The organism is Methyloceanibacter sp. (assembly GCF_041573655.1).
Classification (GTDB): Bacteria; Pseudomonadota; Alphaproteobacteria; order Rhizobiales; family Methyloligellaceae; genus Methyloceanibacter.
The window spans coordinates 1-55,956 of sequence record NZ_JBFFQD010000011.1 but is presented as its reverse complement, the minus strand read 5'-3'; the positions used below and the strand labels follow the sequence as shown (position 1 = coordinate 55,956).

The 55,956-nt window shown below is 61.7% G+C and carries 52 protein-coding genes and 1 tRNA gene (1 of these 53 only partly in view); 22 read left to right on the top strand and 31 right to left on the bottom strand.

Annotation, left to right across the window (positions count from 1 at the left end):
• The 8 genes from ABY454_RS04505 to ABY454_RS04470 form a co-directional block, all read right to left on the bottom strand.
• Nucleotides 1–151, bottom strand: the 5' end (the start) of a protein-coding gene (locus tag ABY454_RS04505) for a histidine phosphatase family protein (protein WP_372928980.1). 554 nt of this gene lie to the left of the window's left edge; the window shows 151 of its 705 coding nt (coding positions 1–151); its start codon is at nucleotides 149–151; its stop codon lies off the left edge, out of view.
• 159 nt (nucleotides 152–310) lie between these two features.
• On the bottom strand, nucleotides 311–1,012 hold the full coding sequence (gene hisG, locus ABY454_RS04500; protein WP_372928979.1) for an ATP phosphoribosyltransferase: 702 nt from the start codon (nucleotides 1,010–1,012) through the stop codon (nucleotides 311–313).
• A complete protein-coding gene (locus ABY454_RS04495; protein ID WP_372928978.1) occupies nucleotides 1,012–2,187 on the bottom strand; it encodes an ATP phosphoribosyltransferase regulatory subunit in 1,176 nt (391 codons plus the stop codon). Before ABY454_RS04495 ends, hisG begins: the two co-directional genes overlap by 1 nt.
• 4 nt (nucleotides 2,188–2,191) lie before the next feature.
• Entirely contained in the window at nucleotides 2,192–3,721 is a 1,530-nt protein-coding gene (gene hisS / locus ABY454_RS04490; RefSeq protein ID WP_372928977.1) for a histidine--tRNA ligase, read from the bottom strand.
• 79 nt (nucleotides 3,722–3,800) lie between these two features.
• Nucleotides 3,801–5,177 (bottom strand): glycolate oxidase subunit GlcF, encoded by a 1,377-nt coding sequence (glcF, locus tag ABY454_RS04485; RefSeq protein WP_372928976.1) that lies wholly within the window; start codon nucleotides 5,175–5,177, stop codon nucleotides 3,801–3,803.
• A 9-nt stretch (nucleotides 5,178–5,186) separates the two neighbouring features.
• A complete protein-coding gene (glcE, locus tag ABY454_RS04480) occupies nucleotides 5,187–6,422 on the bottom strand; it encodes a glycolate oxidase subunit GlcE (protein ID WP_372928975.1) in 1,236 nt (411 codons plus the stop codon).
• Nucleotides 6,419–7,951, bottom strand: a complete 1,533-nt coding sequence (locus ABY454_RS04475; protein ID WP_372928989.1) for an FAD-binding oxidoreductase — start codon at nucleotides 7,949–7,951, stop codon at nucleotides 6,419–6,421. The genes glcE and ABY454_RS04475 overlap by 4 nt, the downstream gene beginning before the upstream one ends.
• A gap of 141 nt (nucleotides 7,952–8,092) precedes the next feature.
• Entirely contained in the window at nucleotides 8,093–9,223 is a 1,131-nt protein-coding gene (locus ABY454_RS04470; protein WP_372928974.1) for a TRAP transporter substrate-binding protein, read from the bottom strand.
• 227 nt (nucleotides 9,224–9,450) lie between these two features.
• Between ABY454_RS04470 and ABY454_RS04465 the strand changes: the two genes are divergently transcribed.
• The 3 genes from ABY454_RS04465 to ABY454_RS04455 are packed head-to-tail and all read left to right on the top strand — an operon-like array spanning nucleotide 9,451 to nucleotide 13,356.
• Nucleotides 9,451–11,412: a polysaccharide biosynthesis protein gene (locus tag ABY454_RS04465; protein ID WP_372928973.1), complete on the top strand. Its 1,962-nt coding sequence runs from the start codon at nucleotides 9,451–9,453 to the stop codon at nucleotides 11,410–11,412.
• A gap of 3 nt (nucleotides 11,413–11,415) precedes the next feature.
• Complete coding sequence (locus ABY454_RS04460; RefSeq protein ID WP_372928972.1) at nucleotides 11,416–12,426, top strand: glycosyl transferase; 1,011 nt, start codon at nucleotides 11,416–11,418, stop codon at nucleotides 12,424–12,426.
• The gene (locus ABY454_RS04455; protein ID WP_372928971.1) at nucleotides 12,427–13,356 is read left to right on the top strand and encodes an NAD-dependent epimerase/dehydratase family protein; all 930 of its coding nucleotides are present in this window, start codon (nucleotides 12,427–12,429) and stop codon (nucleotides 13,354–13,356) included.
• Here the strand turns inward: ABY454_RS04455 and ABY454_RS04450 are convergent.
• Complete coding sequence (locus ABY454_RS04450) at nucleotides 13,353–14,474, bottom strand: glycosyltransferase family 4 protein (RefSeq protein ID WP_372928970.1); 1,122 nt, start codon at nucleotides 14,472–14,474, stop codon at nucleotides 13,353–13,355. The genes ABY454_RS04455 and ABY454_RS04450 overlap by 4 nt on opposite strands.
• Nucleotides 14,475–14,662: 188 nt before the next feature.
• Between ABY454_RS04450 and ABY454_RS04445 the strand changes: the two genes are divergently transcribed.
• Together ABY454_RS04445 and ABY454_RS04440 are read left to right on the top strand one after the other, a co-directional pair.
• Complete coding sequence (locus ABY454_RS04445; RefSeq protein ID WP_372928969.1) at nucleotides 14,663–14,956, top strand: hypothetical protein; 294 nt, start codon at nucleotides 14,663–14,665, stop codon at nucleotides 14,954–14,956.
• A gap of 93 nt (nucleotides 14,957–15,049) precedes the next feature.
• Nucleotides 15,050–15,775 (top strand): nickel/cobalt transporter, encoded by a 726-nt coding sequence (locus ABY454_RS04440; protein ID WP_372928968.1) that lies wholly within the window; start codon nucleotides 15,050–15,052, stop codon nucleotides 15,773–15,775.
• A 10-nt stretch (nucleotides 15,776–15,785) separates the two neighbouring features.
• On the opposite strand, the gene ABY454_RS04435 is transcribed toward ABY454_RS04440, so the two are convergent.
• A complete protein-coding gene (locus ABY454_RS04435) occupies nucleotides 15,786–18,116 on the bottom strand; it encodes a tetratricopeptide repeat protein (RefSeq protein ID WP_372928967.1) in 2,331 nt (776 codons plus the stop codon).
• Here ABY454_RS04435 and ABY454_RS04430 point away from each other — a divergent pair.
• Nucleotides 18,106–18,411 carry a hypothetical protein gene (locus tag ABY454_RS04430; protein WP_372928966.1) on the top strand — a complete coding sequence of 102 codons (306 nt, stop codon included), beginning with the start codon at nucleotides 18,106–18,108 and terminating at the stop codon, nucleotides 18,409–18,411. The genes ABY454_RS04435 and ABY454_RS04430 overlap by 11 nt on opposite strands.
• Here the strand turns inward: ABY454_RS04430 and ABY454_RS04425 are convergent.
• From ABY454_RS04425 to ABY454_RS04415, 3 genes are all read right to left on the bottom strand, one after another.
• Nucleotides 18,408–18,698 (bottom strand): HU family DNA-binding protein, encoded by a 291-nt coding sequence (locus ABY454_RS04425; RefSeq protein ID WP_372928965.1) that lies wholly within the window; start codon nucleotides 18,696–18,698, stop codon nucleotides 18,408–18,410. The genes ABY454_RS04430 and ABY454_RS04425 overlap by 4 nt on opposite strands.
• Nucleotides 18,699–18,907: 209 nt before the next feature.
• Entirely contained in the window at nucleotides 18,908–19,897 is a 990-nt protein-coding gene (locus ABY454_RS04420; RefSeq protein WP_372928964.1) for an HAD family hydrolase, read from the bottom strand.
• 79 nt (nucleotides 19,898–19,976) lie between these two features.
• Nucleotides 19,977–21,569 carry an arylsulfatase gene (locus ABY454_RS04415; RefSeq protein ID WP_372928988.1) on the bottom strand — a complete coding sequence of 531 codons (1,593 nt, stop codon included), beginning with the start codon at nucleotides 21,567–21,569 and terminating at the stop codon, nucleotides 19,977–19,979.
• Nucleotides 21,570–21,774: 205 nt separating this feature from the next.
• On the opposite strand from ABY454_RS04415, the gene ABY454_RS04410 reads away from it, so the two are divergent.
• Nucleotides 21,775–22,458, top strand: coding sequence for a Crp/Fnr family transcriptional regulator (locus ABY454_RS04410; RefSeq protein ID WP_372928963.1), 684 nt, complete (start codon nucleotides 21,775–21,777; stop codon nucleotides 22,456–22,458).
• 2 nt (nucleotides 22,459–22,460) lie between these two features.
• Here the strand turns inward: ABY454_RS04410 and ABY454_RS04405 are convergent, their stop codons facing one another.
• Together ABY454_RS04405 and ABY454_RS04400 are read right to left on the bottom strand one after the other, a co-directional pair.
• Nucleotides 22,461–23,408 carry a hypothetical protein gene (locus tag ABY454_RS04405; protein ID WP_372928962.1) on the bottom strand — a complete coding sequence of 316 codons (948 nt, stop codon included), beginning with the start codon at nucleotides 23,406–23,408 and terminating at the stop codon, nucleotides 22,461–22,463.
• Nucleotides 23,386–23,649, bottom strand: coding sequence for a hypothetical protein (locus ABY454_RS04400; protein WP_372928961.1), 264 nt, complete (start codon nucleotides 23,647–23,649; stop codon nucleotides 23,386–23,388). Before ABY454_RS04400 ends, ABY454_RS04405 begins: the two co-directional genes overlap by 23 nt.
• A 420-nt stretch (nucleotides 23,650–24,069) precedes the next feature.
• Here ABY454_RS04400 and ABY454_RS04395 point away from each other — a divergent pair, with 420 nt between their 5' ends.
• Nucleotides 24,070–25,371: an MFS transporter gene (locus tag ABY454_RS04395; RefSeq protein WP_372928960.1), complete on the top strand. Its 1,302-nt coding sequence runs from the start codon at nucleotides 24,070–24,072 to the stop codon at nucleotides 25,369–25,371.
• A 24-nt stretch (nucleotides 25,372–25,395) separates the two neighbouring features.
• Here the strand turns inward: ABY454_RS04395 and ABY454_RS04390 are convergent, their stop codons facing one another.
• From ABY454_RS04390 to ABY454_RS04370, 5 genes are all read right to left on the bottom strand, one after another.
• Nucleotides 25,396–25,950, bottom strand: coding sequence for a VOC family protein (locus ABY454_RS04390; RefSeq protein ID WP_372928959.1), 555 nt, complete (start codon nucleotides 25,948–25,950; stop codon nucleotides 25,396–25,398).
• A gap of 110 nt (nucleotides 25,951–26,060) precedes the next feature.
• On the bottom strand, nucleotides 26,061–26,285 hold the full coding sequence (locus ABY454_RS04385) for a hypothetical protein (RefSeq protein ID WP_372928958.1): 225 nt from the start codon (nucleotides 26,283–26,285) through the stop codon (nucleotides 26,061–26,063).
• A 141-nt stretch (nucleotides 26,286–26,426) separates the two neighbouring features.
• Nucleotides 26,427–26,972, bottom strand: a complete 546-nt coding sequence (locus ABY454_RS04380; protein ID WP_372928957.1) for a chromate transporter — start codon at nucleotides 26,970–26,972, stop codon at nucleotides 26,427–26,429.
• Nucleotides 26,965–27,537, bottom strand: coding sequence for a chromate transporter (locus tag ABY454_RS04375; protein ID WP_372928956.1), 573 nt, complete (start codon nucleotides 27,535–27,537; stop codon nucleotides 26,965–26,967). Before ABY454_RS04375 ends, ABY454_RS04380 begins: the two co-directional genes overlap by 8 nt.
• On the bottom strand, nucleotides 27,530–28,402 hold the full coding sequence (locus ABY454_RS04370) for a hypothetical protein (RefSeq protein ID WP_372928955.1): 873 nt from the start codon (nucleotides 28,400–28,402) through the stop codon (nucleotides 27,530–27,532). Before ABY454_RS04370 ends, ABY454_RS04375 begins: the two co-directional genes overlap by 8 nt.
• Nucleotides 28,403–29,010: 608 nt before the next feature.
• Here ABY454_RS04370 and ABY454_RS04365 point away from each other — a divergent pair.
• Complete coding sequence (locus ABY454_RS04365) at nucleotides 29,011–29,247, top strand: hypothetical protein (RefSeq protein ID WP_372928954.1); 237 nt, start codon at nucleotides 29,011–29,013, stop codon at nucleotides 29,245–29,247.
• Nucleotides 29,248–29,302: 55 nt separating this feature from the next.
• Entirely contained in the window at nucleotides 29,303–29,554 is a 252-nt protein-coding gene (locus ABY454_RS04360; RefSeq protein ID WP_372928953.1) for a hypothetical protein, read from the top strand.
• 313 nt (nucleotides 29,555–29,867) lie between these two features.
• Here ABY454_RS04360 and ABY454_RS04355 read toward each other — a convergent pair whose 3' ends face one another.
• Both ABY454_RS04355 and ABY454_RS04350 read right to left on the bottom strand, forming a co-directional pair.
• Nucleotides 29,868–30,422 carry a CIA30 family protein gene (locus ABY454_RS04355; RefSeq protein WP_372928952.1) on the bottom strand — a complete coding sequence of 185 codons (555 nt, stop codon included), beginning with the start codon at nucleotides 30,420–30,422 and terminating at the stop codon, nucleotides 29,868–29,870.
• Nucleotides 30,419–30,604 carry a hypothetical protein gene (locus tag ABY454_RS04350; RefSeq protein WP_372928951.1) on the bottom strand — a complete coding sequence of 62 codons (186 nt, stop codon included), beginning with the start codon at nucleotides 30,602–30,604 and terminating at the stop codon, nucleotides 30,419–30,421. Before ABY454_RS04350 ends, ABY454_RS04355 begins: the two co-directional genes overlap by 4 nt.
• A gap of 240 nt (nucleotides 30,605–30,844) precedes the next feature.
• Here ABY454_RS04350 and ABY454_RS04345 point away from each other — a divergent pair, with 240 nt between their 5' ends.
• Together ABY454_RS04345 and ABY454_RS04340 are read left to right on the top strand one after the other, a co-directional pair.
• Nucleotides 30,845–31,399, top strand: coding sequence for a pentapeptide repeat-containing protein (locus tag ABY454_RS04345; protein WP_372928950.1), 555 nt, complete (start codon nucleotides 30,845–30,847; stop codon nucleotides 31,397–31,399).
• Between the two features lie 387 nt (nucleotides 31,400–31,786).
• Nucleotides 31,787–32,260, top strand: coding sequence for a hypothetical protein (locus tag ABY454_RS04340; protein WP_372928949.1), 474 nt, complete (start codon nucleotides 31,787–31,789; stop codon nucleotides 32,258–32,260).
• Nucleotides 32,261–32,752: 492 nt separating this feature from the next.
• On the opposite strand, the gene ABY454_RS04335 is transcribed toward ABY454_RS04340, so the two are convergent.
• From ABY454_RS04335 to ABY454_RS04325, 3 genes are all read right to left on the bottom strand, one after another.
• Nucleotides 32,753–32,980, bottom strand: coding sequence for a hypothetical protein (locus tag ABY454_RS04335; protein ID WP_372928948.1), 228 nt, complete (start codon nucleotides 32,978–32,980; stop codon nucleotides 32,753–32,755).
• A 133-nt stretch (nucleotides 32,981–33,113) separates the two neighbouring features.
• Nucleotides 33,114–33,190 (bottom strand) — tRNA-His (locus ABY454_RS04330).
• Between the two features lie 179 nt (nucleotides 33,191–33,369).
• Nucleotides 33,370–33,873 carry a phasin gene (locus ABY454_RS04325; RefSeq protein WP_372928947.1) on the bottom strand — a complete coding sequence of 168 codons (504 nt, stop codon included), beginning with the start codon at nucleotides 33,871–33,873 and terminating at the stop codon, nucleotides 33,370–33,372.
• A gap of 300 nt (nucleotides 33,874–34,173) precedes the next feature.
• Here ABY454_RS04325 and ABY454_RS04320 point away from each other — a divergent pair, with 300 nt between their 5' ends.
• The 6 genes from ABY454_RS04320 to ABY454_RS04295 all read left to right on the top strand — a co-directional run bounded on the left by ABY454_RS04320 (nucleotide 34,174) and on the right by ABY454_RS04295 (nucleotide 42,362).
• Nucleotides 34,174–35,550 (top strand): sensor histidine kinase, encoded by a 1,377-nt coding sequence (locus ABY454_RS04320; protein ID WP_372928946.1) that lies wholly within the window; start codon nucleotides 34,174–34,176, stop codon nucleotides 35,548–35,550.
• 317 nt (nucleotides 35,551–35,867) lie between these two features.
• On the top strand, nucleotides 35,868–36,914 hold the full coding sequence (locus tag ABY454_RS04315; protein ID WP_372928945.1) for a Fe(3+) ABC transporter substrate-binding protein: 1,047 nt from the start codon (nucleotides 35,868–35,870) through the stop codon (nucleotides 36,912–36,914).
• A gap of 10 nt (nucleotides 36,915–36,924) precedes the next feature.
• The gene (locus ABY454_RS04310) at nucleotides 36,925–37,446 is read left to right on the top strand and encodes a hypothetical protein (RefSeq protein ID WP_372928944.1); all 522 of its coding nucleotides are present in this window, start codon (nucleotides 36,925–36,927) and stop codon (nucleotides 37,444–37,446) included.
• On the top strand, nucleotides 37,346–39,175 hold the full coding sequence (locus ABY454_RS04305; RefSeq protein ID WP_372928943.1) for an ABC transporter permease: 1,830 nt from the start codon (nucleotides 37,346–37,348) through the stop codon (nucleotides 39,173–39,175). The genes ABY454_RS04310 and ABY454_RS04305 overlap by 101 nt, the downstream gene beginning before the upstream one ends.
• A gap of 161 nt (nucleotides 39,176–39,336) precedes the next feature.
• Nucleotides 39,337–41,133 carry an AsmA family protein gene (locus ABY454_RS04300; protein WP_372928942.1) on the top strand — a complete coding sequence of 599 codons (1,797 nt, stop codon included), beginning with the start codon at nucleotides 39,337–39,339 and terminating at the stop codon, nucleotides 41,131–41,133.
• Nucleotides 41,134–41,219: 86 nt separating this feature from the next.
• On the top strand, nucleotides 41,220–42,362 hold the full coding sequence (locus ABY454_RS04295) for an extracellular solute-binding protein (RefSeq protein ID WP_372928987.1): 1,143 nt from the start codon (nucleotides 41,220–41,222) through the stop codon (nucleotides 42,360–42,362).
• Between the two features lie 437 nt (nucleotides 42,363–42,799).
• Here the strand turns inward: ABY454_RS04295 and ABY454_RS04290 are convergent, their stop codons facing one another.
• Nucleotides 42,800–44,065, bottom strand: a complete 1,266-nt coding sequence (locus ABY454_RS04290; protein WP_372928941.1) for a calcium:proton antiporter — start codon at nucleotides 44,063–44,065, stop codon at nucleotides 42,800–42,802.
• Between the two features lie 73 nt (nucleotides 44,066–44,138).
• Between ABY454_RS04290 and ABY454_RS04285 the strand changes: the two genes are divergently transcribed.
• The gene (locus tag ABY454_RS04285; protein WP_372928940.1) at nucleotides 44,139–44,564 is read left to right on the top strand and encodes an SgcJ/EcaC family oxidoreductase; all 426 of its coding nucleotides are present in this window, start codon (nucleotides 44,139–44,141) and stop codon (nucleotides 44,562–44,564) included.
• A gap of 33 nt (nucleotides 44,565–44,597) precedes the next feature.
• On the opposite strand, the gene ABY454_RS04280 is transcribed toward ABY454_RS04285, so the two are convergent.
• The 5 genes from ABY454_RS04280 to ABY454_RS04260 all read right to left on the bottom strand — a co-directional run bounded on the left by ABY454_RS04280 (nucleotide 44,598) and on the right by ABY454_RS04260 (nucleotide 52,401).
• Complete coding sequence (locus ABY454_RS04280; RefSeq protein WP_372928939.1) at nucleotides 44,598–45,329, bottom strand: class I SAM-dependent methyltransferase; 732 nt, start codon at nucleotides 45,327–45,329, stop codon at nucleotides 44,598–44,600.
• A complete protein-coding gene (locus ABY454_RS04275; protein WP_372928938.1) occupies nucleotides 45,326–46,432 on the bottom strand; it encodes a cache domain-containing protein in 1,107 nt (368 codons plus the stop codon). The genes ABY454_RS04280 and ABY454_RS04275 overlap by 4 nt, the downstream gene beginning before the upstream one ends.
• Before the next feature lie 6 nt (nucleotides 46,433–46,438).
• Complete coding sequence (locus ABY454_RS04270; protein WP_372928937.1) at nucleotides 46,439–47,758, bottom strand: TAXI family TRAP transporter solute-binding subunit; 1,320 nt, start codon at nucleotides 47,756–47,758, stop codon at nucleotides 46,439–46,441.
• A gap of 139 nt (nucleotides 47,759–47,897) precedes the next feature.
• On the bottom strand, nucleotides 47,898–51,065 hold the full coding sequence (locus ABY454_RS04265; RefSeq protein ID WP_372928936.1) for an efflux RND transporter permease subunit: 3,168 nt from the start codon (nucleotides 51,063–51,065) through the stop codon (nucleotides 47,898–47,900).
• Nucleotides 51,066–51,081: 16 nt separating this feature from the next.
• Nucleotides 51,082–52,401, bottom strand: coding sequence for an efflux RND transporter periplasmic adaptor subunit (locus ABY454_RS04260; protein ID WP_372928935.1), 1,320 nt, complete (start codon nucleotides 52,399–52,401; stop codon nucleotides 51,082–51,084).
• 266 nt (nucleotides 52,402–52,667) lie between these two features.
• Between ABY454_RS04260 and ABY454_RS04255 the strand changes: the two genes are divergently transcribed.
• The 3 genes from ABY454_RS04255 to ABY454_RS04245 are packed head-to-tail and all read left to right on the top strand — an operon-like array spanning nucleotide 52,668 to nucleotide 55,690.
• Nucleotides 52,668–54,008 carry a sorbosone dehydrogenase family protein gene (locus tag ABY454_RS04255; RefSeq protein ID WP_372928934.1) on the top strand — a complete coding sequence of 447 codons (1,341 nt, stop codon included), beginning with the start codon at nucleotides 52,668–52,670 and terminating at the stop codon, nucleotides 54,006–54,008.
• A 14-nt stretch (nucleotides 54,009–54,022) separates the two neighbouring features.
• On the top strand, nucleotides 54,023–54,649 hold the full coding sequence (locus tag ABY454_RS04250; protein WP_372928933.1) for an SGNH/GDSL hydrolase family protein: 627 nt from the start codon (nucleotides 54,023–54,025) through the stop codon (nucleotides 54,647–54,649).
• 57 nt (nucleotides 54,650–54,706) lie between these two features.
• Complete coding sequence (locus tag ABY454_RS04245) at nucleotides 54,707–55,690, top strand: SMP-30/gluconolactonase/LRE family protein (protein ID WP_372928932.1); 984 nt, start codon at nucleotides 54,707–54,709, stop codon at nucleotides 55,688–55,690.
• The last annotated feature ends 266 nt before the right edge of the window (nucleotides 55,691–55,956 follow it).

The window sequence follows — 55,956 nt, the reverse complement described above, 5'->3', positions numbered from 1 at the left end:
GCGCCTGCGCCCGCTGCTTGCCGATCTCGCACAACGTCCCGTCGGCGGCCGTCTCGCCGCCACGCAAAATGACAACGCGCGCGGGCGCAGCGGCGGCGGCGGATATGGAGGCGGCGAGCAAAGCCCCTGCAAGTGCAAGACGAGCGAACATGGCTGCGGAGACTAGCCTCTACCGGACCCGACCGCCATTCACCTAAGGGTGAAGTGGGACCTACTCTGGTCATGCCCGGCCTTGGGCCGGGCATCCACGATTTACCGGAGTGCAGAGAGCCAGGTCATGGATGGCCGGGACAAGCCCGGCCATGACCAATTACTTGGAGAGCGCACCAAGAACGGCCTCGCGCAATTCGCGCGCACGCGCATCCCACACGCCGGTCTTCGCCGCCAGCAGGTGCGCTTGCGATTGCAGGATCAGTCCGTCCTCCAGCACCTTCAGGTGGTTCGCCTTCAGCGTCGTGCCCGTCGAGGTGATGTCGACGATCAGCTCGGACGTGCCCGTGGCGGGCGTCGCTTCGGTCGCTCCGACGCTCTCGACAATGCGATAGCCGGTGACGCCCTTCTTCGCGAAGAAGCGCCGCGTCAGGTTCATGTACTTGGTCGCAACGCGCAGGCGGCGGCCGTGGGACCGCGCGAATTGCTCGGCCACGTCTTCCAGGTCCGCCATGGAAGCCACGTCGATCCAGCATTCCGGTACGGCGACGATCACATCGGCATGGCCGAACCCGAGCGGTTTCAGGAACTCCACCGTGCCGTCCACGTCGGTGAGGGTCTCACGCACCAGATCCTCGCCGGTGATACCGAGGTGCACGCGGCCCGCCCGCAGCTGATGCACGATCTCCGCCGCGGAGGTGTACTCCACCTCAACGTCGGGAAGCCCTTCGAGCTGGCCGCGATAGCCGCGCTCATGGCCCTTTACGCGCAAGGGCATGCTGCCCTGCTCGAACAGCGCGGCGGCCTTTTCTTTCAGGCGCCCCTTGGACGGGACGGCGATGACAAGCGCCGGAGAAGACATCACGCGCCTCCTTCCACGGCGGCGAGCAAACGCTCGGTGTGAATGGCCGAACCCACGGCGGGCACGGGACGCGGTGCGCCAAGCGCCGTCAGAAGATTGTCGTAACGGCCGCCGCCGGCGACCGGCTCAGTCTCGTCGAGCCCCTCCGCCTCGATCTGGAAGACCAGCCCCGAATAATATTCGAGCTTGCGGCCGAACTCGGCGGTGAAGGTCGCACGCGAAAGATCAACCCCCTCACCTTCGAGACGGTCGAAGCGGCGCGAGATCGCGCCGAGGCCTGCGTCGATGTCGAGCCCGGCACCCTTGGCGATCATCGCGAGCTTGTCGCACGCCTCGCGCGGCGGAGCCGATACGGTCAGGACATAGTCGATGACCGTACCCACTTCCTGCGGCAGCGGATCGGCGCGCAAGTCCGCCGCATGATCGAGCAGGCGTTCTGCGATCTCGCGCAAGGACCGGTTGCCGGCAAGCGGGATGCCTTGCGCATCGAGATACGCCGCCACGATCTCCTCGGCGCGCGCCTGGTCGGCGCTGGCGATCTTGTCGGCCAGCGCCGTGGCCAGCGTGTCCGGCTCCGGGCGCGTGCCTTGCGCGATCCTGTCGAGCAGCGCGTGGAACACGGGCGGACGCCAGAAATAGTGGCGTAGCTTGTTGCGCCAGCGTTTGGGTAGCTGAAGTGCATCGACCAACGCGTAAAACAGCGCGATGTCGCCGAAGCGCAAGGAGAAGTCGCGAAGCCCAGCGCTCTTCACCGCCTCGACGGCGAGCCGGATCATCTCGATATCGGCGTTCTCTTTGTCGGGCACACCGAAACATTCGATGCCCGCCTGACGGAACTCGCGCGGATGCGTGGCGCTCGGCCCCAGCGGCTGAAAGCGGAAGGCGGGGCCGTTATAGCTATAGCGGGCTTGCTCATCTGCTTGCGGGTGCCGCTCCAGGTAGAGCCGCGACACCGGCACGGTAAGGTCGGGCCGGAGGCACAGCTCCTCACCGGCAAGATCGGTGAACACATAGGTGCGTCCGCGCACCTGCTCACCGATCTGGTCGAGGAACACCCCGGCCGGCTGGATGATGGCCGGAGCCACGGGCTCGTAGCCGGCGCGCGCGAACAGGTCGAGCAGCGCCCGTGCCTGGCCTTCGAGGGCCTCGAATGCTTTGGCCGATTCCGCGGTCATAAACTCACGCCTTGTGACGGTCGAGGACTTTGCGGACGCCAGCGACGAGATCGGCTTCGGGCACGGCGAACTGCGCCTCGGCCTGCTTCTTCTTGTATTCGTCGCGGTCTTCAATCTTGGAGAGCCCGGCTCCGAGCACGAGATCCTTGATCTGCACCTCGCCGCGCTCTTTCTCATCGCCACCCTGAATGATGACGCACGGGGCGCCGCGCTTGTCGGCATATTTCATCTGCGCCTTCATGCCGGAGGAGCCGAGATAAAGCTCGGCGCGAATACCGGCACCGCGAAGCTCCTGCACCATCTTCTGATAGTCGGCCAGGCGATCCTTATCGAAGACGAGCACGACGACGGGACCGCAGGTCTCGTCGCCCGTGCACTTGCCGAGAAGCTGCAATCCGAACAGGAGCCGCGACACGCCGACCGAGACACCGGTCGCCGGCACGTGCTCGCCGGTGAAGCGCTCCACCAAGCCATCGTAGCGGCCGCCGCTCACCACCGAGCCGAGACGTATGGTCTGTCCGCGCTTGTCCTTGATCGAGGCCGTCAGCTCCGCTTCGAACACCGGGCCCGTGTAGTACTCCAGCCCGCGCACGACGGATGGATCGATGACGACGCGGTTCGAGCCAAAATCTGCCGCGGTCAGGAGGTCGTGCATCGCCGTCACCTCGGCGACACCTTCTTCACCGATGGCGGACCCAGCGACGAGCGTCTTTAGGGCGGCGAGTGTCTGGTCGCGATCACCGCCCGACGCCTCGACGAATTCGATGATGGCGTCGATTTGTTTCTGATCGAGATCGGCGCCTTTTGTGAAGTCGCCGGACTCGTCCTTGCGGCCCTTGCCTAAAAGCAAACGCACGCCCTCGACACCAAGTCGGTCGAGCTTGTCGATGGCACGCAGCACTGTGAGGTGTTGGCCTTTGTCCTTTGCACTCATGCCGGCCCGTTCCAGCACGCCATCGAGAATCTTGCGGCTGCCGATCTTCACCACGTAGTCGCCACGCTTGATGCCGAGCGCCTCCAGCGTATCGGCGGCGAGCATGCACATCTCCGCGTCCGCCGCGATGGACCCTGCACCCACCGTATCGGCATCGAACTGCATGAACTGACGGAAGCGGCCGGGGCCCGGCTTCTCGTTGCGCCAAACGGGTCCCACCTGATAGCGGCGCAAGGGCTTGGGCAGACCTTGATAGTTCTCCGCCACGTAGCGGGCGAGCGGCGCCGTCAGGTCATAGCGCAGCGACAGCCATTGCTCGTCTTCATCCTGGAAGGAGAACACGCCCTCATTGGGCCGATCCTGATCGGGCAGGAACTTGCCGAGCGCGTCGGTATATTCGATGGCGGGCGTATCGAGCGGCTCGAAGCCGTAGGCCTCGAATACGCCCTTGATCGTGCCGAGCATCGCCTCGGTGGTGCGGATTTCAGGCGCAGGCGTATCCTGCAGCCCCTTCGGCAGGCGTGCCTCTGTACGAGGACTTTTTGCCTCTGGGCGAGAGTCGGCGGCCTCGGCGCCGGGCTTTTTGTCGTTCTTGCTCATGGGAAAATGCGGCTGATTCTAAAGGGCTCCAGCCGCCGCGTTCTAGCCCATCGCACCTTGGGCAGCAAGCAAGGCCGCGTCAGCTGGCCAGCTCGCGCTCCTTGGCCGCCGCCTTGGCCATCTCGACCAGCGCCTCGATGGGATTGGCGCGGCCGCGCAGCTTGGAAAGCGCCGGCGGGCATGGGCCGCCCGTGGCCCAGTCCAGCAGCTCCACGGTGTGGACAAAAGGCACGTTCACGCCCTCCTTGAGCTGGGTCATGCAGCCAATATTGCCGGTTACGACGACCTCGGGGGCGATGGACTCGATATTCTTGAGCTTGCGGTCGCGCAGCTGGCCGGCCAGCTCCGGCTCCAGAATGTTGTAGGTGCCGGCGGAGCCGCAGCACAGATGCCCCTCGGGAATATCGGTCAGCGTGTAGCCGGCCTGCTCCAGCAGCTCCCGCGGCAGCCGATCCAGCTTCTGGCCATGGCCGAGCGAGCAGGCGGAGTGGTAGGCCACTTTGAGACCGGTCCACATCACGGGCGGATTGAGGCCGATCTCGTCAAGGAACTCGGTGATGTCGCGGGCGAGCCCTGAGACATATTCGGCGCGTTCGGCGTAGCCCCGGTCGCGCGAGAGCAGATTGCCGTAATCCTTGAGCATGGTGCCGCAGCCGCCGGCCGTGACGATGATGCCGTCCAGCAGGCGCTCGCGCATGACCGCGGTCCAGGCGTCGATATTGTGGCGCGCATAGGCGCGCGCTTCTTCCTCGCGGCCAAGGCCATGGGTCAGCGCACCGCAGCAGCCCTCGTCCTTCACCACCACGACATCGATCCCGTGACGCCGCAGAAGCCGGATCGTCGCTTGATTGATCTGTGGCGCCAAAACCTCCTGCACGCAGCCCAGCATCAGGGCCACGCGCTTCGGCTGGGGCGCCTTGGGATTGAAGGCGGATTTCGGCTTGAGGATCTTCAGCTTCAACGCGCCCTTGGGCACGAGCGCCAGCGCCGCTGCCATACGGCGGAAACCGAGTTTGGCGAACACGTTACGGAACGGCTTGGCGAACCAGCCGAGCACGAGCATGGCCTTGAACCGGTTCGGGTTCGGCAGGGTCCGGCTGAGGAACCAACGCATCATGCGCCGGTTGGGGCTCCGATGCCCACGTTGCTCGATGCGCACCCGGGCGAGATCGACGAGATGCATATAGTCGACACCGCTCGGGCAGGTCGTCATGCAGCCCAAGCACGAAAGGCAGCGGTCGACGTGACGCACGGTCGACGGGGTCACATCGCGACCCTCGAACATCTGCTTCATGAAGTAGATGCGCCCGCGCGGGCTGTCGCGCTCGTCGCCGGTCAGCACGTAGGTCGGACACGTCGCGGTGCACAGCCCGCAATGGACGCAGCGGCGCAAGATCTCGTCCGCGCGCGCGATCGTCGGGTCCCCAAGCTGAAGTGCGTTGAAATTGGTTTGCATGACGCGCCGCTACATATCCCGGTACATCCGGCCCGGATTGAAAATTCCGAGCGGATCGAAAGCGTGTTTGAGTTTCGCCGAAAACACCGCCGTTTGCGGATCCAGCGGCTGAAAGACATCGATCCCGGCGCGTATGGTGTCGTCCGCACGGATCAGTGTGGCATGCCCGCCCAATTCGGCAAGTGTGCGGCGAATATCGACCGCCCCGCCATCCGTCAAAGGTGGCGTCTCGACCCAGATCAAACCACCGGACCAATCGTAAGCCACACGCACATCGATAGTGCGCAACAAATTGCCGATCAGCTTCGCCGCGGAGGTCGGCTTGGTTGAGATGCGCCAAAGCGGGTTGGCGCGTCCTTGAAACATCTTCAGTGCCCGCACGTCGTCCCAGAACGCCTTGCTTCGCTCCGCATCGAGCTCCAGCGCCGGGCTATAGGCGAGGAGCGATTGACGCACGCGGCTCGCACGGTATCGCGCTGAGGCCGGAAAGTTTTCCACCCGGATGGCCGTGACCGCCCCTTCTGCGTCCGCGATCTCCGCATCGGACATGCGTGCGGCGATGTCCGCATGCAGATGGAGTGCGCCGGACACCTCGTAGGGAAGCCCCGTGGCAATGCACAGCGCCTCGACGGCGGTCTGGTCGGTGAGACCGAAACAGATAATGGTTCGCGATTCGCGTTGGGCCGGGAGCACTTTCAACGCGATCTCCGTCATGACGGCGAGCGTGCCCCACGATCCGGCAAGCGTGCGGCTGAGATCATAGCCGGTGACGTTCTTCATCACGCGGCCGCCGGCCTTGATCAGCTCGCCGCGCCCATTGACGGCACGGACACCGAGAACGTGGTCGCGGGCGGCGCCTTTGAGGAGGCGCCGGCTGCCGGAAATATTGGTGCCGATCATGCCGCCAAGCGTGCCGTCCCCCGGTCCGTAGCCCAGCACAGGACCGAAATCGACCGGCTCAAATGGAAGTTCCTGGTCGTTCTCGGCCAGCGCGGCGTCGATCTCCGTCAACGGCGTGCCCGCCTTCGCCACGAGGACGAGCTCCGTCGGCTCGTAGAGCGTGACGCCGGTCATGGCCTCCGTCGAGACCACGGCGCCGGCGCCGATCGGATGTCCCAGCTCGCGCTTGGTCCCCGTGCCCATGACTTCGAGCGGCGTACGGGTTTCTGCAGCTTCGGCAACGAGATGCTGAAGCTCTTCCTCCGTCTCAGGAGCGTGAAAGCCGAGGCGCATGTGACCGGTCACGGGGCGTCGTGTCCTTCCACCAGCTCTTCCTCGACCGCGACCGTCTCAGTCACGACGTCGACCTCGAGCCCTTGCAGCTCGACACTGCGCAAGCGCAACGCGTCGCGGCCCTCGATGGGGAACACCTTGCCGGGATTGAGCAGCCATGACGGGTCGAACTCTTCCTTGACGCGGACTTGCTGGTCGATGTCCTCGTCGGTGTATTGCTCGTACATCAGTTCGCGTTTCTCGATGCCGACGCCGTGCTCTCCGGTGAGGCAACCGCCGAGTTCGACGCAGAGCTTCAAGATCTCCGCACCGCACAGCTCCACGCGCTCCAACTGAACGGAGTCGTTGGCGTTGTAGAGGATCAGCGGATGCAGGTTCCCGTCGCCGGCATGGAAGATGTTGGCAACGTCGAAGCGATATTTGCGGCAAATCCAGCCGATCTCATCGAGTGCCTTCGGAAGCTGGGACAGCGGGATGACGCCATCCATGCAGTAATAGTCGGAAATTTGGCCGATGGCGCCGAACGCGGCCTTGCGCCCCTTCCAAATCATCGCGGTCTCGTCGGGACTCTGGCTGCGGCGCAGACTGGTCGGCAGGAAATCGCGTGCGATGTCCTCGATCTTCTCCAGGAGATACTCGATCTCGTCCTCGGAGCCTTCGACTTCGATGATGAGCGCGGCTTCGGCGTCGAGCGGATACCCCGCCGGCACGAAATGCTCGCAGACATGGATGGCCGGCCGGTCCATGAACTCAATAGCGACCGGCACGATCCCTGCAGCAATGATGGCGGCGACGCAGGATGCGGCTGCCTCGGAGGAATCGAAGCCAATCAGGACGGGGCGCGTGCCTTCCGGCGCCGGGAGCAGACGCACGGTCGCTTCGGTCACGACCCCGAGCTGACCTTCCGAACCGGTGATCAACGGCAAGAAGTCGTAACCGGGGGCGTCGAAATGCACGCCGCCGATATCGATGATTTCACCGTCCATCGTCACCATGCGGACACCGAGCAGATTGTTCACGGTGACCCCGTATTTGAGGCAATGCGCGCCGCCGGAATTGGTGGCGATGTTGCCGCCCACGGTGCAGGCGACCTGGCTCGACGGATCGGGCGCATAGAAGAAACCGTGTTTGGACGCCGCCTCGGTGATGGCGATGTTGGTGATCCCAGCCTCCACGCGCGCGATACGGTTCTTGGGATCGACCTCCAGCACCTTGTTCATGCGCGACAAGCAGAGCACGACCGCGTCCTCGAGCGGCAGCGCGCCACCGCATAGCGAGGTGCCCGCGCCGCGCGGCACAACCTTGATGTGGTTGTCCTGACAGAACCGCAGGATCGCCGCGACCTCCTCGGTGGTTCCGGGAAGCAGGACGGCAAGGGGCAGACAACGGTAGGCCGTCAGCGCGTCGGACTCGAAGGTGCGGCACCCCTCCTCATCGGCGATCAGCACAGCGTCGGGCACGAGCCGTCTCAGCTGCTTCACGATGTCGTTCCGGCGCGCAAGCACGGCCCGATCCGGATCTGGAAGGTTCAATGTCGACATGGGCTCCAAGCCGTCGAGAGTGGCCATTACGGTTAGAAGCGTCGGCTAGTCTTTCGCACGCGGCGCTGGCCTGGGCAATATGCGCCCCCACCATGGGCTATATGTAGCGTCCCAAAATGGCTCAAACGTGGGGAATTGGCGTCAGCGCGCCGGATCGGGCTTGTCCTTCGGCGCGCCCTCGGACGCAGGCGGGAGCGCTTCGGGGGCCGGGGCTTGCGGGGCAGCCTCCGCCGCCTCGAACTTCGCAATATCCTCGAGAACCTGCTTGAAGAAGTAGTCGCGCGCGCCCTCCTCCTTGGCGACCTCGCCCCAAGCCTCGCGCAGCGCCTTGAGCACGCCGTCCGGCAGGCGCGCGATCTGCACATTGTCCTCGGTCCTCAGGCTTGCGAGGGCCGCGGCCTGCAGGCCTGCGCTTTCGGCGCGGCTGGACCGCAGCATGACCTGGCAGGTGGATTCGATGAGATCTTGCTGGCCCTTCCCCAGCGCATCCCAGCGATCCTTGTTGATGAGAAGCTCCAGTAGCGTGGCGGGCTGATGCCAGCCGGGCCCGTAGATAAGCTTGACCGCATCTTGCAAGCCTTTGGCGCGATCGACGGCCGGCGTGTAGAGCTCCGCGGCGGCGATCTTGTCCTCTTTGAAGGCTTGGGGGAGTTGTCCGCCAGGCACAAGTACGGGCACCGCCCCCAGCCGCGACAGGACGCGGGCGCCGAGCCCGAATATGCGTACACGCAGGCCGTCTAAGTCCTTTGTGTCCGCAATCTCCTGCTTGGACCAGATGCCGGCCTCCGCCCCGCCGAAGCCGCAAGGGATGACATGGACCTTGAGCTTCGCCTGGTCGTACATCTCCTGATAGAGCGCGCGGCCGTTTCCGTGTTCGAACCAAGCAACGTAGCCGCTGGCATCCGGGCCGAAGGGAAACCCGCCGAACAGGGGCGTTGCGGGAACCTTCGCGGCCCAGAAGCTCGCGGTCGCAAAGCCTGCATCGACTTTGCCGTCGGAGACCTTGTCGAGAATCTCGTGGGGCAGCGTGCCGTCGCCCGGCTCCTTCAGGTCCAGCACGATCTGACCGTCCGAACGCTTTTTGAGCGATCTGGCCAGCGTCAAGGCTTGCGTCCCGAGGCCCGGTAAATGCGTGCCGTAGGCGATGGGGGTGGCGAACGTGGCCGTCTCGCTCACCGCCGGGGCACTGCCAAGCAGCACCATGGCGAGCCCCAAGGCGCCACTGACGGCCCCCTTGGAGACGCCTTTGCTGATTGCGGACCTTCTGCCCATTCCCTCGCTGCCGAAACTGTCCCTACCCCGCGGCGGAGCTTGACCCGGAAGGCCTGACGACCTCAAGCCCAAGAACCCATAACGCGAGGGAACGGGCAAAAGTTCTTAAGAAACGCCAGCAACCCCTTACTTCCGTTCGTGGGACGCTTCGGGTATGGTGCGGCACACTTTCCCTATGTGGATGATATTCTTAAGCTGATCTTAGGTCCGGAACGGGGTCGGCCGACATGAGTCTTGCCGTTTGGCTGATCGAGCGCCCTCGCTGGTTCAAGCGATCGCTGCTGATCATGAACGACTTCGCGATGCTCAGCATCGCGTTGTGGGCCGCCTATACCCTGCGCCTCAGCCGGCTCTACGTGCCGGAGACCTGGCAGATCTTTCTGCTGATGCTGGCGGCGCCCGTTGTCGGCGTGATCGTCTTCTACTGGCGCGGGCTGTACAAGCTCGTCACGCGCTTCATCGGCCCAGAGGGCACGACCCGCATCTACACCGCCGTGATCCTCGCCGCCCTGACCTGGGCGCTGGTGGTCCTGATGAGCGGCATCCAGGGACACCCGCGTTCGGTGGTGGTGATCTACGCCCTGATCGCCGCGGGCCTCATCCGGCTGAGCCGGCAATGGGCGGGTTCAATGTTGCTCAAGGCCGCCCCGCACCACAAACCCGTCAGCTCGGACGAACGAAAGAACGTCATCATCTACGGCGCGGGGCCTATCGGTATTCAGCTTCTGCGCGCCCTGAACGAGACGAGCAACTACCGGCCGGTGGCCTTCATCGACGCCAACCCGTCGCTCGCTGGCCAAATGGTCCACGGCGTCAAGGTCGCAAGGCCGGAGAAGATCAGCAAACTCATCTCCGATGAGAACGTGGCAGAGGTCCTGCTCACCACGCCGTCGGCGCTGCGCGGCGAGCGGCGCCTCGCCCTCAAGGCACTCGAGGCCTACCCCGTCGCGGTGAAGACGCTCCCGGCGCTGGAGGAGATCGCCTCGGGCCATGTCGAAGTCAGCGATCTGCGCCCCATCGACGTGGAGGATCTACTGGGCCGGGACTCGGTCGCACCGGACACGGAACTTCTGACCGCACAGGTGAGCGGCAAGGTGGTGATGATTACCGGCGCTGGCGGGTCCATCGGCTCGGAGCTGACGCGTCAGTTGCTGCAGCTGGAACCGCGAGCGCTCATCCTGCTCGATAGTTCGGAAGCCGCGCTCTACGAAATCTCGATGGAGATCGAAGAACGGCAACATCGCCTCCGCAAAGAGTCCGAAGGCGCGCGGAACGACACGGCCATCTTGCAAATTCTCGGGTCCGTGCTCGATCGCAAGCTCATCGACCGCATTATAGAGGAGCAAGGCGTCGAAGTGATCTATCACGCGGCCGCCTACAAACATGTGCCGATCGTCGAACGCAATCCGTTCGCAGGACTGCACAACAATACGCTCGGCACGCTGGTGGTTGCCGAGGCCGCCAAGGAGCATGGCGTCGAGCGCTTCGTGCTGGTGTCGACCGACAAGGCCGTGCGGCCCACGAACATCATGGGCGCCAGCAAGCGCCTTGCCGAACTCGTCCTACAGGGGCTCGCCCAGGACAACAGCAACACCATCTTCACCATGGTGCGCTTCGGCAACGTGCTCGATTCCTCGGGCTCGGTGGTGCAGTTGTTCCGCAACCAGATCAAGGCCGGCGGCCCAGTGACCGTCACGCATCCAGACGTAACCCGCTACTTTATGTCGATCCCCGAAGCTGCCCAGCTTGTGATCCAAGCTGGGGCCATGGCGACAGGCGGCGAAGTGTTCGTGCTGGAGATGGGAACGCCCGTGAAGATTGCCGATCTCGCGCGCACCATGATCCACCTTTCAGGACTCGATGTCAGCGACGAGACCAATCCCGACGGCGACGTTGCGATCGACTTTGTGGGCCTGCGTCCCGGCGAGAAACTTTTCGAAGAGCTCCTCATCGGCGAGAATACGACGGGCACCGGCCATCCGCGCATCTTCAAGACGTCGGAACCGATCCTGCCCTATGACGATTTGATCGCGGTGCTGGAGCGCATGGAGGACGCCATACAGCGCGTGGACCTCGCCGGGGTCCAGGACGTGCTTCGCGCTACCGTCGAGGGCTATGTGCCGGCCAAGGCGCCCACCGCGGTCTCCGCCAAGGACGAGTGGCAACCGATCTCACGTACGCTGCACTAGCAAATGGTGACACCCGTGCTTGCCTCCTGGGCCGCCTTGACGGCCGTCAGCGCCGGGCTCAGCGGCGCCTTGATCCTTGTTCTCAAACCGATCCTCGCGCGGCACCTACTCGCACACCCCAACGCGCGCAGTTCGCATAAGGCGGCAACGCCTCAAGGCGCGGGACTCGCCGTGATGGCTGCCCTGCTCGCGGTGTGCGGCTCGGCGATCCTGCTGGGTGTGGCCGTGCCGCCGCCCAGCCTCATTCCAATTTTGGCCGGCGCCGCCGTCCTGACGGTGATTGGTGCGCTCGACGACGTCCATGCGCTCGCCGTGTCGTGGCGGCTGTTTGCCCAGGCGCTGGTCGCCTTCGCCATCGTGTTTTTGCTGCCGCCGGATTTTCGCATCTTGCCCGACCTTTTGCCGGCCATGGTCGAACGTGTGCTTTTAGCGCTCGGCGTGATCGGCTTTATCAACGCCGTCAACTTCCTGGACGGGCTCGACTGGATGACCGTGGTGCAAGTCGTGCCCATCACCCTTGGCGTGGCCGTCCTTTGCAATCTCGACCTGGTGCCGTCCACTGTGGGGTTCCTAGCCTTGGCGCTACTCGGCGCGACGCTTGGCTTCGCCGTGTTCAACAAGCACCCGGCGCAAATCTTTCTCGGCGATGCGGGAAGCCTACCAATAGGCCTCGTGCTCGCCTACCTGCTGCTCTATGTGGCGGAGGCGCACATTGTGTCCGCGATACTGATGGCGCTCTACACCCTCACGGACAGCATCGTCACGTTTTCGCGGCGCCTTCTGGCCGGCGAGAAGGTTTTCGAGGCGCACCGCGTGCACTTTTATCAACGTGCCGTCGCGAACGGGATGAACGTGCGACAAGTGACCGCCCGCATATTCTGGCTCGGCCTGTGGCTGGCGTGCCTCGCCATCGCCGCGGCCTTGGCCCGCACCTACACGTTCGACATCACGGCCCTTCTGTTGGGCTTAGCCGGTACGGGCCTCGTGCTGTTCAACTTCGCGCGGGGGCGTTGAATGTCGCAGCGTGTCCTCATCACCGGCGCGTCCGGCTTCATCGGCAAAGCGCTTGTGCCCGCGCTGGCGCAAGCGGGCTTTACCGTCCGTGCTGCCGCGCGCGATCCTTCGGGCATTATCGCCCCGGGCACGGTGGAGCGCGTTGCGATGCCCGATCTCGGCGAGACGGCTGACTGGGCGCCGCTGCTCGAAGGCGTTGAGCACGTGGTCCACCTCGCCGGCATTGCCCATGCACCAGGCACGCTTCCCGATGATGTCTATACGCGCGTCAATGCCGAGGCGGTTGGCGCGCTGGCCGAGCAGGCCAAAGGCAAGGTGGCGCGCCTCGTCCTGATGTCGTCGGTACGGGCGCAAGTGGGACTGTCGGCGGACGCACCGATCACCGAGGCGGACACGCCGGCCCCGACCGATACTTATGGCCAGACCAAGCTGCGGGCGGAACAGCTCCTTGCCGACAGCGGCGTCGCTTACACGGTGCTGCGTCCAGCCGTGGTCTACGGCAAGGGCGTGAAGGGTAACATCGCCGCGCTCGCCGCCGTCGCCAAGACGCCGATGCCGCTTCCATTCGGCGGACTCGACAATGCGCGCTCACTGCTCGCCCAGGAGAACCTGATCTCGGCGGTCGCGCATGTTTTGAAGACACCTGCGACCGAAGGCGAGACCTATCTCGTGGCCGATGCGGCGCCGATCAGCGTGGCCGATCTCGTGAGCGCCATGCGCGAAGGGCTCGGCAAACCGCCGCATCTGGTCAAGATGCCGCTGGGTGCGGTCAAGCGCATGATGAAGTCCTTCGGCCGCGAAGCCGACTGGGAGCGCGTCTCGGGGCACTTCGCCATCAATCCGGCAAAACTGATGGCGACCGGCTGGCAGCCTGAGATCGAGACCAGAGCGGGGATCATCAGCATGATGCGCGCCGAGAGCGGCGCTTAGCGGCCGATGAGCCGATTGTAGAGCGCCACGATTTGGCGGCCGATCGCGTCGGCCGAGAACTCCGCCTCCACCAGACTGCGCGCCGCTTTGCCGAACGTCTGCCGCAAAGCCGCATCTTCTGTCAGGCGCGCCATGGCATCGGCCAAGGCTTCCACATCGTCCACGGGGACGGTGAGCGCCGTCTTGCCCTCGATGGCGACCTCGCGGCAGCCGGGCGCGTCCGTCGCCACCATGGCCCGGCCGCAGGCCGCCGCTTCCAGCAGACTCTTTGGCAGCCCTTCGCGCCGCGAGGCGAGCACGGCGAAATGCGCCTGGCGCCAGACCTCGCGGATGTCGCTGACATGCCCTAGCCATTGGATGCCCAAAGCGCCGACGAACTCGCGCAACTGTTCGGGCGTGAGAGAACCCGGATTCTCGGTGTCGCAATCGCCGGCCAGCAGGAGCCGCATTTCGACGCCACGGTCACGAAGGCGCTTGACGGCGTCGATGAGCGTCGGCACGCCCTTGTCGGCAAGCATGCGCCCAACATAAGCGGCCGTGACCGGCGCTGGCGGTTCGGGCAGCGGCGCCAGGTGCTCGGTGTCGACGCCAGAGCCCCGGATCAGCACGATATGCTCCGGCGTCAGGCCAAGCTCGAGGACGAAGGCGCGATCGTCCGGGTTCTGCACCACGGTCCAGCTTGTGTCCCGCTGCAACAGGCGGCCAAGCGCGAAGCGGACGGCACGGCGCGTCAGCCCGCTCACTTGCGCCTCGCCGATGAACAACGATCCGACCCCGGTCAGGCTGTTGACCACGACAGACTTCAGACCAAGGCTCGCCGCCGAGCCAAGCACCGCTGGCTTCACCGCAATGTTGTGGATGATGTCGGGCTTCAGGCTGGCAAACAGCTGCCGAAGCGCGCGAATGGCCGAAAGGCTATCCCCCAGCGAGAGGCTGCCGCGGCTCCAATCGAGCGCGTGAAGCACGAAGCCTTCGGCTTCGATGCCGGCCCGCCCATCTTTGACCCGGGCCGCAACGTGGACCTCATAGCCGGCGTCCCTGGCCGCCCGGGCCATGGGCAGCCGGTGCGACAGGAAATACCAGTCCTCGGTGACGACGTAGAGGATGCGCGGGGCCATATCGCGGTTGCTTTTATCTGCTGGCGGCGCCTGCCGCAATTTTGCCGGTTTGCAGGGGATTCTAGGGGGACGATCGCCTGTTGCGGGGCGGCCACGGGGGCCGGGGACAACGATGAACCCGGCTGGCCTTCCCCAGCAAATCGCAGTAGGATGGGCCTAATCTGCGAAAAGCGGCATTGAGGGAACTGATGAAAACGCTTCGTCTTAGTCTGGTGCTGTGTGGCGCCCTCGGACTGGCATTGCTGCCGGCCCGCGTGAGCGCGTTCGAGATTCAAGGCCAGGACGCCGAACTGCCGAAAAGCGCGGCGGAATATCACGGTCTGACCCCGACATACACCATGCCTCGGTTCGAAGGCAGTTCATTGGCCATGCCATATAGCAGTTCAAACAGCCTCGAAGGCCACATCTCCGATTACGGGAATTCCATCACGATTCCCGGGCCGGGCGTGGACCAGGCGGCGCCGGCTTGGGCCTACCGCTAGACGCCGAACCACTCTTTCTTTCGATGACTTCTCCGTGAGCCTTGGGCCGCGCCGGCTTGCTCGCGCTCGCGGCCGCCTGTAACACCCGAGCCCATGCAGGAGATCATCGCGCTTCAGCGCTGGCTCTATGAGGGCATGGCGGACGGTCTTGGCGAAGTCGCCCAAGGCGGCGCTTTGGCGCTTCCGGCCGTGATGGCTGGCGCCATCCTGTTCGGCTTTCTCCACGCCATGATGCCCGGACACGGCAAGACCGTTCTGTTCTCCTACCATCTCGGCCAAAAGGGCAGCCTGCTATCGAGCATCGCCAATGGCGCGATCCTCGCCCTGACGCATGTAGGGATCGCCGTCGTGCTGGTCATGGCCGGCTTCGCCGTCATCAGCAAAGCCTTCGCGGCCGGCGGACGCACGCCGCAATTCGAGATGGCCAGCGGCGTTCTGATCCTGCTGATCGGCGCATTTCTGCTGTGGCGCGCGGCGACGCGCCGCTCGCATCCGCAAGACGGCGCCGAGGCGCGCAATGGCCAGGCGCTGGCCTTCGTCACGGGGCTCGTGCCCTGCCCGCTGACGACCTTCATTATGAGCTATGCGCTGGCGCGCGGGATGCTCGCCGCCGGGCTCGCCGTGACCGCGGCCATGGCGGTCGGGATGGTCGTGACCATCGCCGCTGTGGCGGTGATCGCCACCTTATCGCGCGACCGCCTCATGGCGTTCTTCGCGGACACCAAAAACATTCGGAGCTGGCTGGGACGTGCGCTAGAGACCGGCGGCGCGTTGCTCGTCTTCTTGTTCGGCGCGTGGGTGCTGATCGGCGCGCAATAAGCGGCGTGAGCTACTGCGCGCCTTGATCGTCCGAACCTTGGTCGTCCGCATCTTTCAGAGCTTTGATCAACTGCTTCAAGTTCGGATTTTCCGGTTCGAGCTTTAGGAGCTGCTCCGTGTAGCGCAACGCGGCTGCGGTATCGCCGTCGGCGCGGGTGAAGTTGATCAACCCACCAAGAGTTTGGCGATCGCTTTGATGGCGCTTAAGGCTCTCCTTCAACACCTCGATTGCCTCGGGCCGCCGTCCTTGCGAGTCCAGAGCGACGGCATAGACATAAGCGTAGCGCGCGCGGTCCGGGTCGAGCTCCGTGGCGAGACGCAAGCTTTCGAGTGCCTCATCCGACTTCTTGAGACGCACCAGGGCGAGACCAAGCGCGTGATGTAGACCGCCGGCGTCCGGCGACAGTTTCAACGCCTCCCGCAGGACGGCAACGCCGTCCTCGTCGCGGCCGCTCTGCCGGTAGAGATCGGCGAGGTTGACGGCAGCCGGCGCGAAGTGCGGGCTCAAGCGCAACGCCGCGCGATACTCCTCCTCCGACTTCGCCACATTGCCGCCCCGCGCATAGTAGCGGCCGAGCACCGCGCGCCCCTCGGGCCGGTCCGCGTTGAGGCGCTGCGCGGCCATAAATTCCTTCTCGGCCTTGGCGAGTCGCGCGCGATCCGCAGGCTGGAGAGCTTGCTGTGGCGTGCCGGCGAGCAGAAGCGCGGCTTTGATCCGCACACCGCGCACCGGATCGTCGAGAAGCGGGCTCACGATGGGCCAAAGCCGCCCGGGCTGCGCCGTTTCCAAATGATCGAGCGCGGCGAGCCGCACCAACGGGTCAGGATCTGCGAGCCCTTCGCGCACCGCTCTAGCGGTCTCCACAGACGGGAAAGCGGTGAGTTCTTGGAAGGCGCTGGCGCGGGCGAAGGCCGGCGTCTTTGGGTCCGTGGCCACCGCCTGAAGCAAGGCCTCGGTATCCGCTGCGCCTTCCCACGCCGCTTGGAAAGCAGGAGCAAATGTCTGGAACCCTTTGCGCTCGGGCCCGAACCAGTCCTCGATGGCGGCTGCCGCCCATTCAGACGACTTGCCCGTGTGGCAATCGGTACAGGCATTGTCCACGCCCAAGGTCACGGACAGATCGGGACGCGGCACCCTGAAGCTATGATCGTGCCGCGTGTCGATCACCATGAACTCGCGGGCGGGCATGTGGCAGGCGACGCAGCCCGGCGCGTTCTCGCCCTCATGGTGCGTATGACTTGTCTCCGCATAGTGTGGCGCATGGCACTGCAAGCAGACTTGGTCGCCTTTGGCACGCAAACTCGCACTGTGCGGCTCGTGGCAGTCGCTGCACGTCACCCCTGCGGCAAACATCTTGCTCTGCTTGAATGAGCCGTAGTTATAGACCTCGCCGCGCTTCTGACCGTCCGGTTGATAGAGGTCGCGGGTGATAAGCCCCACCGTATGAGTGTCGGAAAGCGGACGCCCAGGCACGAAGGCCTCCGAGATCTGCCCGCGCCGCGCATGGCAGCGTCCGCACATCTCAACCTCTTTGCGCAAATGCGTGGGCCGTGGGTCCCGCACCGGCTGGCCGGTCTTCTTATTTTGCGTCCAGGTGACGTTCGTGCGCTCGTCGAACGCGGCGAATAATCCTTTCGCCTTGTCCTTCTTGGCGAACGGCGACCATGTGTTCGCCCAGGCCACATGCGCATAGCCCTCGCCGTGACACGCCTCGCATCCGACACTGATTTCCTTCCAGGTGGTGTCGAAGCTGTCCGTCGCCGGATCGTAGTTCTTTGCCACTCCCGTCGAATGGCACTCGGCGCACATAAAGTTCCAGTTCTGCTGGAGCTTGGTCCAGTGAAGCGGGTCGTCGTGCGCGATGATCTCGTCGGGATAAAGATGGTACCAGCGTTGCCCGCCCTCTTCCTTCGGCCGGCTGTCCCAGGCGATGGTCAGAGACTGCACGCGCCCGTCCGGGAACTCGATCAGATATTGCTGTAAGGGCTCCAGCCCGAACGTGTACTTCACCTCGAACGTTTCGAGGTCGCCGTCCGGCCCGTCGGTCTCGACGAAGAACTTGCCGTCCTTCTTGAAGAAGCGCGACGTCACGTCCCCATAGACGAATGTCGCGTCGTCGAAATCGCCGAGCACGGTCTTCGCCGTCGCATGCGCCATCGCGTGAGCATGCTGAGAGCCGTGCCAAAGCTTGCCGGCCTCCTGGTGGCAACCGATACAAGTTTCACTGCCGACGAAGGCGAGCGTTTCGGGTGACGTGTCGGCGCTGCCGGTAGGTTTTCGATCCAGGCTCTGCCACAGCAGCCCGGCCGCCAGGACGGCGGCTGCGGCAATGCCGGCCACGATCCAGAGTCGCCACGAGGATGAGCGGGCCGGCGCGGCGGCCTCAGGCTTCGCCGCCGGCGCAGGCTGTCTTGCCTGCTTCCTCGGCTGTTTCCTGGTCTTAGAAGGCGATTTGCGGCGCCGGGTCACGGTCCTACCTTACTCGGACTTCGCGCGGGGCCGCAAAGGGAAGCGCGAAGACGCCCGCAAATCCGGACCCGCAAGCCGAGAGGCAAAGCAAGGCGTAGTCCCCGCCTCGAAAGGCGGGGATACGTTTCCTCTCGCCCACGCATTTGAGCGCCGGGAGCCGTGCTAGACGGCGTCCTTCGCGGCCTTGACCGGACGGGCCTTAACAATCTTGCGCGCCGGTTTTGCCTTGAAGACGGTCGGCTCCTTGGTGAAGGGATTGATGCCCTTGCGTGCCTTGGTTGCCGGCTTCTTGACGACCACGAATTTGGCGAAGCCCGGAAGCATGAACTCGCCGGTCTTCTTCATTTCCTTGTAGCCAACGGTCGCCAGAGTCTCGAGGACGTTCTTCACGTCCCGCTTGGTCATCTCTAGCTCATCGGCGATACGTTGGATGAGTTCGGTTTTTGATATCATTTGATTTCTCTCACTCCTGAAAAAGGAGGGCCTCGGTTGCTTCGCCCCCTTGGCCACATCTGTGCCCTATCAGGCATGGCCGATTCGTCCCCGATTGTCTGCAAAGGAAACGAAACGTCCCATGATTGATGGGAACGGCCCATACGCTCGGGCCGCCGCGAGGTCAACCGGCGGTGCGATCTTTTCCACCGCGAGGACGCCTCTTGGGCCTAGTCCGCCGGGGGAAATATCTCCTTCCAGTCGTTCTTCATGTCGATCACGACCCAGCCGTTGTCCGCGGCCGCATCAAGCGCCTTGTCGAGGCGGCCCACATGGGACTCGCGGTCATAGGCGTATTCGCGCTCGCCATCGGTGTGATGCACGATCAGGCCAAAACGCGGACCATCGCCCGCCGTTGTCCACTCCAGCATCTCGAAGTCGCCGTCGGAATTACCGGACGCAAAGATCGGCCGCTTGCCGATGTGCTGGTTGATGCCGACGGGCTTACCAGCCTTGTCGTCGATGAAGTTCACTTCCGGCAAGCGCATGATCTTCGGTTTGCCGTCGACAACCTTGTATTCGGTCTTGATGCTTGAGCCGACCACCTGCGCGGGCGGAATACCATAGACCGGCTCCGAGAAATTGCGCACGAATTCGATACCGCCGCCAGAGACGATATAGGTGCTGAATCCATTGTCACGCAGATAGGCGAGAAGCTCGAGCATCGGCTGATACACGAGCTCGGTGTAGCCCCGCTTGAACCGCGGATGCTTCGCCGCGGCGAGCCAGTCACTCGCGATCCTCTGGAACTCCGCGGACGACATGCCAGTGTGGCTGGCGGCCAGGATTTCGAGAAGCCCCTTCTTGCCCGATGCGGCGAGCGCCGTCATGTTGCCCTCGATCGCCGCCTTGAAGGGCTGCTGGTCGTTCCACTCCGGATGTTCGGGCGCCAAGGCCTTCACGCGGTCGATGGCGAACAGAAGTTGGAAATAGACCGGCTTCTCGGCCCAGAGATTTCCGTCATTGTCGAACACGGCAATGCGGTCGGCGGGTGGCACATAGTCGGGACCGCCCTTGTCGGTCACCTTTTTCACAAAGGCCTCGATTGCTTTCTTGGTAGGGCCGTCGTTCCAGGATGGCAGCGGATCTGCCGCCTGTGCCGCAGCTACGGGAACGATGATCGCCAAGAGTACGAACAAATATCGAAGGAGATTCAACATCGGTTCTTTCCTTAGATGATGAGAAAACGGCGGGAGGGTTCACCTCCCGCCGTGCAAGTCCCATCGAAGTTTCCGCCCGTTACTGAGCGCCGCCCGGCGTGCTCAGTTTCTCCATCACCTGGTCGAGGCTGAAGCTCGCCGCCTTCTGCCGCGGCGGGAACTCCTGGAAGGTCTCCAGGAACTTGCCCACATAGGCTTGGGCGGGGACCAGCAGGAAGGCGCGATCAAGCAGCCAATCGTAATACGTATTGGAGGTGATCGATGCCCGCTCATAAGGGTCCCGGCGCAGATTGAAGATCAGCGGGACACGGAGCGGCACGAAGGGCTCCATCCACACACGGAAGGTGCCCGGCGACTGCTGCTCCATGAACACCATCTTCCAATCCTCGTAACGCAGCGCCGTCAGGTCGCCATCGTCGGAGAAGTAGAAAATCTCCTTGCGCGGCCCCTTGTCTTCTTCACCGGTCAGGAACGGCAGGAAGTTGTAGCCGTCGAGATGCACTTTGAACTTGCGCCCGATGGCTTCGACGTCGCCCTCGACAAGCTTCTCCTTGATCTCAGGTTCACCGGCCGCCGCTACGAATGTCGGCAGCCAGTCCATGTGGTGCATGATTTCGTTGGAGACTGAGTCTGGCTTGATCTTGCCCGGCCAACGGACCATGGCAGGAACGCGCCAGCCACCTTCCCAGTTGGTGTTCTTCTCACCACGGAACGGCGTGGCGGCGGCATCGGGCCACGTGTTGTAATGCGGCCCGTTGTCGGTCGAATAGAACACGATCGTGTTGTCGGCGATGCCCAGCTCGTCGAGCACTTTCAAGAATTGTCCGATATGCATGTCGTGCTCGACCATGCCGTCCGAATATTCGTCCTGGCCAGAGATGCCGCGATGCTCGTCCTTAACGTGGGTACGGAAGTGCATGCGCGTGCCGCTCCACCAGACGAACCAGGGCTTGCCAGCCGCTGTCTGCTCTTTGATGAACTCGATGGCGCGCTCTGAGGTCTCGTCGTCGACCGTTTCCATGCGCTTTTTGGTCAGCGGCCCGGTGTCTTCGATCTTTTGAGTGCCGTCGTCCTGCGCCCAGGAATGGATCACGCCACGGGGTCCAAACTTCTCTTTGAAGTTTGGATTCTTTGGGTAGTCTTCGTTCTCGGGCTCTTCTTCGGCGTTCAAATGATAGAGATTGCCGAAGAACTCATCGAAGCCGTGATTGGTCGGCAGGTGCTCGTCTTTGTCACCCAGATGGTTCTTGCCGAATTGGCCAGTGGCATAGCCTTGCGCCTTCAGAAGCGCCGCGATGGTGGGCTCCTCCTCGCGCATGCCAAGATCGGCGCCCGGCAAGCCCACCTTGGAAAGGCCGGTGCGGAACACGCTTTGCCCCATGATGAATGACGAGCGCCCGGCGGTGCAGGATTGCTCACCATAATAGTCGGTGAAGATCATGCCCTCATTGGCGATACGGTCGATGTTCGGTGTCCGATATCCCATCACCCCTTTGGTATAGGCACTGATGTTGGACTGCCCGATATCGTCGCCCCAAATCACCAGGATGTTGGGCTTGTCGGTCTTGGTCTCACTGTCTTGCGCCCAGGCTTGGCCGGATGCCGCCGTGAAGCAAAGCACTGCCGCGGCCGCCGCCGCGAGGCCGGCTCGTGTCAGCCCTCGTCTTAGCATTCTCATTGGACGATTCTCCTTAGAACAAGTGACAGGTTCGATGTCTGGTTAGAAGAGGCCTCGGACTCTTCGGCGTCGAGCGTGAGCCTCAAACCGCATCCCAAGTCCACTCTTTTGCAGATTATCTAACCATCTTATATGTCATCCGCTGGGCACAACTGCTCAAATGATCGGATTGAGGGCCGTGGATGCACCTGTAACAAGTTTGACGCACGCCCTGGGCGTCGTGGGAGAACAAGGCTGGTTCTCCGAGCGTTCCGCCGAAACGCGCAAACATCTGGCGGGCATCGCCAAACTCCGGAGCTTCGCCAAAAACGACCTGGTCTATTTGGCCGGCGACCCGCCAAATGGCATGTTCGGCCTCGTTTCAGGCTCGTTGAATATCTCGATCCCGCGCGCCGATGGCGAGGACTACACGGCGCACCGTGCAGCCGCCGGGTTTTGGGTTGGCGATCTTGCGCTGTTTTCCCAAGGGCCGCGCCTCGTCTCAGTCCGCACCGCTGAACCAACCGTGATGGCGCACCTGCCGGCCCAGGAACTCACAGAGCTCGTGGCGCGGCACCCCCACCTCTACGCGGATTTCTATGCACTGACCTACGAGAATTTCCGTGTTGCGTTTCAGATCATCTCCAATCTGGCCATCTCGTCTTCCGACAAGCGACTGGCCGACCGACTCCTGCTGGAGCTTGATGGGCGTGGCGACGAATATGGGTGGGTCTCGCTTTCGCAGTCCGAGCTCGCATCCCTCACAGCCGTGTCGTTGCCGACCCTGCAACGCGTCTTACGGCGCTTCACGGCGGCGCGCCTCATCAACCAGAGCTATGCGCGCATCCAGTTGCTTGACCACGAGGCGCTTGAGAGACTCTGCCGCGATGATGGGAAGCGGTAGGCCTACCAGCGAAAGGCGACTTCAAAGACCGGCCCGTGAAGCACCACATCGACGCCAAGCGCGCCCCTGCTGGTCTCTTCTTCGTATCTCAGCCACAGCGCCTTGTAGCCAAGGGACGTCGTGGTCTCGAAGCCTAGAAGCGTTCCTTCGCAGTCATACATTAGGACCGCTTGCCAGCTGAGCCCGTCATCGACGTTGAACCCGCCAAAGTCGCCCATGGCCGAAATCGAGCGACCGTTGCCGAAATCGTGCTTCAGGCGGAGCGCAATGACCGGATCGACCCAGCTCATGTTCCCGCTGTCGATGAACGCAAACTGATCGTTGAACTCACGGCCGTTGAGGTTCAGCGCCGCTTGGAGAAGTTCGAGTTGCAACCTCTCAAGCGCCTCGAGTGCGGCGAGGGCCTCGCCCCGCCGGTCGACCCGTTTGAGCTGCCGCTCCGAGCGGGCCACGGCTTTCTCATGCCCCTTGTCCTCGGCGCGAACGATCCGCTCCTCAAGGATCTCAGCGCGAAACGCATTGAACGCGGCAAGTGATGCCAGCCGCTGGTCCCGGTTCTCGATGCGCCGAATGCGCTGTTCCAGACGATCGGCCAGCTTGCCCAGTTGTATGCGCGCGTTGAGGTCGATCTCGGCCTTGATTCTGAGTTCTTGCTCGATGTATCGCGCGCCGGCGCCAAGCTCGAGCGTGGTGTTTCCCGAAGCGCCGGGAAATTTCGCGACCTGATAAAACGCCTCGAGCTGATAGATGCCGAAATCATATTGAGTTTCGCTCTTCCCGCTGCCTGTGTCGAAAAGTTGACTTGATCGTGCCGAAGGTCGACGACTGCTGAGTGGCCGCCAGCGATCCGAGGTGGAAACAAAGGGGGCGTGGGCTGAAGCGACGCCCCCTTCTGGGAACTCTCCACAGGATAAAGAGCCCGCCTTCCTAGTTGGGCTCGAACTTCGCACCTTCGATTTTCTCGCACTGAGCCCTTGTCAGGACGAGGAAGCCTTGACCTTTGCAGCCATTCTGGCCGTTGCAGGCATTCTTGGCTGTTTTACACGCGCTCTTGCCTTTGCAGGCATTGGCACCGACACAGTGGCCTTGGCCTCCTGCGGCAGCCTGGGCTGCTGGCGCCAGGGCACCCGTGACTATCAATGCAGCGGCCGCTGCAGCAATAGAGGCACCGGATTTTACTGAAAGCTTCATGTCATTTCCTTCCTGTTTCTGATTAGGTCAGACGAGGAAAGCTTAATGGCCTGAAAGTAATCGGTCGCAACAACTCGCAACAACACCGCGTGATTGCCGCGTGAACAGCGCGATCATTGCTACGTCAGGGACGCAAATGAAGTCCGCTTTGAGTCATTAGCTGACATGTGGGCGCGCATTAGAGATGTCTGCTTTGCCCCCGAAAGCGGACATGCGGACTATCGGCCAGAACGTCCGCTAAGTGCCAAAAGCGGACATGCCGAGTACCGAGCGGGCCGCTAGGATAGTCCGTTCGCCGACAATGGGAACAGGCACTCGTTGGGGGCTAGTAATATTGCGCCTGTCGTGTTCGTCGCTTCTTCAATCGTTTATGCTTTTTCGCGACCGTCTGTCTTACCGTTGTTCAAGGGGGGGACCAGCATGCGCGAGCGCGACGTAGCCTATCGGGCAGAGAAACCGACGACTGCAGTGCAAACGCCGCGCCGCGCCGCTATTGCGGGTGCGCTTGGCAATGTTCTCGAGTGGTATGACTTCGCGGTCTATGCCTTCTTCGCCAGTACCATTGGACGCCTTTTCTTTCCGCATTCAAGCGAACTCGACTCCCTGATAGCGGCATTTGGGGTCTTTGCTGCTGGCTATCTGATGCGTCCTATTGGTGGCATTGTGTTTGGGCACATCGGTGATCGCTATGGGCGTAAGCCCTTACTGGTGATCTCGACCCTCGCCATGGCGGTGCCAACTTTTGCCATCGGATTGCTTCCCACCACAGCGCAGATCGGGCCAGTGGCAGCTGTCCTGTTAGTGGTTCTACGTGTGCTCCAAGGCATCTCGATTGGAGGCGAATATACGGGGTCTGTGGTCTATATGGCCGAGACCGCAAAACCGGGCAGGCGTGGACTGCTGTGTACGGCGGCTATCCTGGGGGGAGGCATAGGGACCCTCATGGGGTCGGCTGCTGCAGATCTCATCAACGCAGTACTTCCCAGCGATGCTGTCGAAAGTTGGGGTTGGCGCATTCCGTTCTTGGCCGGTGCATCGATCGGCATTGTCGGCTGGTACCTAAGGCGCGACCTACCTGAGACTCGCGGGGCACTAAGAGCGGAGCAGCCTTCGCAGCCTCCCTTCATTGAGACGATTGTGAACCACTGGCGCATCGTCCTACGCGTGGCCGGGCTCAACCTTATGCATGCGGTCTCGTTTTTCATGATCTTCGTATTCATGAAGACCTACTTGCACGAATTCGTAGGCTTTACGGCGACGCAAGCGCTGACCATCACCACGCTCGGCCTTGTCGCTCTCATGATTTTGACACTTGCTTCTGGCGCGCTTTCGGATCACTTCGGACGTAAGCCCGTGCTAATCGGCGCAGCGATCGCTGCAATCATCTTTGCCTATCCGCTGCTGATGCTTGTCAACCTTAAGGTCTTCTGGATCGCCTTTGCCTGCCAGCTTGCGTTTGCCATGATCGTGGGAACCTACTCGGGGACCGCGCCGGCAACCATGGCAGAAATCGTGCCCGGCCACGTGAGGGTAACCGGCACCTCAGTAGGCTATAACCTTTGCATGGCGCTATTTGGCGGCACGACGCCTCTGATTGCGGTTATCCTCATAAAGGAGACAGGTTCGGATATGACACCGGCCTTTTACATCATGCTAGCCGCAGCAATATCCCTGCTTGTAGTGCTCGGCATCAAAGAATCGTCTCAACGTACTCTAGACTAGCGGCGCACTTGGCGACCCAATTCCCTACGTCAGCACGTCCGGTAATTGTGCGCCGGCATGAAACCTACGCGCGAGTTCGTCGGGGTCGAACGGCTCGCCGCCAGGGTGGCGCTCGTGTGCGCCGGATTTGAACCAAGCCTCAAGCGCGGCAACGTTGGGAAAGTTGTCGACCATGAGCTCAAGGTGATTGCCGTCTGGATCACAATAATAGAATGACGTCGTGGGGCCGTGGTTGATCGTCATGTCAGGCACTATCCCAACGCCTTTGAGCCTCTCATAGGTCGACACCAAATCGCCGATCTCAGCGTAGGTCATCGCAATATGGACGATGCCGGGTCCTCGATGATCATTGGGCGTCGCGTCGTCCGTATGGATCAGAGCAATCCGATGGTGCTCCTCGTCGAAGGTCAGCAGGCAGATTTTGTCGGTTTCAAAGACCGTCGCTGCCCCGAGCACTATCTCATACCACGCCTTCATCGCCGGGACCTGGGCCGTCTGAACGCTGCAGTGTGAAATCTTGATCGGTGAAATCGTGGCCGTAGGAGCTGGCATATGCGCTGGAACGATAACGGTCATCATCGTCGGCCTCCGGTTTGTTGCTTTAGAGCCCAGACAGTGTGCAACAGGTGGCGCCTTGATGGGAACAACGCGCCACATGCTAAAGCCAGGTATGTCAGTATGCTAAACGCTTAGGTCAGGTCAAAACGGTATCTGAAATCTGAGATTTTGATGTAGCTAGCAATCTCTTCGTTATCGATGGCTGCCATCGATATCGCTTTGGCTAAATCGGCGAGCGCTTGCGATTTGGTGATCTTGCCGTCTTTGAACGCATCAAGTAGCTCGTCCAAATAAGCATTCAAATCCTGGTGGTTGAGACTTGTTAGCGACAATGTTTCGTCTCCCGTAATAGCCAACGCGCCATCGGCTCACTGATTTTATGCGCTATCTTCTTGGTAGCTTATCAGCAATCGCTGTCGCCCCGCATTCCTGAGCGCCTGAATTAGGACGATGTCCGCTTCGGGTCATTAGCCGCGAGCTATCAACAGGCCACCTCCTCAAGGCAGCAGAAAATACCCCGCCACTCCGCCAGCAAGAATAGTAAGTGCCGGATTCATCCTCGTAAGCGAGAGCACCACAACAACGGCGACGCCGATAGCCAGAGTCAAAGCGTTGAACTCCCAGTCGCGCGACGGGTTGTAGCTCGCCGTTTTGCCGAGCGCATAGCAGCCTGCCAACATGAGACCGATGACGATGGGCGCCATACCTCGCTGCACCGCATCGCGCCAGGGAGACCCTGCGGCCACATCCCAGATCTGACTGACGAAATAGCACAGCAGAGTGTTGGGTAGGAAAAAGGCGAACAGTACGGCAAGTGCCCCGAGCCAACCGGAAACGTGGTAGCCGATCAGGATGACGCACATCATGTTTGGACCAGGAGCAAGTTGACCGAGGCTGTAGATTTCGGTGAATTGCGCGGCGCTGATCATGTGGTGCAGGTACACCGTGTCGTACTTCATCTGCGGCAGCACCGCCGTACCTCCGCCCACGGCCAGCAGGGACAACAGAGCGAACAGGTTTATGAGTTCAACGGTCTTACTCATGCCTTCCTCGGTCGGCGGTGACTGGCCGGTTCATCCAGATGGCCAGTGGGGCTAGAGAGACGATCGTAACAAGGAGGGAAATATGGAAAATCCCGACCAGCACAAAAACTAACGCCACAAAGATTAGATCCTTCAGCCGGATGAGGTTCTTCCAGCCGATCTTCAGCGTAACGTGCAAGAGCACACCTACCGCGGCCGCAGCCACTCCGGCGAGAGCCAGCGCTATGTTCGGGTTGTGGCGGAAACGCACATAAGCAAAGCCCAGGGCCATGACGATGGCCGCTCCCGGCAGGATCATGCCGAGCAAAGCCGCCACCGCACCCAGTGGCCCACGAAGTTTACGGCCGACAATAACGCTCATGTTTGTAGAATTAAGGCCGGGGAGCGTTTGTGCGATCTCCAAGTCGCCCATGAATTCATCCGCCGTCAGCCATTTTTCCTTTTCCACCAAACTGTGCTGCAGGTAGGCAACGACGCCGCCGCCGAAGCTGGTCGCCCCGATACGCGCAAAAACCCAGAAAATTTGCCCGAGCGTGACGCGCTCGGAAAGCGCGGCCTCACTCATGTTTGACCACCGGCTTGTTGCTCAAGCTGTAAACGAGAGCCGTCTTGGTCGTGCCCAGCAGCACCCAGTCTGCTGCGGTTTGCTGCAGCTCTTTGTGGAAGGCTTTGGCGCGGTCTGCCGTCGAGGCGTGCACCTGTTCGGCCTTGTTGAATTTGCATTGGAAGGCAAACTCGCCACAGACCGGTTGCTCTAGCTTGCGGCTGCGCCACAGCGCGATAGTCGTCTTTCCCTTGTAATGATGGTCGAAATGCGCGACCCCGACATTGACCTGTACTTCCTCTACAGCCATGTCGTTGACTAACTCAATCGGCGCGTCGTTCTTTTGCTGAATCGCGCGAAAGGCGGGGAAGGCGTGCGTAATGTTCTGGAGAGCGAAATTCATTACATCACGTGGCAGGGCCAGCACTGAGTTGTGCGAATAGATGGAGCGGATCTCACCTAGGCGATCCTCGAGAGGCAGAAGCTCCTCCTTGAACTTGATACGCGTCTGCCCGGCCAGCGCCGGTCGCACGTCGACCTGCGCTGCTCGCTCGAATTCCGGATGGCGGAACTTGACGGTCAATTCCGGCGTTCCCGACGGCCAGCCCTCCCGATAAAGTGTTCTCAATCGCACAATGAAGTGATTGTTGTAGAGATCGAAATTCGGCGTGTCGAAAAATAGCACCTCGCGCACCTGGCTTTTAAAGGCGTGCGGTCCCTCCTCTAGTTGAACATCGAAATGCTTTGCTACGCGCTGTGCAACCCGCCAAAAATCCTTAAAGGCCTTCGGCGACGTGAAACGCTCAGGACGTAGTAGGATTTTATACTCGTGGTAATGAATGTCGTCGCGCGGACTGTTGGAGGGACCTGCGGGAAAGTCGGGCATGACACTCTATGTTGCGCCCACCCGCTTAAAAAAGCCAACCTGAATTGCCGCAGCCAGAACTCAGATACAAAAGATTGGATGCTCTCAAAGCGAAGACAGGCTCCCCATCACTGAGCATCAATATTCATTTCTGCAATGCTTTGCCGGTGCCGGGTTACTTTGAGGGAGGCTCCGCTGTGATCAGGCCCGTACCCAGTGCCCCGGCAAGCTCAGCAGATTCCAGGCAGATACAAGGCGCTCGACGTATCTGGCCAGGCGCTCGCCTTCGCCTCGACAGGGTTCGGATTCAGGATCACCGGCGTCTCGCTCGCCGAGGACTTTGTGCTTCTCGACACCGGCCTTGATTTTACGATCAGCGACGGAATGACAGGGGTGTGTCCTACGCCGGCCCGTTCGGCGACGCCGTCACTAGCAACGCCGTCAAAGGCCAACTCACCCGGCTCTTCTGGAACGCCTCAACGTCCGCTTTGGGTCATTAGGCGACATCGGAACGCGACCTAGCCACGTCCGCTTTACACCCTAAAGCAGACATACTCGGCTTCGCCATTGAGGTCCGCTAAGTGCCAATAGCGGACTTCCCAGAAGAGTGGCTATGGGACGACGTATGCTTGAGTTTTCTCATCAGCGCCGGTGCGAGTGGGCAGGATTGGCATACGAAAAAAGGTCGCCGGCTCTGCGAGGCCAATTTCTATACCGCTGAGTATGCGATTTTGCGGGGCAAAAAAGACAAAGCGCCTTGCTTCTTCCGGCTTGCTCGTAAAAGCTGCCCGAGGATTTCGATAGAGTGGACGGCGGCCCAAAGAGAGATGGAAGCGCTTGGGGCCGACCAAGACAGCAAGAATTGAGAGCCTTATCTTCCACAGTTTGAGTTCCAACCGAGCCCATCAATGAGGTGCTGACATGACCGAAGCTTCCGAAGCTAAACACGTTTCAACTTGGCGCAAGGTTCTGGCCGCCATACTCGACTTCTTCACGATCTTCTTTATTGGTGGTTATATCGTCGGATATTTTACTGGCAACATCACGGCTGAAGGTTTTCAGCTTCAGGGTATGTCGGCGTTGATCCTGTTCGTCGTGATCATTGCCTACTTCGTCATTTTCATGCAATTCCTTGGCGGGACGCTCTGGCAGCGACTGCTAAAGGCTAGGTAAGCCAGTACCCGCTCCGTCTCTCGGTGGAATGGATGGAGATCAAGGAAAGAGGCCAGTCTCAACGTCAGCTGCAGTAGATGATGTCCGCTTTCGGTCATTAGCCGACATCGGCGAGCCAATTAGGAATGTCTGCTTTAGAGCAGTAAGCAGACATGTCCCAGAAACTGGTGTCTTGCTCTGGAGTATCAAGCTGCCTCGCCATGTCCTCTAGATTTGCAACCGCGAGGGCGTCAGCCGTTAGCTCTACAGGGTCTATCTTGGCACAGTTCGTGTTCTCTAAACCCCAATCAAGATATCCTTGGCTCCATTAAACCTAGTAGTAACTGATTTCGCGCACGTCGATTTCAGCTTGATGATCGCGGCCAAAAGCCACGATTCCAATCGATTTCAAAGTTTCAGGTCTTGGTTTCGTTCGCAGGAGCCGTCCGGAAGCCTTGAAGTCGGTAAAAGGCAAGCGCACCTCCGACCATTCTTGGGTCGCCTCAACACCAGCCTGATAGTATTGCCACGGCAGAAGAGTACCGCTGGTCCGCAAGTGCACGAAGTAGGGTTGCTCATTTCCTCGAACGACGAGGCGTAGACCGGATGCATTTTTGGGGAGCGGCGCAGGCAGTTCCATTCGGAATTGGATAAATCCACCGTTGTTCTGTGTGCTCACGCGCCCCGTCATGTGAGCGTAGGCATTTCCCTCGCCCTGGACGAACTCAACCTGTCCGGTGGAAACTCCACCCATGACCGTGTCAGCGATGAATTGCCACCGTGCCTCTGGCTGGACTTCAAAGTTCTCGATCAAGACATCCTCGGCAATTACAGGCGAAGCCCATACCGCTAGCGAGGCCATAACGGTCAGCACAATTTTCAGTTTCATGTCGCGTCCTTGTCGGCCTGGTAGAGTGGTGCGGGGTCACTGCTATCTTCCGCATCCCTGAGTGTCTCCACTAGCGCCGAGTAGAAGGCCTTCATATCGAGAACCTTGTGATCGGTGCCGATGTAGCTCTGGATCAATCCGTGCGCAGTGGCGCGTGCCTTAGCGCCAGCATCGTTAGTCATGGGAGTCGTCCTCATTGGCTCCTCCCCCCGCAGGGCTGAGAACAGCGCCTTTCAAGGGCATCGGCGTGCATCGCTTCTCACGGACGGTAAGGACAACGCCAAGTGCATTCGCCACGTCTTCGTGGGCATCAATGCCCAGCGCCATGCGTCTCCCCTTCAGGACTAGAATGTTGGCACAAGGGTGTAAACCGACACGTGATGACCCCTCAGGCTGAGATTATTTCACTTGATCCGAAGTAAATGGCCACTCAGTTTATAAGGATGGGTATGAAAGTATTTGGCTTTCTCGTGCTGCTTGTTGCTGTTGTGCCAAGCGTCGTGATGGGCTTCGATTCCCGTCGCGTTGACCAAATCAAACTTACAAAGCAGTGCCCAAAGTGCGATTTGTCTGAAGCCGACTTATTCGGAGCAGACCTGCGACAAGCAAACCTTCAGGGGGCAATTCTAGTCGGTGTCGATTTAGAAAACGCAGATTTGCGTGAAGCTAACTTGCGACGAGCGGACTTGTCGCTTTCGTTCTTCTGGGGATCAAGCTCAGAAGTAGGTCTCCAGGCCAACGAGGGAGGCGCGAATTTGCGAGGTGCAAACCTTCAAGGCGCCGATCTCGAAAAAGCCAACTTGATTGGGGCGGACCTGGAGGGCGCTGACTTGTCCGGGGCAAATCTCTCGAGCGCAAATTTTCAAGGCGCAAACTTAAAGGGAGCGAGCTTGGTGCAAGCAAATCTCCAACAAGCCAATTTTTGCAATGCCATCATGCCGAACGGAACGAAATCGACAACGGCTTGTCGGCGTTAGGGGCGTGTCGCAAAATATTCCATGTCCGGGTGGCTAGGAGCTACGGGGAGAGAGTGACTGCCGCTGAGTTGCGGAAAAACCCCAACAAGAAGGTGTATCTCTAGTTCCACGTAGATGCACTGATCCGAGGGCATAGGGCCTGCGTATATAGAGCAGCGTGGCCCGACCCTGATCCGTCTGGATGACAAATGCGTATCCTGAGCGTTCAATGGATCGCTATTAGCCATGCTACGCCTCACCGAGATAGTCCTTCTTGCCGCTCTGACTGTGTTGGCCACGAACGAAGCTGGCTCAGCTGACCGGTCGTCACCGTGCCCTGACGCGGGAAACTTCAGAACGCTTCCCGCAGGCATAGACCTGGAGAGCGCGAACCGGATTTGGTGCTGGATGAAACAAGAGGTGAATGCACCGTTGGATTTGCCGCCACCGCCCGTGTTGGTGGGGCCGCTTCCCTGGAACAAATACAGCGTGTTCATGTTCCCGACGCAGAAAGCGCCGGATGACGTGTTCTCAATCGAAATCGGTAGCGACACGGTGGAATACGAAGACCCCCTCTTTGTGTTGTGGGCCTTGGGGCACGAACTCGCCCATGCCCTCTTCACGCTACGTCCGTTTGATTTCGAGGAGCAAACTTCTTATCCGTTGGCGCTTCCCTTCATTCAGCATTGCGATCCGGAATATCGCCGCATCACCAAGGGCACCGCCGACGTTATTTGGAATATCTTCCACAGCAGCCAACAGCGTTCGCGCATGTTGGCGCTGAGTCGAGAGCGATATGGACGTGAATGCTCCTTCCTTGCAAACGCGCCGCATTGGGTTCTTCCGCCCGGTTCAGACGCGGGCGTTTATGACAAGAACTAAACTGGCGGCCATCGGCGCGTGCTCCCAGTAGCCTCGGCGCTTCCCGTCCTTTGGCGCCGGGGCTCTTTATTTAGGGCTCCGCTGAATCGGCTCCCCCCGCAAGCTGGCAGTGTCCCTTCTGCAACACTGCACAGCCTATTTCTATCTTGGCGTGATAGTGCCCGACAATTGCCACGCTCATGAATGTAACTGGGCCCGAAGCGCGCGAATCTTTCGAGGGAAACTAGCGTCAGCTAGGGGGAAAAGCCGGGTCCGGGGGGACCGGGCTTTTTCTTTGGCTGGACAAGAAGAAGCCCCGGACACGGGGGGGGGGGGGGAGAGCCGGAGCTTCGGGTTCCTTATGGAACACCCTTAGTGATGGGAGGGAAACCATCACTTCTAGGATAAATGTAACACCTCTCAAGCTCGGATTGCAGCCAACCAGCCAACACGCTTGATCACGGTTTTGAGATGAAATGCTTGGTTTCCTTAGGCAGATGTAATCTCGGCGACCTAATCCAAGGGCGGGAAGCGTGCCAGTGCCTCATCCAACTCCCCGCGCTGCAGAAGGAACCACTTTGCCGCGAAGGTGCAGCCGGATTTCGCTGACCACATGATGGCCACGTCCTGCTTTTCCAGGAACAGGGGATGGTTGGGCCCCTTGCAGGCCTCGTGGATGCGCGCCCGCTTGTCGGGGTTGAAGCGCATCCATTGCCTGTCGATGAAGGTTGTCAGCTTCATTCCGCTCCCTGTCCGGATGATCGTGTGGCCGGCCTGACCGTGTACAGCGCCAACGGCCCCCAGCGCTGGTCGATGATACCCCGGTCGAGCTGCAAGCGTATCGGGGCTGCATCACCCTAAAACTGTTGGATATTGGTACCGCTGACTGGATTCGAACCAGTGACCTCTTGATCCACAATCAAGCGCTCTAACCAACTGAGCTACAGCGGCACTTAGCCAGCATCACTTGGGCCTCAGGCTCCGGAACCTAAGGGCAGGCCCGACCTCTTGCAAGCCGCCCGAAACGGCAGAAATTCACGCAAATAAAAAGGCCCGGGCCATGGCCCCGGGCCTTAACAGTTACGCATTTACGCTACTCTACGCTACAAACGCTGCCACGGCATCGCCGTTTACGACTTGCGCATGCCTTCGAAGGAACGCGAAACCTGTTCCTTGATCGGCTCGCTGGTGTCGGCGGCGATCTTGGTGGTCAGAGCCCGAATCTCTCCCGCCTGGCTCGCAAACACGTCGAACTGGCTGCGGATGAAAGCTGACTGGAGCTCGACGATTTCGGCCAAGTTCTTGGCGCTAGCGAGGCTTTTGGCCAGGTCGAAACCGGAATTGAGATTGCGCTGAGCAATATCGATGAGTTTGCGGTTGTAGGCCGTCGCGCCTTGACCAGCAGCATCGAACGACCGCTCGACAGCATCGATCGACTCTTCCAGAGACTCCTTGCCACGCTCATAGGCGTCGCGAGTCTGCGTCACCGTCTTTTCGGCTAGAGCACGGACGCTCTCCGGAACATTGGTGTCGAACTTCATCGTCTCGAAGTCCTTCGCGGCGGTCTTGAAGGTCTCGGTGATCTGCTCGGCAGCTTCTTGGGGAGTCTGGGGAATGGAGGCAGTTTCAGTCATGATTGCACCTCTTCGCGAATCTACTTGTCTCGCCTCACGCGGGAACGAATGCGGTTGGCACGATGCCTCCGCATCCCTCTTTGTTGCAGTGCAATATATATTGTGCAGTGCGGTGGCGCAAGAGGCGGAGTGCCCAAAGGCGCATCTTTTTTGGCCTGTGGACGAATACGCGCATTCGCCCTATGCAACGGAGCGAATTCGCCTAAATTTAGTGGTTGAATCAATCAGGCGCCCCAAGGGGCGCGATCACGTGGCCGAGCGCGTCCGGCGTGCGCCAGCACAGGGACGGGCTCATTTTGTATGGCAGTGAGGCCGACCTTGGCCGATCTCAAACTACAGCGGCGTAGCGAAGACGGGGACCGCGAGGCTCTGGAGCATATTGCGCGTGCGCTCGAGGGCCGCGTGCTTCCTGGCCCTGGCTTGGTTGCGGCCGGGGGCGAGATGGACGGTCAGGTCGCTGCCGGCGCCGCCGCCAATGACCATACCGAGGTCCGGGCGTCCGGGAGCGGCTCACAGACGGCCTTGGCGCTCGCACCCGAGAGCATCAAAATTCTACTCGAGGCCATGCCGGCCGCGATCGGCCTCCTCCAGGGCGAGGCGCTCATCTATGCCAATACCGCGTTCGCTTATGCATTCGGCTACCGCTCTCCCTCGGAGCTGATGGAGGCGGGTGGGCTCGGCGCGATTTTGCCGGGCGGCACGGGCGAGCTCCAGGCCCAAGACGAGGTTGGACGCACAGGCGAGATCGATGCGCTGACGCACTCCCGCCGGCGCATCAAGGTCGCCTTCGCCCTCTCCACACTCGATAAGGCAGCGGACACAGTGCTGCTGCGGCTGGTCGACCAAGCGGATGTGGAGCCCGAACCACCGGCACCTCCAATCGAAGAAAAGACCGAGCCACAAGACCCTGCCGCCCCGGCCGCCGCCGCCCCGCCTGCCCCGGCCGAAGCGGAGCCTGGTCCCGATGCCGACGCCGCGACACGCCGGCTCGATTTTCTCGCCAAGGTGAGCCACGAGGTTCGCACGCCCCTCAATTCTGTCCTGGGCTTTGCCGAGTTGATGCTCCAGGAGCGTTTCGGGCCGATCGGCAATTTGCGCTACAAGGGCTACGCGGAGGACATCCATCAAAGCGGGCTCTACGCACTCAGCCTGCTCAACGACCTTCTGGATATCTCCAAGATCGAGGCAGGCAAGTTCGAGCTCGACTTTACCGCCGTCGACGTCGGCGAAGTCGTCGAGGCGTGCGTGTCCAGCCTGCAGCCGCTGGCAAAACGCGCGCGCATCGTGCTGCGGACATCGCTGGCGGACGACCTTCCCGTCGTCGTGGCCGACCCGAGGCGCCTGCGGCAGATTCTGCTCAACCTTCTCACCAACGCGATCAAGTTCACCAAGGAAGGCGGTCAGGTGATCGTGTCCGGTACGATGGTGGACGGAGAGCTGCGCCTTCGTGTGCGCGACAGCGGCGTCGGCATGAGCAAGAACGAGATCGACTACGCCATGCAGCCCTTCCACCAGCTCGACACGGCGCCGCGCCGCCAGTCGGGCACGGGTCTGGGCCTGCCGCTGACCAAGGCGCTGGCCGATGCGAACCGCGCGCGGCTCGAACTTTCCAGTGAGCCCGGAGTGGGCACGTCCGCAGACGTGACCTTCCCCGCCGAGCGGTTATTTAAGGGCTGATCGCACCCCGCGCCGCCGGTCTTGATCCCGCACGAAATCCATTTCGCAACTGCGAGTTCACTGGGGCAATACAGACCTCTTGGAGTGATTTTCTGACTTTCGTCTGTCGTCTCGCGGAATAATACTTGTGACGTTGAATGTTTCTAATCTAACTTCACGCATTAGAAGGCTTCTAAGTTGAGTTCCATTTCGATAATCTTGTTGACAGTGGCCAAGCCCAAGCCTTAAGCGAAATAATGACCCTCTAGCCTTAGGGCAGAGCGCGGTTTTTTCAGTCCGATACCGGGGCCTTGAACCCCGGCCATTGGAGGCTATTGATGCGTTGGACACTGGCGTGCGCCGCGGCGCTCGCAACTCTCAGCCTTGCTTTTGCGCCCTCTATCGCCCGCGCTGGGAATCCCGGCGAGGTGAACATCTATTCGTACCGGCAGCCCTATCTGATTGAGCCGCTGCTGAAGGCCTTCACTGCGCAGACAGGCATCAAGACCAACATCATCTTCGCTTCGAAGGGACTGATAGAGCGCATCCAGGCCGAGGGGCGAAACAGCCCCGCCGATGTGCTGCTCACCACCGATATCGGCAATCTCAGCCAGGCTGCGGCGTCGGGCATTGCCCAACCCATCACGTCTGAGACGAACACGGCGGCGATCCCGGCAGCCTATCGCGACGAGGATAGTGCTTGGGTCGGACTGACGCGCCGGGGCCGCGTGGTCTACGCGTCCAAGGACCGCGTGACGCAAGACACCATTACTTACGAGGAACTGGCCGAGCCGAAATGGCGCGGCAAGATTTGCATCCGTTCGGGCCAGCACCCTTACAACATCGCGCTGATCGCCTCGATGATCGCCGCGCACGGCGAGGACTGGACCGAGGAGTGGCTGCGCGGCGTGAAGTCCAACTTAGCGCGCAAGCCCGCGGGCAACGATCGCCTTCAGGTGAAGGGCGTCTATGCCGGCGAATGCGATCTCGCCATCGGCAACACCTATTACATGGGCAAGATGCTCACGGACGAGAAACATCCGGAGCAGAAAGAGTGGGCGAACGCGGTGAACATCCTGTTCCCCAACACCAAGGATCGCGGCACGCACGTCAACCTGTCCGGTGCGGTCCTGGCGAAGAACGCGCCCAACAAAGAAAACGCGATCAAGCTTGTCGAATTTCTGGCTTCCGACGACGGTCAAGAAATGTACGCGGAAGTGAACCACGAGTATCCCGTCAAGGACGGCGTTCCTTGGTCGGGGCTCGTACAATCTTGGGGCACATTCAAGTCCGACCCCATCTCGCTCAACGAAATCGCCGCGCTGCGGAAGACGGCCAGCGAACTCGTTGACAAAGTCGGATTTAACGAAGGTCCAAGCTCATGAGGGGGCGGCTATGAGCATTCACAAAGAAATAGATGCACGGAACGGCCGGCAGGCCGTCGTCTCGCCTCGAACGGGAGCCGAATGGCTGGTGGGCGTCGGCTTCCGTTGCTGGCTTGCCGGCTACGATACCGGCGACATCGGCTGTTGGGAAAAGGGCTGGAACGAATATAACCGCGTTCTCGGTGCTTCGCGCGCCAAGCGCGCTGTCACAGAGCTGGCCTGTTGGGTCCGCGCCGTGCGCTCGTCGGCCTCGCGCAAGATTCAGTACTATCCGCTCGCGCGCCCCGGCTTCTGCAACGACGAGTGCATGGCGATCTCGTTGATTGCCGCCTCGCAGCATCATCGCTGCCCGGCCATGCAGGCTTGTGCGCTGGCGCTGACCGGCTCCGATCTGGTCGAGCCGGTGATCGACGCGGCCAACGCCTTCGCCGATGCGCTTCAAGAGGCCGATCAGCGTCTCTCCCCGGAAGCGGTCAGCGCCCTCATGGCAGCGCGCACCGGCCGCGAGGACGGTCTCGCTGGCCAGCGCTGAGCAACACACGGCAGACAGCCGGCCCCTAGAGACCGTTTCGTTCCGCCGCAAGCTTGCCCGCCTGACTGAGAGCGGCAATCTCGGCTGGTCCGTCGCCGCGCTCGTATTCTCCGCCATCGCGCTTGCACCGATCATCGCCATCGCGGTGATCGCGCTCCAGCCGAGCGGCGATACCTGGCCGCATCTCATCGCAAACGTGCTTCCTGGCGCGGTCCGGCGCACCTTGGGTCTGATGCTCGGCGTTGGCCTACTGACGCTCCTGATCGGCACCGGCACCGCTTGGCTCGTCACCATGTACCGCTTTCCCGGGCGCCGCTATTTCCAGTGGCTCCTGCTGCTGCCGCTGGCGATGCCGACCTACATCATCGCCTATTGCTACCTGGAACTTTTCGACTATTCGGGCCTGGTGCAGACGGGCATGCGCGAGGCGTTCGGCTGGCGCAACGCGCAGGACTATTGGTTCCCCGACATTAGGAGCCTCGGCGGCGCCATCTTCTTTATGAGCATGGTGCTCTACCCTTACGTCTACATCACCGCGCGCGCGAGCTTCATCGCGCAATCCATCTGCGTGATCGAAGTGAGCCGGACCCTTGGGCGCAGCGCGTCCGAAACATTTTGGCAAATCGCCCTGCCCCTCGCCCGGCCTGCTCTTGCGGCCGGTGTCGCGCTCGCGCTGATGGAAACATTGAACGACATCGGCGCCGTGGAATTCTTCGGCGTGCACACGCTGACCGTGGCCGTCTACGACACGTGGCTCGATCGCGGCAGTCTTGCAGGCGCAACACAGATCGCTTGCGTGATGTTGACGTTCGTCTTCGTCCTCCTTGCCCTCGAGCGGGCCTTGCGGTCGGGCCGCCGGTTTCATAACACGACCGGCAAGTATCGCGATCTACCCGAGGACACGCTTACGGGTGCCAAAGGCTGGCTTGCGACGCTCGCTTGCGCTCTGCCTCTTGTCGTCGGCTTTGTGCTGCCCGCAGCCGTTCTGGTGAGCGATGCGGTTGCGCATATCTCCTCAGGACTTTCGCCCGCGTTCTGGCAGGCCGCCATTCACAGCCTCGGCCTGTCTGTTGCCGCGGCCGTGCTCGCTGTCTCCTTCGCCGTGGTTCTCGCCTACGCCCGCCGGCAGACGCGCTCCAAGCTCGTCCACGCGGCAAGTCTTGCCCCGGCCGTCAGCTATGCCGTGCCGGGCACGGTCCTCGCCATCGGGCTGCTCATTCCGCTCGCCGGGCTCGATAACCGCCTCGATGGAGTGATGCGCGAATTGTTCGGCGTCTCGACGGGACTGCTGTTATCCGGAACCGCCTTTGCCATCGTCCTGGCCTACACGATCCGTTTCCTGGCCGCCTCGCTCGGCGCGGTGGAGGCCGGCATGAGCAAGATCTCCCGCAATATCGACGCGGCGGGACGGACCTTGGGGGCCTCGATCGGCGAAATGTTGTGGTCGGTGCACCTGCCTCTGCTGCGCCCTGCGCTCGGGGCGGCGGCCATGCTGGTGTTCGTGGACTCCATGAAGGAGCTCCCGGCAACGTTGCTGCTGCGGCCGTTCAACTTCGACACCCTCGCCACCCAGGTCTTCACGCTGGCCTCGCTCTACCGCTACGAGGAGGCGGGGCTGTCGGCCTTGGCCATCGTACTGGTAAGTTTGGCACCGGTTCTGCTGCTCCATGGCATGATTTCCAGGAGCCGCCCTGGGGCCTCTGTGGGAAAGATGATCGGGGTCGAATGAAACGCCGAATGGGCGTTGCGAATATCAAGATAAGCCAGGAAAATGGGAGCGTTGGGCTCGCCCAGCCGGAGTCTTAGGGCTAAAAGAGCAGTGCCCCCGGCGCCTCCCCCCAAGGCCCACCCCTGGAAGCGCCCAGCAGAAACGGACAGAGAAAGGCCGTCATGAAGCCTCGCCAACTTCCGAGGAAATGGTTTCTCATTGGCCTCTTGGTGCTTCTCATCGCGGGAGCCGTGGCGCTTCCTCGCCAGATCGGCACGTCGTCCCAGCTGCGCGACCGCATCGGCGCGGTTCTCTCCGAATGGTCTGGCGGCACGATCACCCTGACGGAGCCACTGCGCATCCGGTATTTTCCGCCGCTCTCGCTGCGCGGCGGGTTCATCCTCACCAACGCCACCAAGCTTCCAGGCATTGGCGCCATCACGGCGCCGGACGTCGAGTTCTCTCTCGACTTTGCAGACCTCTTGCTCGGTCGGACCAAGATCGACGCGCTTCGGATCAGCAAACCTGTCATCACGCTCAAGGAAACCGACGCGGCCGCGCCGGAGGATTCTCCGATCTCCGGCGCCTTGGTCGACCCGCCCCTCGGCGCGGTGCGTATGCGCGGTGGCACGATCAAGAACGCTTATGGCGTCCCAATCGTCAAAGACTTCGAGGTCCGCCTCGATCCCAAGGGACGCCGTGGGGCACTCGCCGCGCTTGGGTCCTTCCACTATCGCGGCGAGACCGTCGCCTTCGCCATGGATACCGGTACGGTTGCGGAGACCGAGGACGGCACCCTGGCGCCTGTCACGCTGAAGGTGACCGCGGATGGGGCAAAAGCCGAGTTCTCGGGCAAGGTTCGCGCCGCCGATCGTCTTGAGGCGGAAGGCGAGTTGGAAGCGGAGATGAGCGACGCGCGCCACGTCCTGAACTGGCTGGGGATGTCGCTCCCCAAGGGCGAAAGCCTGCATGATGTGAAGGGCTCAGGCATGGCGCATTGGAGCGGCACGACGCTCACGTTCGACCGTGGCGCCTTCTCTTTGGACGGTAATGAGGCGGTTGGCCTTCTCGTGGTCACGGCGGGCGATCGGCCGCGGATCGAGGGAACGCTCGACTTCGAGCGGCTCGTTCTCGATCCCTATCTCGGTACCAGTGAGGCAGCAAAGGACAGGCTGTTCGATCGGGCCATTCTTAGATATCTCGATGCGGACTTGCGGCTCTCGGCGGCCGAGATCGCCGCTTTGACGCTGGAACTTGGGCGCGGAGGCCTCACCCTCACCGCAAAAGACGGCGCGATCTCTAGCGAGATCGGCGCACTTGAGCTTTGCGGTGGTCTGGCGACGGGGCGCGTGTCGTTGAACCTGTCGGAGGCGCGGCCGGAGGCATCGCTTGCGGGCAACCTCTCGGATGCTGCCGTCGAGACCTGCCTGGCGCAGTTCGATCTCGACGTTCCAATCAAGGGCACGGGTGTGCTGAAGGTCGACGTGTCGACGGGAGGCGAGACGCGGGACGAGCTCATCCGCAATCTTGTCGGCAAGTTTGAGGTTGCCGCAAAGGACGGCGCGGTACCGATCGACCTTTCTGCCCTCGCCTCGGGGGCTGGGGAGGGCAAGGCGGGCTGGAGCCAGGATGCGACCACCGCATTCGAGACGCTCGATGCCAATTGCCAGCTCACTGCCGGCCATGTTTGGTGTCAGTCCTTCACCATGCAGACGCCTCAGGGCACAATATCCGGCTCCGGAGGCGTGGATGTCGGCAAGCAAACCATCGATTGGAACTTCTTAATCGCCAATCCCGTCACGCCATTGAATGCCTCACAACTCGTCATGGAGTCGCCACCGCGAGTCACCATTCGTGGCCCCCTCACGCAGCCCGAAGTTCGCGGCGCAGACCGCCCTGCTCCCGCAGATGCATCATCGCAGCCCAGTTCGGAAAGTGGTTCCGCCGCGCCGAGCACCCAAAACGCACCAGCCGATTGAGATCAACGCCCGTGTTCTGTCATTGCCATCGTCCATCGTTGAAAGAGGCTGCCACTGCCGGAGGCGGGCGGGCCGGCTTGTTCACCGTGACAGTCGCCTTGAGCCTCGGCGCAACGGCAAATCTTGGCCATGCGCAGAACACGCTGAACGTTGCGACATGGGGCGGGGCTTACGGCCAATCGCAAGAGGCCGCCATCTTCGAGCCGTTTGCCAAGGAAACCGGCGTCTCGATCGACACGGTGACCTATGACGGCAGGCTTGCGAAGCTCAAGACCATGCTCAACGACGACGGCACAGTCGTCGACGTGATCGACGTTTCGGCGGACGCGCTCAATACGCTATGCAAGCAGGGTCTGCTAGAAACGATCGATGCCTCCGCGCTCGGCGCAGGCCCGGACGGGAGTGCCGCCAAGGAGGATTTCCTTCCCGGAGCGTTGTCTCCTTGCGGGGTCGCGAGCGTCGCGTGGTCGACGGCTATTGCCTTCGACCGCAAAGCGTTTCCCAAAGGCGCCCCCACGGCGATCAGCGCGCTGCTGGATACGGCCGGCTTCCCCGGCATACGCGCGCTTCCCAACAATGCGCGCTATTCGCTCGAGCTTGCTTTGCTGGCCGACGGTGTTCCGCCGGAGAATGTCTACCGCGAACTCGCCACGCCCGAGGGCGCCGACCGTGCCTTCGCAGCGCTCGACAAGATTACGGGCGCGGTCCGCCTGTGGAACAAGGCCCAACAGGCGATTACGTGGCTCGTGGAGGACGACGTGGTGATGGCCGCAAGCTATAGCGGCCGCCTGTTCCGTGCAGCTGCCGGCGACCGCAATATCGACATTCTGTGGGACGGCCAAATCTACGACTTCGATGCATGGGCGATCCCCAAATCCTCCGACAACAAGAAGGACGCGCTGCGTTTCATCCGCTTCGCCACCGTACCGGCGCGACTTGCGGATCAGGCCGAGCTCACTGCCTATGGTCCGATGCGAAAATCGGCGTTTCCGCTTGTCGGCAAGCACCCCGTCATCAATGTCGAGATGCTGGAATTCCTATCCACGGCGCCGCAGAACTTCCAAAAGGCGCTGAAGTTCGACGCGGCCTGGTGGCGCGGCAATGGCGCAGCGCTCCAAAAGCGGTTCGCCGCCTGGAGGGCGCGGGTCAACGCGGCGCGCACCGACCGCGAGGCCGCGCGCAAGGCAAAGGAAGCCGCCGAGAAAGAGGCGGATAAGGCCGCGCCGTAGAGTCGTTTCCTAAGCTGAGCACCGAGACAGATTCGCCCGCGTCGTTGACAGCTGCAAGAAGACACGGGGTAAGGGCTAAGTCCCGTTTGCGCTGTCCGTCGTCTTCGTGTCATGCTTCGTGCCAGAGTGAGTCTTCAGTGACATCTGGCAACATCGCTCTACACAGAATGCACAACCAGAGTATGGCATGACCTCGCGTCATGCTGCGGACTTAAGCACTGCCAGAGCGGGGCCGGCAGTGCACTCTGGGCCAAACCTTCATCAAAACGCGCGATAGACGCCGAGCGAGATGTAACTGCTCGGATCCTCCATGAGGTAGTCGCCTGTGAAACCGCCTGAGAGCGTCACCTCCAGATTTCAAACTGACACACTACCGTGCTTTGTTCCCCACAGCCCCCGGGGAAATGGCTGCATATCCACAACGGTGGGCCCTTGGTCTAAGGCTTGAAGATCAGCATCAGGTAGGCCGCGAAGAGCACCAGATGGACAAAGCCCAGGAGGATGTTCGTGGGCGCCCCTGAAAAGGTGATCATGCAGACAACCAGGGTGACCGCCAGCAGCACCATATCGACGGCGTTGAGACCGAGTTCTAGGGGCGTGCCCGTCAAGACACTGATGGCCAGCACCACAGGCACGGTCAGTCCGATGGTGGAGAGCGCGCTGCCGAGGCTGAGATTGACGGCGCGCTGCAACTGATCGCGCACCGCGGCGCCGATCGCCGCCGACCATTCCGGCGATAGGATCAGCACGGCGATCAGAACGCCGCCGAGTGCCGTCGGCAGGCCCAGCTGATCGATGCCGTGGTCGAGGATACTCGCCAACGGCTTGGATAACAGGACGACCGGCAGCAGCGTCGCGATCAGCAGCACGGCGTGATAGGGCCCCGAATAAACGGGCCCGTGGTGATGAGGTTCGGGACTTGCCGGCGCGGGCCGCTCGCTGCTCGCTGCCTTCCGACTCGGCTGCACGAAGAACGTGCGGTGCCGCGTGGTCTGAATGGTAAGAAATGCGACGTAGAGCAGCGCCGTTAGGGTCCCCAAAAAGATCGCCTGCTGCGTATCGAGCGTGGGACCAGAGGTGGATTTCGTGAAGGTAGGAAGCACCAACGCCAGGACGGCGAGCGGCGTGATCACGGCAAGGTAAGCCAGCGCGCCTTGCAGATTGTATTGCTGAACGACGTGCCGCAGGCCGCCGACCGCCAGCACCGTCCCCACCATGCCGTTCATCACGATCATCAAGATGGCAAACATGGTCTCCCGCGGCAGCGTGGGGTTTGGCGAGCCGCTGAGCATGACCGTGGCCAGGATCGCCACCTCCATGCTGATGACGGAAATGGTGAGGATGAGCGTGCCGTATGGCTCGCCGAGAATTTCGGCGAGCCCATCGGCATGACGCACGACGCCGAAGGCGCACCAGATCATCACGCCGAACAACCAGGCGAACATCAACGCCAACCAGGCTGTGCTATCCAATTCGACGGCCCAGTCTTTGCCGACCGTGTAGAAGATCACCGTGGTGATAACACCCGCGATCAGGCCAAGCTCGGAAAGGAGGCGCTCAGTGAACCCGCCAGGTTCGGGCGCGCGCGCTGTCCTCGCGGCAGCGGTGGACTTCGCCGCACGAGGGTTGGCCGCACGGGAGCGCGATGCCCTACGCGCCGTACGTGTCTTGCGCGCCGTGCGTGTCTTGCGTGGCTGGCTCATTCCTGCCCTTCTTCATTGACCTGGTCGGAACATTGCGACTCAATGCGCCAAAGTTCCCACGGGAGGAGGCCCCATGCCAAGCGATGACGAAATTGCCATACGCGCCGCTGTCAGCCAGTGGTTCGACGTGCTCAATGCCATGCTGAATGGCGATGCGGAACCCTTGGCGGCACTTTATTCCCACAATGATGACGTCACCTATATGGGCGCCGAAGGGACCTATCGGGTCGGCTGGTCCGCTACGTTCGCCGATTGGAAGGCACAGGCCAAGAAGGATATCGGAGGCTCCGCCGAGGGCCGCGACATCCACGTCGTGGTCAGCGGCGACTTGGCCACGGCGTCCCACCTCACCGTCAGCAGTATCGCCAATGCCCAAGGCGAGAGAACTGAGGTCACCGTGCGGGAGACCAGCGTCTTCCGCAAAGAGGACGGGGCCTGGCGGATGATCGCGCACCATGCGGATGCAATTCAAGATTTGGTCGAGGCGTTCGGAAACTAGCTGCCAGCTTCAGGATGCCGCCACTTCGACGGTTCAACGATCGTAACGGTAAACCGCGTACAAGCCGGGCGGATCGAGATAGACCTGCCGTGCTTCTGCAAAACCGGCCTCGCGGCCGAGCGTTAGCCAGGTCGAGGGACTCTCAGGCAGATCGCAGGTGGAGATGTGGTGAAACAGTTGATCCCACTCTTCAGGCGCAAGGAAAGTCCAGGCCGACCTGTTGAGGCGCGCGTAGCGATCAAGGTAGCCCTCGAAGCCCTCGCCTTCGAGCAGGATCGGCTCATAGATCATGAGGAACCGGCGCGTGGTTTCGCAAAGGGCCTGGAGCAGGTCGCGCTTCCCATCCGTCGTCAGGTGATGAATGGAGAGCCCGCACCAAGAAACGTCCGATGTGTGATGGCGCCCGGCCAACTCCGTCACAAAATCTGAATGATCGAGGTCGACGTCGAAGGGGACCCCTTCCAGATTTTTGGCGGCGAGCTCAAGCGCGGGCTGCGAGAGATCGATCCCCCGATAGTGGCGGACCTTGGTGTCCGCAAGGGCGCCTCGCATCTGCCCCGCATCGCCGCAGGCGATATCGAGAAGATCAATCGGCTCTGGAACCGACATCAGGGCACGGTGAAGAATGTCCCCGACCTGCCTATGGGCAAGGACGTTGTGATCCACGACCTTCTGATAGATCGACCACCCTTTTTGAAACTGCACGAGCGCGGCCTCGTCGTCGACCGTTCCGCCGAGCTCGATGTGGTGAAGGTGAATACTCAAGGCGACGCGGCCTCAGGGGCGCTGCGCAAGACGTGCCAAAGGAGATAGGCGAGCCCCATCGCTAGGAGCCCGGCGAGGATTCCGGCCGCAATGGCGATCCATGAGCGCTCAGTCCCGACGGCCTCCTCCTTATCGATCTCGGCCAGCAAGATCCAAGGCTGACCGCCGAAATTGACCGGCGCGTAGACCGAAAGGACGTCGATGCCGCGGTAGTCTTCGACGATGCGGGCGCCGCTCTTGCCGGCCCTGCCCTCGTGGATCGAAAGATTGTCGACCTCCACCTCCAGCAGCGTCGGTTTCTCGATGAAGCGTGACTGACTGCGCATCAGACCGTCCGGGCCGACCAGATAGGTCTCGCCGGTCTTCCCCATCCCTGCGGTGAATTGCATGAGCTCATTGAGGGGCTCGGCCGGAATCTGCACGGCGAACACACCGATGACTTGGCCGCCTTTGGTGATGGCATGGGCGGCAAATGCGGCCGGGTCGTCACCGCTCGGCGCATAGCGTGCGAAGTCGGAGAAGTCGACGGAGGCAGACGGGTTCACAATGGCGCGGTGAAACACCTCTCCCAGCGGGCTCTTGCGGTAGGGGCCCGTCTTGAGGCTGGTGGCGAAGTCGCGCTCCTTGGCCACACTGTAGATAATGTCGCCTCGCGGATTGATGAGGAAGAGATCGTAATAGCCGAAATGTTCGAGAAATTTCCGTGCCCAGCCGTGAAAGGCGCGGTGATATTGGCTGTAGTACGAGCCGTCGCCCGCTTCCAGGAGCTGCGCCCTCTCTTTGGGTGGGGCGGGATTCTCGTCGGTATAGAGCCGCGGCAATACTTTGCGTGCATCGGGGCCGTACGTCTTCCAGGCAAAGTTGAGCTTCTCCATGGCCTCAAGGACGCGCGGGTTCTCGCTGGCCGCGCGCACGTCAGACGCCATGGACTTCAGATAGTCCTCCAGCGCCGCCTGCCTGAGGTCGTGAAACAGGTGCAAGCGATCGAATGTGACACTCAGCGCCTCGTTGCCTTGGTGCCGTTCGACCAAAGCAGCTGTGGCAAGTCCCACTGCAAGTCCGAGAACCGACAGCAGAACGATTGAAATCAGCCGTCTCGCCATGCTTGCCTAGTCCTCAGTCGCTTGTTTGGTCGTCATCCGGGCAAACGCAGTACCAATTTCTTTCCGCTCTTGGCGCTCCAACTGGGCGCTGCGATCCTTGACCGCGTCTTCCACCGCGTCATAGGCGAAGTTGAACAGTGTGAACTCCGCGGTGTTGATCCGCCCCCGCTCCGTTTCATGCACGATGCGCCCCACGAACTCGGCGAGCGCGTTGTTACATTCGTCTAGCGTCCCGAAGTCTGGTGCGTTGCGCGCTCGGCGTCCTAGGGCGATCAGCTCGCGGTTATAGGCATCCATCACTTTCTTTCGTCGCCGGTTGGCAAGCTGAAGGTAGGCCGAGGCCGTCACCACAGCGATCGTGATCAAGAGCGCGATGGGCTCGGCGTTTTCCTGGATGAAGGACGGCTTGTCGCGATCCCAGAAGGCGCGCACGCCAGCATGGATCGGTACCAAGGTCTGGCCGCTTGCATCCGGCGTCGTGATCTGCCCGGCGATTGGCACAACCTCCATCAACTCGCGGCGATGCTCGAAAAGAACCGACGCGACCTTGGCGACCACATCGGGCGGCACTTGCTCACGCGCAAGCAAGAGCTGCTTGACCGAAATGGTCTGCTCATCGCTTCCGGGTATGGCGGGGCGCCCCTTATAGGAGCCTACGGGAATGCTGCCGGCCTCAAGGGCAGGGTGTCTGAGCTGTATCGCCGCGGCTTGAGGAATAGGAATGATGCGTCCGTTGACCTTCTGGATGAGTCGCAAGATCGATCTATCGCCTGGCGCGCGAATGCGAAACAGCGCGTCTACATCGCCGTTCATCAGCAGCCAATCGGTAGTGCGCTCGGTGCCGGTGAACGCCCGCAAACTCTCATTGGTCAGCGAGTAGTAGCTGGCGAGGAACCAAAATGCTTCGTACTCGCCGCTTTGCTCGGGCGGAAGCGCGATGCGCTTGCCGATTAGATCGGAGATCGAGCGGATACCGCTGTCGCCGCGCACCACGATCTGAAACGTATCGGGATAGAGTTCCGCCAGTAGGCGGGCTGAGCTTCCAGTCGCTTGATCAGCCTGGAGAGTCGCGAGCTGTACCGCGCCTTCATCGAGCAGCTTAGCGTTGTGCAGCGAGCCGCGAGTCTCGAAGACCTCAATCTTGATCTCCGGATAGTGCCGGGTAATGACCTTGCGAAGCGCCTCGGCGATCTGAAATGCCTGACTCGACTTTTGTCCCGCCGCCACCAGCAAGGTGTACTCGCGGGAGGTTTGCCAATACCAAAGGCTGGCGAGCGCCAGGCCCAGCAAGGCGATCATGACCAAGACGAACCTGCGTGTACCCACGTACCATCTCCTTGGCGCCCGCTCCGGCGTGCGCTGGGCGGCATTTTTGCCGCCTCAATATAGGCTTAGACAATAGCAGACAGCCTCTGCTCAAGGTCAAAATCGCATCTTTTCAGTGAATCGCGTGGCCTGAGTTGGCCTACTCGGCCGTGGTCGGGTGCTCGCTTTCCCGCCCCTTGGGCTTCGGCGCGAACTTTCGCACGACGACGTAGAAGATCGGCGTGAAGATTAGCCCGAAGGCCGTCACACCGATCATGCCGGAGAACACGGCCGTGCCCAGAGACTGGCGCATCTCCGAGCCCGCGCCCGTGGCGATGACAAGCGGAACGACGCCCAGGATAAAGGCGAGTGCCGTCATCAAAATGGGCCGCAAGCGCACGCGCGCCGCTTCGATGGCGGCTTGGAATCGGTCTTCGCCACGCTCCTCGTTTTGGCGCGCGAACTCCACGATGAGAATGGCATTCTTCGCTGCCAAGGCGATCAGCACCACAAAGCCGATCTGGCCGAGAATGTTGACGTCCATGCCGCGCAGCAATAGCCCGCTTACGGCCGCGAGCAGGCACATAGGCACGATGAGAACGACGGCGAACGGCAACCCCCAGCTCTCATATTGCGCGGCGAGCAGTAAGAACACGAAGACCACCGCCGCGCCAAACACGAATAGCGCCGTGCTGCCGGCCTCCTTCTCTTGATATGCAAGTTCCGTCCACTGGTAGGAATAGCCTTCCGGCAGAAGTTCGCTCGCGAGCGTCTCCATGGTCTCCAACCCATAGCCGGTGGAGTAGCCGGGCTTGGTCCCGCCTTGCACAGCGGCCGCCGGAAAGAGATTGAAATGCTGCACGCGATAGGGCCCGGTGATATCCCGGAACGAGGCTACAGATCCGAGCGGCACCATCTCACCGCTAGAATTGCGCGTCTGGAGCTGGGAGATGGCGTGCAGATCCTGCCGGAACTGGCCGTCGGCCTGCGCCGTCACGCGGTAGGTGCGCCCCAAGAAATTGAAGTCGTTCACGTATTGCGAGCCGAGATAGACCTCGAGAGCCTGAAACACATCGTCCGCGGTGACGCCCAGCATCTCGGCCCTGACCCGATCGATGTCCGCATAGACCTTCGGCGTGCGGGTATTGAAGGTCGTGAAGACGCGGCTAAGTCCGGGTTGCTGGTTGGCGGCACCCACGATGCTTTGCGAGACCTCCTCCAACTGCTCGAGCGGGGATCCCTTGGTGTCCTGCGCCATCATCTTGAATCCGCCGGTTGTGCCGATGCCGCGAACGGGCGGCGGCGAAATGCTGAGGACGAAAGCATCTCGAATGCCTGCGAAGCCTTGATTCAGCTTGCCAGCGATCGCTTGCGCGCTCAGTCCGTTTTTGGCGCGCTCCTTGAACGAATCGAGCGGCGTGAACACGACCGCGGAGTTTGGCGCCGTGGTGAACGTGGCGCCGTCCAAACCGACAATGGGCACCGCGTGCGCCACGCCCGGCGTATCCAGTGCAACCCGCGTAACCTGCCTAGCCACCTCATCCGTCCGCGCCAACGATGAACCCGCGGGCAATTGGATGATGTTGATCAGATAGCCGAGGTCCTGGTTCGGGATGAAGCCGGTGGGTGCGGAGCGGAACTGGAAGACTGTCAGTCCGATTAGACCGGCATAGACCGCGAGCATCACGCCGGAAATGCGCAGCAGCCGTGCGGTGAGCGCACCGTATTTGAAGGACACCCATTCGAAGCCAACATTGAACCAATGGAAGAAAAGGCCAATCCCGCGCGAAATTATGCTCTTACGCTGCTCGTACGGCTCGTGCGGCTTGAACAGGAGGGCGCAAAGCGCTGGGCTTAAGGTGAGCGAGACGACAAGCGAGATCAGCGTAGCCGTGGCGATCGTTACGGCAAACTGCCGGAAGAACTGCCCGAGGATGCCGCCTAGGAAGACAGTGGGAATGAACACTGCGCAGACTACGAGCGTCATGGCGATCAGCGCCGTTCCCACCTCGTCCATACTGCGATGCGCGGCCTCGCGCGGCGAAAGACCCTCACGAATGTTCCGCTCGACATTCTCAACAACGACGATCGCGTCGTCGACGACAATGCCGATCGCGAGCACGAGCCCGAAGAGTGAAAGGTTGTTCAGTGAATAACCGATCGCGGCCAGCACGGCGAGCGTGCCGATCAACGATACCGGAATGGCGATAATCGGAATGAGCGAGGCACGCCATGTCTGCAGGAATATGACGATCACGAGGACGACGAGAACGACCGCCTCGAGCATGGTCGTGATCACTGCCTCGATCGAATCGGAGATAAAGACGGTCGGGTTATAGACGATGTCGTAGCGCATGCCCTTGGGGAAGGCCTTGGCAAGCTCCTTCATCGTCGCCTCGACCACGTCGGCGGTCGCGAGCGCGTTCGAACCGGGCCGCTGGAAGATACCCATCGGGATGGCGACCCGCTCGTCGAGATAGCCGTTGCGGTTATAGTCCGCGGCGCCGAGTTCGACGCGGGCGATGTCGCGCACGCGCACCACGCGGCCATCCCCTTTGGACTTGACGATGATGTTGCCGAAGGCCTCCGGTGTGGTGAGACGGCCTTCCGTTTCGACGTTGAGCTGGAACGCGCCGGGCGGAGACGGCACCGGCGGCTGGTTGATAACGCCGGCGGCGACTTGCACGTTCTGCCCCCGCAGCGCATCGATCACGTCGCCGGCCGTGAGGCTTCGAACCGCAAGCTTATCGGGATCGAGCCAGACGCGCATGGAGTAGTCGCGCGCGCCGAAGATCGTCACGTTACCGACGCCGTCGATGCGCGAGAGCACGTCCCGCACGTGCAGCGTAGCATAGTTGGAGATGTAGAGCAGGTCGCGGCTGTCGTCGGGCGAACTCAGATGAATCACCATCATCAGGTCGGGCGACTGCTTGACGACCTGAACACCGAGCGAGCGGACCTCCTCCGGCAGGCGCGGCGTGGCGATGGCCACGCGATTCTGCACCAGCACCTGCGCCGTATCGAGATTCGTGCCGAGCTTGAACGTCACGGTCAGGGTCATGGACCCGTTACCGGTCGACTGCGACGTCATGTAGATCATGTCGTCCACGCCGTTCACTTCCTGCTCGATCGGCGTGGCGACCGTGTCGGCGACGATCTCGGCGGACGCGCCTGGATACTGCGCCGTCACCTGGATCGACGGCGGGGCGATGTCCGGATACTGCGCGATCGGCAGGCTGAAATAGGCCACGCCGCCGATCAGCGTGATCAGAATCGAGATGACCGATGCGAAAATTGGCCGGTCGATAAAGAAGTGAGAGATCTTCATTGCCGGGGCCGATCCGTCATCGCTGACTCAGTGGCACGGCCGAAGGCGGCTTGATCTCGCCTTTCTCGGGCGTGACCTTCTGGCCGGGGCGCGCGCGCAAGAGCCCGCTGATGATGATCTCGTCATCGGACGTGATGCCGCTTCGGATAATGCGCAAGCCGTCATCGGCGATCGAACCGAGTTCGACAGGCTTCGGCACGACCGTGCCATCTTCGGTGACCGTAAAGAGTAGCTTGACCGACTGGTCCGTGACCACCGACGCGTCGGGCACCAAGATCGTCGGCTTTTCTTGCGACAAGGGCACGCGCACACGGCCGAACTGACCGGGCGTGATAAACAGGTCTTCGTTAGGGAAGGAGGCGCGAACGCGGATCGTGCCGGACGAGCGGTCGTACTGATTGTCGACGAAATCGATCGCGCCTTTCAGCGGCCAATCGGTCTCGTCCATGAGCTGGCCTTCGACTTGCACTTCACTGCTGCGGGCGGACTGGAGCTCCCCCTTCTGAATGAGGCGCTTATAGGTCATGCCGTCGCCCTCGCTGACATTGAACATCAGCCAAATCGGATCCAGCGAGACAATGGTGGTCAGCAGCGTGGTCTCGCCCGTGCCGCCGACGATGAGATTGCCCACGCTGACCTCGTGCCGGCCAACCCGGCCCGAAACCGGCGCCAGCACGCGCGTATAGTCGAGATTGAGCTGCGCCTGGTTGACTGCGGCTTTGGCGTTGTCGACGGCGGCGATGGCACCTTTCACCTGCGCGGTCCGTTCGTCGAATGTCTGCTGCGAGGCATAGTCGTTCTTGCGTAGCTGCGCGGTACGCTCGAGCTGCACCTTGGCGAGATCGAGTTCGGCCTCGGCTTGCGTGAGCTGCGCCTTGGCGGACTCAAGCGCGATCTCGAAGGGCTGCGGCTCGATGACAAAGAGAAGGTCGCCCTTCTTCACGAGCTGACCGTCGGTGAAGTTGACGGATTCCAGATAGCCGTTCACCCGGGCACGTATCTCGACAGATTCCTTGGCCTCGAATTGGCCGGTGAAATCGCGCCACTCACGTAAGGTCTGCACCAGCGGCTTGGCCACGGTGACGGGCGGTGCGGGCGGTGCTCCGGCCTGCACTTGGGCCGTCTCGGTCCCTTGGGGCTCGATCAAGTAGCGATAGCCGATCGCCGCAAGCGCAAGGACCGCGAGGGTGATCAATAAGATGCGGCCGCTGGCATAGCCCGCCGCCGAGCTCTTGGTCTCCACGCCCTTGTCTTGGGAGGGCTTCTGTTCGGGCGTCTCGCCCCCGGCGCCCTTGCCGTCGCTCGCGCGCTTCGTGCTTTGGTTTCTTTGCTGCATCTTGGCTTCTCAAGGGGTGAGGCTGCCGAGCGCGAGGGTTGGGGCAACGGCATCAGGTCTCGACAGGAACGCTACCCCAAACAGCCAATCAAACCCAGAGGGCATTAGCGCACCGATACGCAAGCCTCGAGCACGATACCGCCCTTCCGGCCATGTCAGGGCGGCGATCACGCCATTTTGTCCCGCGTCCTGAGCAGGAGACATCTCGTGGCCGCCGCCAATGTCGCGCTATAGTGCGAACGCAACACAACCCCGAGGCCCTTCTTATGTCCGTCCACCTTGTAAGGCTTCTTGCCGCCGCCTTGGTTTGCCTTGTCCTGACCGGTTGCGGCGAGGAGGCAACGCTCCCGGTCGAGGCGGGGACCGGACCTGACCCTGAACTTCCGCCACCGGTGCAAACCGTCCTGCCGACGGTTGTGTTGGCATCCGCGAAAGGCTGGCCGGACGGCGCCGAGCCCAAAGCGGCATCAGGTTTGGAGGTCAAGGCCTTCGCCGAGGGGCTCGCTCACCCGCGCTGGCTGTATGTTCTTCCCAACGGCGACGTGCTGGTGGCAGAGAGTTCCGCGCCGCCCCAGCCCGGCCTCTCGCGCGGGCTCATGAACTGGCTCATGAAGCTGGGCATGCGGTGGGCCGGCGCCGGCGCCCCGAGCGCAAATCGCATCACGCTGTTGCGTGATGGCGACGGCGACGGCGCGGCCGAGATCCGCAAGACGTTTATTGCCGGCTTGAACTCACCCATCGGCATGGCTCTGGTGGATGACAGCTTCTACGTGGCCAACACGGACGGCGTTGTCCGGTTTCCGTATCGCGCGGGCGCAACCGAGATCAGCGCGAAGGGCGAGACGGTCGCCGGCCTTCCTGCCGGCCCGGTCAATCTCCATTGGGTGAAGAACATCGTCGCCAGTCCTGACGGCGCACGCCTCTACGCCGGCGTCGGCTCCAACAGCAATCTGGGCGAGCGTGGCATGGAGAACGAAGAAGGCCGCGCCGCGATCCATGAGATCGACTTGGCGACCGGCACTTCCCGCCTCTTCGCCGACGGCCTGCGCAACCCGGTCGGGCTCGCGTTTCATCCGACGAGCGGGGCGCTGTGGACCACGGTCAACGAACGGGACGAACTCGGCAGCGACCTCGTGCCGGATTACATGACCACGGTGAAGGACGGCGGCTTCTATGGCTGGCCGTATAGCTACTACGGCACGCATCTGGATCCGCGCGCGCGGCCACAGCGGCCGGACCTCGTCGCCAAGGCCATCGTGCCGGACTATGCGCTCGGACCGCACACCGCCTCGCTCGGGCTTGCTTTCTATGACGGCGATCTGTTCGCCGAGCGCTATCGCGGGGGCGCCTTCATCGGCCAGCATGGTTCGTGGAACCGCAACCCGCCAAGCGGCTACAAGGTGATCTTCGTTCCCTTCGTAGGCGGGCGCCCATCCGGCAAACCGGAAGACATTCTGACGGGCTTCTTGAGCGAAGACGGCGACGCCTATGGCCGGCCCGTGGGCGTGGCCGTGGAAAAGTCCGGGGCATTGCTTGTCGCCGACGATGTCGGCAATACAGTGTGGCGCGTGAGCCCCGCCGGTTCCGCTCATGCGGCCGGTCATTAATGTCTTGAGGGAAAATGAAATCCATTCTCTGTTTCGGTGACTCGATTACTTGGGGCTACAACCCGAAGAATGGCACGCGCTATCCGCCCGAGGATCGCTGGCCCCGCGTCTTCGAAGCCGCCGCTCAGGGCCGCGCCCGGGTGATCGAAGAAGCACTGAACGGACGCACCACGGCCACGGACGAGCCCACCCGCCCTTGCCGGAACGGGCTCGCGATGTTTCCTGCCCTGCTGGAGGCCCATGCGCCGCTCGATGTCGTCATCATCATGCTCGGTACCAATGACAGCGCCCCGTGCTATGGCCTGACGGCGGGTCGAATAGCCTTCAACTGCGTCGCCCTGATCCGCGCGGTGAATGCCAGCCTTTCGGGTCCGGGCGGGTCGACGCCGAAAATGGTCCTGATCGCACCGCCGCCGCTTGGCTCACTCAATGCGGAGATGTCCCTGCTCTATTCGGGTGGCCAAGCCACGTCGCGCGGCCTGGCGGCAGCCTACGACTCCATTGCGAAACGGTTCGGCATCTCATTCATTGACGCTGGGAAGATCATCAAGGTGAGCGCCGTCGACGGCGTGCATCTCGACCGAGAAGATCAGCGTAAATTGGGGCAGGCCGTCGCGGACGTGGTGACGCCGCTCCTGTGAGGTTCACGGTCCGAATACGGTATTCCGCTAGGGTTTTGGTGCGAGGAGAGACGAACCATGGCTCAGGCTCCAGGCGACGGCACGCCCTTCGTGGCCCATCGCGACAAATTCCACAAAATCCTTGGGCCTGACTTCCAGCGGCCCGTCCTGATTGAAACCAACGCTCACGAAGGGCCGGTCTACGTGGCGCGTGAGCATGCGCTCTATTTCACGACGGTGCCGGAACCGGGGCCTAGCAACATCGCCATCATGCGCCTCCAACTCGGCGGCGAGCGGTTTCCCTTCACGCCCCTCTCGCTGGAGACCGTGCGCCAGCCATCGAACATGGCGAACGGCATGACGCTCGACCGCAAGGGGCGGCTGGTGATCTGCGAGCAAGGTACGCGCACCGAGCCAGCTCGCATCAGCCGCATGGACCTTAAGACACGCGCGCTGGAGACAGTGGTCGATCAGTGGCGCGGGCTACATTTCAATTCGCCGAACGACGTCGTGGTGAAGTCGGACAAAACGGTGTGGTTCACCGATCCGAATTACGGGGAGATTCAGGGTTTCAAGCCGCCCCCGGAGATCGGTGCCTTCGTCTATCGTCACGACCCAGCGACAGGCGAAACGGCCGTTGTGGCCGATAGCTTCAACAAGCCGAACGGCCTGGCGTTCTCGCCGGACGAGAGCGTGCTCTACATTACCGACACCGGCGCGAACCAAGCACCCGGCACCTATTTCGTGGACCTGCCGCATCACATCCGGGCCTTCGATGTCCATGGACAGCATTTGCGGAACGGTCGGCTATTTGCCGTGGTGAGCCCAGGCTGTCCGGACGGCATCAAGCTGGACACGAAGGGCCGCGTCTATACCTCGTCCGCGTCCGACGTGCAGGTGTTCACGCCCCAAGGAGATCTCCTCGGCGAGATCATGGCGCCGGGCGTTGCCAACTTCACCTTCGGCGGGCCGAAGAACGACGTTCTGTTTATCCTCGGCGACACGAAGATCTGGCAGGCTAAGGTTGAAGCGAAGGGCGTCGACACGGCGAGAGCGTCGTGATCACCGAGGCTCAATACAGACAATATGTTGCGGACTTTAATGCTGCATGCGCCGGCGACCGGTCCGGCTTTGGCGCGTTCTTTGACAAATGGTGCGAACCGGACGCCGTGTTCGAGTACATCCCGATGGCAAAACGAAACACCGGCAAGGACTCGGCGGTTTTTCCTGGAAGCACGTACACGGCATCATGTCCGAGCAAATCCGCGAACACACGTCGTTTCTGACATCGGAGACTGAGATCGCAACGGAAGCGCCAATAGACTTCG

Bases quoted from the DNA above. Each gene is read 5' to 3' on its own strand.
- hisG (WP_372928979.1), bottom strand. From the start codon at position 1,012: ATGTCTTCTCCGGCGCTTGTCATCGCCGTCCCGTCCAAGGGGCGCCTG.
- ABY454_RS04495 (WP_372928978.1), bottom strand. From the start codon at position 2,187: ATGACCGCGGAATCGGCCAAAGCATTCGAGGCCCTCGAAGGCCAGGCA.
- hisS (WP_372928977.1), bottom strand. From the start codon at position 3,721: ATGAGCAAGAACGACAAAAAGCCCGGCGCCGAGGCCGCCGACTCTCGC.
- glcF (WP_372928976.1), bottom strand. From the start codon at position 5,177: ATGCAAACCAATTTCAACGCACTTCAGCTTGGGGACCCGACGATCGCG.
- ABY454_RS04475 (WP_372928989.1), bottom strand. From the start codon at position 7,951: ATGTCGACATTGAACCTTCCAGATCCGGATCGGGCCGTGCTTGCGCGC.
- ABY454_RS04470 (WP_372928974.1), bottom strand. From the start codon at position 9,223: ATGGGCAGAAGGTCCGCAATCAGCAAAGGCGTCTCCAAGGGGGCCGTC.
- ABY454_RS04465 (WP_372928973.1), top strand. From the start codon at position 9,451: ATGAGTCTTGCCGTTTGGCTGATCGAGCGCCCTCGCTGGTTCAAGCGA.
- ABY454_RS04460 (WP_372928972.1), top strand. From the start codon at position 11,416: ATGGTGACACCCGTGCTTGCCTCCTGGGCCGCCTTGACGGCCGTCAGC.
- ABY454_RS04455 (WP_372928971.1), top strand. From the start codon at position 12,427: ATGTCGCAGCGTGTCCTCATCACCGGCGCGTCCGGCTTCATCGGCAAA.
- ABY454_RS04450 (WP_372928970.1), bottom strand. From the start codon at position 14,474: ATGGCCCCGCGCATCCTCTACGTCGTCACCGAGGACTGGTATTTCCTG.
- ABY454_RS04445 (WP_372928969.1), top strand. From the start codon at position 14,663: ATGAAAACGCTTCGTCTTAGTCTGGTGCTGTGTGGCGCCCTCGGACTG.
- ABY454_RS04440 (WP_372928968.1), top strand. From the start codon at position 15,050: ATGCAGGAGATCATCGCGCTTCAGCGCTGGCTCTATGAGGGCATGGCG.
- ABY454_RS04430 (WP_372928966.1), top strand. From the start codon at position 18,106: ATGCCGGCCACGATCCAGAGTCGCCACGAGGATGAGCGGGCCGGCGCG.
- ABY454_RS04425 (WP_372928965.1), bottom strand. From the start codon at position 18,698: ATGATATCAAAAACCGAACTCATCCAACGTATCGCCGATGAGCTAGAG.
- ABY454_RS04420 (WP_372928964.1), bottom strand. From the start codon at position 19,897: ATGTTGAATCTCCTTCGATATTTGTTCGTACTCTTGGCGATCATCGTT.
- ABY454_RS04415 (WP_372928988.1), bottom strand. From the start codon at position 21,569: ATGCTAAGACGAGGGCTGACACGAGCCGGCCTCGCGGCGGCGGCCGCG.
- ABY454_RS04400 (WP_372928961.1), bottom strand. From the start codon at position 23,649: ATGAAGCTTTCAGTAAAATCCGGTGCCTCTATTGCTGCAGCGGCCGCT.
- ABY454_RS04395 (WP_372928960.1), top strand. From the start codon at position 24,070: ATGCGCGAGCGCGACGTAGCCTATCGGGCAGAGAAACCGACGACTGCA.
- ABY454_RS04390 (WP_372928959.1), bottom strand. From the start codon at position 25,950: ATGATGACCGTTATCGTTCCAGCGCATATGCCAGCTCCTACGGCCACG.
- ABY454_RS04380 (WP_372928957.1), bottom strand. From the start codon at position 26,972: ATGAGTAAGACCGTTGAACTCATAAACCTGTTCGCTCTGTTGTCCCTG.
- ABY454_RS04375 (WP_372928956.1), bottom strand. From the start codon at position 27,537: ATGAGTGAGGCCGCGCTTTCCGAGCGCGTCACGCTCGGGCAAATTTTC.
- ABY454_RS04370 (WP_372928955.1), bottom strand. From the start codon at position 28,402: ATGCCCGACTTTCCCGCAGGTCCCTCCAACAGTCCGCGCGACGACATT.
- ABY454_RS04360 (WP_372928953.1), top strand. From the start codon at position 29,303: ATGACCGAAGCTTCCGAAGCTAAACACGTTTCAACTTGGCGCAAGGTT.
- ABY454_RS04355 (WP_372928952.1), bottom strand. From the start codon at position 30,422: ATGAAACTGAAAATTGTGCTGACCGTTATGGCCTCGCTAGCGGTATGG.
- ABY454_RS04350 (WP_372928951.1), bottom strand. From the start codon at position 30,604: ATGACTAACGATGCTGGCGCTAAGGCACGCGCCACTGCGCACGGATTG.
- ABY454_RS04345 (WP_372928950.1), top strand. From the start codon at position 30,845: ATGGCCACTCAGTTTATAAGGATGGGTATGAAAGTATTTGGCTTTCTC.
- ABY454_RS04340 (WP_372928949.1), top strand. From the start codon at position 31,787: ATGAAACAAGAGGTGAATGCACCGTTGGATTTGCCGCCACCGCCCGTG.
- ABY454_RS04335 (WP_372928948.1), bottom strand. From the start codon at position 32,980: ATGAAGCTGACAACCTTCATCGACAGGCAATGGATGCGCTTCAACCCC.
- ABY454_RS04325 (WP_372928947.1), bottom strand. From the start codon at position 33,873: ATGACTGAAACTGCCTCCATTCCCCAGACTCCCCAAGAAGCTGCCGAG.
- ABY454_RS04320 (WP_372928946.1), top strand. From the start codon at position 34,174: ATGGCAGTGAGGCCGACCTTGGCCGATCTCAAACTACAGCGGCGTAGC.
- ABY454_RS04315 (WP_372928945.1), top strand. From the start codon at position 35,868: ATGCGTTGGACACTGGCGTGCGCCGCGGCGCTCGCAACTCTCAGCCTT.
- ABY454_RS04310 (WP_372928944.1), top strand. From the start codon at position 36,925: ATGAGCATTCACAAAGAAATAGATGCACGGAACGGCCGGCAGGCCGTC.
- ABY454_RS04305 (WP_372928943.1), top strand. From the start codon at position 37,346: ATGCGCTTCAAGAGGCCGATCAGCGTCTCTCCCCGGAAGCGGTCAGCG.
- ABY454_RS04300 (WP_372928942.1), top strand. From the start codon at position 39,337: ATGAAGCCTCGCCAACTTCCGAGGAAATGGTTTCTCATTGGCCTCTTG.
- ABY454_RS04290 (WP_372928941.1), bottom strand. From the start codon at position 44,065: ATGAGCCAGCCACGCAAGACACGCACGGCGCGCAAGACACGTACGGCG.
- ABY454_RS04285 (WP_372928940.1), top strand. From the start codon at position 44,139: ATGCCAAGCGATGACGAAATTGCCATACGCGCCGCTGTCAGCCAGTGG.
- ABY454_RS04275 (WP_372928938.1), bottom strand. From the start codon at position 46,432: ATGGCGAGACGGCTGATTTCAATCGTTCTGCTGTCGGTTCTCGGACTT.
- ABY454_RS04265 (WP_372928936.1), bottom strand. From the start codon at position 51,065: ATGAAGATCTCTCACTTCTTTATCGACCGGCCAATTTTCGCATCGGTC.
- ABY454_RS04260 (WP_372928935.1), bottom strand. From the start codon at position 52,401: ATGCAGCAAAGAAACCAAAGCACGAAGCGCGCGAGCGACGGCAAGGGC.
- ABY454_RS04255 (WP_372928934.1), top strand. From the start codon at position 52,668: ATGTCCGTCCACCTTGTAAGGCTTCTTGCCGCCGCCTTGGTTTGCCTT.
- ABY454_RS04250 (WP_372928933.1), top strand. From the start codon at position 54,023: ATGAAATCCATTCTCTGTTTCGGTGACTCGATTACTTGGGGCTACAAC.
- ABY454_RS04245 (WP_372928932.1), top strand. From the start codon at position 54,707: ATGGCTCAGGCTCCAGGCGACGGCACGCCCTTCGTGGCCCATCGCGAC.